This window comes from Haloarcula regularis, from assembly GCF_029338315.1.
Taxonomy (GTDB): Archaea; Halobacteriota; Halobacteria; order Halobacteriales; family Haloarculaceae; genus Haloarcula; species Haloarcula regularis.
The window spans coordinates 3194792-3250010 of the sequence record NZ_CP119794.1 but is presented as its reverse complement, the minus strand read 5'-3'; the positions used below and the strand labels follow the sequence as shown (position 1 = coordinate 3250010).

The following is a 55219-nucleotide window of genomic DNA, read 5'->3' as shown; positions in this document are numbered from 1 at the left end:
TCGACGACCGCCCGGTTCGAACGGGGCCGCTGTCCCACCCCGCCTTTCTTGCCCACGGCACTCGAACGCGGGGGCATGGCACACGTTGAAGTCCACCGTGAGGACGTCACGCTGGACGAACCGACACTCGTCGAGGGACTCCCCGGCGTCGGCCTCGTCGGGAAGATCGCCGCCGACCACCTGGTCGACGCGTACGACATGACCCACTACGCGTCGGCCCACTGCGACGGACTGCCCGAGATCGGCGTCTACGCCGAGGGCGACCCCCAGATTCGCTCGCCGGTCCGGTTCTACGCCGACGCCGACCAGGACCTGCTGGTCCTCCAGAGCGACGCGCCGATATCGCCGTCCGCGGCGACGCAGTTCGCCAGCTGCGTCGTGGGCTGGTTCGCGGAGATGGACGCGACGCCGGTCTTCCTCAGCGGAATGGCGACCGAACCGGACGAGGAGCGCGATCCCCTGGTCTATGGCGTCGCCACGGGCGAGGGGGCGTCGATACTCGACGCGGCGGGCGTCGACGTCCCCACCGAGGACGGCGCCATCACCGGGCCGACCGGGGCACTCATCCACGAGGTGAACACCGTCGACATGACCAGCGTCGGCCTGGTCGTCGAGGCCGACCAGCGGTTCCCGGACCCGCGGGCCGCCCGCCGGTTGCTCTCGGAGGGCATCGGCCCCATCGCCGGCATCGAGGTCGACACCGACGTCCTCGTCGACCAGGCCGAGCAGATCCGCGAGGCCAAGACCCGCCTCGCCCGGCAGCTCCAGGACTCAGAGGAGAGCACGAGCGCGCGCCCGCTGGGGATGTACCAGTGAGCGCGAGTCGGACGGCCACCCGGCTGGTGGTCGTCGGCGCCGTGGCGCTCGTCGCCGCGGTGGTCGGGTGGGTGCTGTTCGTCGTCTTCCCGGGCGACCTCGCCGAGCTGCTCGGCGTCCTGCTGGTCATCGGCGTCGTCGTCGCCGCAGTCAAGTTCGGGGGCAACGTCGCCGACTCCGTCGCCCCCTCGCACAACGTCGCCGAGGTCGCCGTCGAGGGCCCGATTACCCGCGATGGCGGTGGCGGCGTCGTCAGTCCGCCGGTCGGCGCCGGCGCCGACGACGTCGTCGAGCAGATAGAGCGGGCCGACGACGACTCGGGCGCAGATGCGCTCCTGCTGAAGCTCAACACGCCGGGCGGCGAGATCGTCCCGAGCGAGGACATCCGCCTGGCCGCGGAGCGCTTCGACGGCCCGACGGTGGCCTACGCGACCGACGTCTGTGCCAGCGGCGGCTACGACATCGCCGCCGGCTGTGACGAGCTCTGGGCCCGCGAGGGCTCGATCGTCGGCTCCATCGGCGTCATCGGCTCGCGGGTCAACGCGAAGGACCTGGCCGACCGCGCCGGCCTCTCCTACGAGCAGTTCACCGCCGGCGACTACAAGGACGCCGGCCTCCCGCTGAAGGAGATGCGCGAGGACGAACGCGAGTACCTCCAGGGCATCGTCGACGACTACTACGACCAGTTCGTCGAGACCGTGGCCGAAGGGCGGGAGATGGACCCCGAGGAGATTCGCGAGACGGAGGCGAAAGTCTTCCTCGGCACCGACGCGCACAAGCGGGGGCTGGTCGACCGCATCGGGACCCGCGAGGACGTCGAAGAGCGCCTCGAAGACCGCCTTGGCGAACCGGTCACCGTCGCCGAGTTCGAGCCCCAGCGCGGCCTGACCCAGCGACTCCGGGGCGGCGCCCAGCGGACGGCCTACGCGCTGGGTTCGGGCCTGACCGAGGCCGTCGACGGCGACGTCGACGGGCTCTCCTTCCGCCGGTGACCGGTTAGCAGTTACTGAATCGGACTCGAATGTGGACCGCCAGAAAGCCCCCGCCCATGCCGGCTGGTCACCCGACTTCGGACAGCCAATACGGGGCTTTCTGGCTCTCCTGATCCAATACCCCGAACTCAGACACTGCGGGTGAACGGCGCGAGGGATTTTTATCTCGGGGGTGTCTCTGCCACACTGTGACCACGCTGGTCGTCTGTATCGACCGGGACAGCCCGGTCGCAGACGAGTGTCCGGTCGTCGGCAGCGCTGCCGTCGAGCGACTGATAACCGAGACGGGGGTCGTGGACCCGGAGGACAGCCGGGTCAACTGCCTGCTAGAGGGGCTTCGCGTCACCGAGGACCTCGAGCGGGACGGGAGCGACGCCGTCGTGGCCGTCGTCGGGGGCGGGACCGACAGCGTCGGCGCCGACCGCCAGATCGCACGACAGACAGACGAACTCGTCGAAGAGTACGACCCCGACTCCGCCGTGGTCGTCGTCGACAGCGCCGAGGACGAACGGCTGGTCCCCATCGTCGAGAGCCGGGTGCGCGTCGACGCCGTGGACCGCGTGGTCGTCCGCCAGGCCCGGGACATCGAGTCGACGTACTACCTGCTCAAGCAGTTCCTCGCGGACGAGGAGCTGCGCAAGACGGTGCTGGTCCCCATCGGTATCGTCATGCTCGCGTTCCCGCTGTTGCTGGTCGTCGTCGAGAGCACGACCATGGCGGTGGGGGCCATCGCCGCCGCGCTCGGCGTCTTCCTCATCTACAAGGGACTGGGCATCGACGACTACCTCTCGCGGCTCCCCGGCCAGATTCGCGAGGGGCTGTACTCCGGCCAGGTGTCGCTGGTCACCTACGTCGTCGCCGGCGGCCTCTCGCTGGTGGGCCTGTTCGCCGGCGCGCTGGGCGTCGGGTCCATCGGCGAGACGAGCCCGTTCATCGTCGTCAACATGTTCCTGTTCCACAGCGTCCCCTGGCTCACCGCCGCGGCGCTGGCGGCGTCGGTGGGGCGCCTGCTCGACGAACTGCTCGAGCGGGAGGGGGTCCGGTCGGCGTACGTGAACCTCCCGTTCGGTGCCGTCGCGGTCGGCCTGGTGGTCCGCGGTTTCTCGGCGTACTTCCTCGAACGTGGCGGTGTCTTCGACCCCTTCGTCGTCACCCCGACGGACCTCGGCATCGTCGAGGTCCACCGCTTCACCCTGGAGTCGGGCCAGCGGCTGGCGGCGTTCATCCTCGCGGGCATCCTCATCAGCCTCGTGGGCGTCCGCGTCGCGGCCTACGTCAGTCAGACCGACATCGAGCGGGAACTGGCCGACTGAACTCGCGATAGACAGCGATTTAGCCGCCGACCCGATAGAGACGCCCATGTCAGACGGCGCGTGGGTCTCGCTGTTCTCGGGCGGCAAGGACTCCTCGTGGGCGCTCTACCGGGCGCTCGAGCGTGGCTACCCCGTCGAGCGACTGGTGACGGTCCACCCCCAGGGCGACTCCTACATGTATCACGTCCCGGCGACGCGACTGGCGGCCCTGGCCGCCGAGAGCATCGGCATTCCCCTCCTTGAGGTCGAACCCGACGACTTCGGGGCCGGCGACGTCCCGGACGCGGGCGTCCAGGGCGACGAGGAGCTCGAACCGCTCGAGGCCGCGCTGCGCCGGCTCGACGGCGACCTGGACCGCGGCATCGGCGGCCTCACGGCCGGCGCCGTCGAGAGCGAGTACCAGACGACCCGCATCGAGGCGATGGCCGAGCGCCTGGAGGCCGAACTGTTCGCGCCGCTGTGGCAGCAGAACCCCCGCGACCTGGCCGACGCGATGCTCGACGCGGGGTTCGAGATCCGCATCGTCCAGGTGGCCGCCTACGGGCTGGACGAGTCGTGGCTCGGCCGGACCATCGACGCCGCGGCGCTCGACGAACTCGAGGCGCTCAACGACGAGTACGGCGTCCACATCCTCGGCGAGGGCGGTGAGTTCGAGACGCTCGTGACCGACGGCCCCCACATGGACCGGCCCATCGAACTCGAGTACGAGCGCCGGTGGGAGGGCGACCGTGGGGCGCTCGAGGTCACCGACGCCTCGCTGGCGTAGGCCGGTCAGGGCAGGGCGGCGCCGGCCATCCTGACCCTTTACCAGCCTTCGAGGACCTTAAACAATATCGCCGATATTATAACAAGATTCATATTGGTAGACTGACTCGAGTACCACAATGGCAACCAACAGCCGTTCGACCACCCTGGCGTACCGCTGCCCCGACTGTAACGGCGCAATCACCTTCGACGGCGCGAGCTGGGGATGTACCGACTGCCGGTACGTCCCGCGACACAGCGCGGACTGACGACGAATCGGCGTCCCCCGGCGTCGACACCTCGTTGTGCGGACGCGTGTAGCACCGCCCGGCCGCTCGCAATCGAGCCCGGCCAGGGCGCGAGACACTCCTTCTGAAACCGGTCTCTGCCGCTTAGCCTTCGTGGGCGACTTCGCTGTGGGCGCCGATGAGCGCGCCCGAGAGGTCGAGGTTCTCGATGCGGGCCTTCCGGTCGACGATGGAGCCGTGGATGTCGGAGTCGACGATGGTCGCCCCGTCGAAGACCACCGTCTCCTCGAGGTGGGAGTTCTCGACGTGTGCCCCGAGAGGACGTGGACGTTCTTGCCCAGCGTCGTGTTCTCCAGGGTCGCGTCGTCGGCGATCATGTTCTCGCCGCCCAGTTTCCAGGCGACGGCCTCGAGGTAGTTCTCGGCCTCCCCGATGTCGTACCACGCGTCGTCGAAACTGAACGCGCGGACCGGCCCGCGGTCGACGAGCCACTGGAGGAACCAGCCCGGTTCGTCGGGGTTGTTGTCCCCCTCGAGGTACTCGTCGAACAGGATGGCGTCGGCCGGGAGCGCGTAGCAGGCGATAGAGACGAGGGTGCTCTTGGGGTCGTCGGGTTTCTCCTGAAAGTCGACGACCTGGTCGTCCTCGAGCTGGACCAGGCCGTAGGACTTCGCCTTCTCGAGTGAGCCGACGTCGTAGGCCGCAAGCGTGGGGTCATCGTACGTCTCGAAGTAGTCGATGAACTCCCCGATGTCGAAGCCCATCAGGTTGTCCCCGGCCACGACGAGCAGGTCCTCGTCGCCCAGGCCCTCGCGCTCGGCGAGCTGGGCGAGTGCGCCCACGACGCCGAACTTCTCGTCCTCGTCGACCGTCTCCTCGACGGACAGCTGGGGTTTCTCGAGGCCGATGTCGTCGATGTGGTCCTCGAACTCCTCGGCGAACCGCTCGTTCGTGCTGACGAAGACGTCGGTGATACGGTCGTCGTCCTCGAGCTGGTAGAGGATGCGGTCGATGACCGTCGACTCCCCCACGGGGAGCAGCATCTTCGGTCGGTTCCGCGTGACGGGCCAGAGCCGCGTGGCGTATCCACCCGCGAGAACAATTGCCTGCATGCGCGACTCCTCACACGGGGCCGTAATAGACCTTTATGTGTCCGTTCCGTCACGTCGCGGGGATGTGGGAGACCGCCTCATTTATCCGCCTCGGCGGGAACGTCACGGTATGACAGGCGACGGCGAGCGAGACGAGGAGTCGACGGCCGCTGACGCTACCGAGGCGGCCGGGGGCTTCACCATCGACGAGAGCGAGCTCGACGACGCAGCCCGGCGGGAACTCGAGGACCTTGCCGTGCCCGAACCCCGCGAGACGGACGTCAACCTGGCCGACGAGATAAACCAGGTCGCCGTCGACCGGCGCCTCGACCGACTGGCGGCGGCCTACGACGACGTACCGGTCACCGAACAGACCTTCGAGCTCTCGGCCGAGGAGTACGCCGACGTCTACGCGGCGACGCGGGGCACCGGCTACGACGGCAACAGCGTCGTCTTCGTCGCCCGCGACGGGGAGTCGCTGCCGACGCTGAACGACAACATCCCCGAGGCGGCGGGTGCCGACACCCGTGACCGGGTGCTGCTGGTGCTCGGCCGTGGCGCCGACCGCTGGGCGCTCCCCGGCGGTGGCGAGGCCGACCAGTACGAGTCGATGCAGGAGACCGCGGTCCGGCGCGTCCACGAACAGACCGGCGTCCGCTGTACCATCACCGGCGTCGAGGCGGTCGTCCACAGCAAGTACTACCCGGACACGGACGCCGAGGGGTCGGTCCATACGCTGGACGTCTACTTCCGGGCCGAGTACCGCAAGGGGTCGATAGCCGTCGACGAGTCCGAGCTCGTCGGCGCGGCGTGGTTCGCCGACCCGCCCGCTCGCCTGACCGACGGCGCGGCGGACCTGTTCGAGGCGGTCCGCGACGTCCCTGATCGCTGAGTGGGGGATGCGGGCCGACCCGGTCAGTGCTCGACCAGCTCCAGCAGGACGCCGCCGGTCGACTTCGGATGCAGGAAGACCACCTCGTGGCCCCAGGCGCCCGGCCGCGGTTCGTCGTCGATCGGGTCGACGCCCGCGTCGACTGCGGCCGCCATGGCGGCCTCGACGTCCGGCGTCGCCAGCGCAAGGTGGTGGATGCCGGGCCCGTTGCGCTCGAGGTAGGTGGCGATGGTCCCCTCGCTGTCGGGGAGGGGGTCCAGGAGCTCGAAGTATCCGTTGCCGAGGTCCAGGAAGGTGACCTGCATCCCGTCGAACGTCTCCTCGTGGGCCACCGGGACGTCGAAGGCGGCGGCGTACAGGTCCGCGAGCGCGTCGGCGTCGTCCGTGGCGATGCCGGCGTGGTCGAAGTGCATACGTAGTGGTTCGGCGCCCTGGCATATAGTTCCGGAGTCGGGGGGTGCCCGGTCGGCGGCCGGCACTCACTGCCGAAGCGAGACGAGGAGTACGAGAAAGCCGATGCCGATGGCGACGGACTCGACGATGTGGACCACCTCGAGGTCCAGGCCCGCGACCTCGAAGAGCAGGCCCTCGACCAGAACGCCGACCGTCATGATTGCGAATCCGATGGACGCGTTCCGGAGGTACTGCGCCCCGGTCCGGCGGTACGCGACGGCGCTGTAGTAGGTGATGGTCGCACCCAGGAACAACACCGCCAGGCGGACACCGGCCAGGACGACGGTGGTCGTCGTATCGGTCATTCATCTGCCCTCGGGCGGTCCAGTTCCCTGTTCCCGCCGTACAGCGCGTACAGGATGAAGAGCATCCCCACGGCGACGATGGCGGTCTGTATCGTCCCGGCGTCGAAGATAGAGAGACCGAGGATATCGAAGAGGATACCCTCCAGGACGGCCCCGACGCTGATGAACACGAACCCGACGGCGACGTACCGGAGCGGGTCGCTCCCGGTTCGCTGGTACCCCCGGTAGGCCTGGTACGCGATGGCGACGCCGAGCGCGGCGGTGACTATCTTGGCGATGACGAGTTCGATGTGCATGGTCAATCGTTTCGCATTTCCTTCCAGATGCCGGCGAAGCGGTCCGCGGCGTCCTCCTCGACTTCGACCCGGACGTCGAAGCCGCTCTCCTCGCTCAGTCTGACGTCCACCCGGTCGAGGACGGCCTCGTACTCGCTGTAGTGGTGGCCCTCCGGGTCGACGTGGGTCCGCTCTACGATAAAGCCACGGTCGAGGAGGTCGTTGACTCGCCGGGAGACGGTCGCTCTCGACATCTCGCACTCCTCGCTGAGTTCCTTCCCCGATTTCGGGCCCCGACGGGTCGCCTCGAGTATGGCCCGCGAATACTCGTCGTCGAGGACGGAGAACACCTCCGTCACGGCATGGTCGGAGCTCACGTGTAGAGGTAGACCCAGCCACGTATAAAAAACGACGACGGGTTTGCTGGGCCAGCAAACCTCCTTTCCAGACTTTATCAATACAGCCTGTAGGTCTACCTGTGATGACGTCCACCAACCCCACTCGACGACGGATGCTGGCGCTCGTCGCAGGAACTACGGTCGCCGGACTCGCCGGCTGTTCCAGCTCCGGGGGCCAACCCGGTGGTGGCACGGATACGGAACACCTCGAGGAAGAGAGCACGGAGCACCACGGCGAGGCGACCGAACACCACGAGGAAGAGACCGAACACCACGAGGAAGAGACCGAACACCACGAGGAAGAGACCGAACACCACGAGGAAGAGACCGAGAGCGGCCACAGCCACGAGGAGGGTGGTCACGGCGAGATCGGCGATCCCACCGACCAAGCCGAGGTGACGATGAAGACGGAAGACGGCGAGTACCACTTCGCGCCACACGTCGTCCGCGTGACCGTCGGCGGGACCGTCACCTTCCACAACGAGAGCGGGAGCCACTCGACGGCGGCGTACCATCCCGACAACGACAGGCCCCAGCTGGTGCCCGACGGAGCGGCCGCCTGGAACAGCGGCCTGCTGACCGAGCAGGGGGCGACGTTCGAACACACCTTCGAGACTGAGGGCGTCTACCACTACTACTGCAAGCCCCACGAGACGCTGGGGATGATCGGCACCGTCATCGTCGGCGAACCCGACGCCCACGGCCAGCCCGCACTGGAGGACCCGCCCGAGGAACTCGGCGAGGAGCCCCGGCACAAGATAGCACAGCTCAACGAACGCGTCAACGAAGCACTGGGCCACACCCACTGAGACGCTGTCGCCGGGGCCAGGCGTTCGCTCGTTCTCTCTGACCGCCGCTCACGCCTGCACAGCCTTTTGTCGATAGCGTGTCAACTATCGCTGATGGCGGCCACCGACTTCGGCTACCTCACTCCGGAGACCCTGTCGCTGTTCACCGACCGGTACGAGCTGACGATGATGCAGGGGTACTACGCGCAGGACCACGACCCGACGGCGACGTTCGACCTCTTCTTCCGTGACCTCCCGCCGGGGCGCGGGTACATGCTGGCTGCCGGCCTGGAGCAGGCGGTTCACTTCGCCGAGACGCTGTCGTTCGGTGACAGGGCGCTGCGCTATCTGGAGGACGAGGGGTTCGACGCCGACTTCCTGGAGTACCTGGCGGACCTCTCCTTTACCGGCGACGTCAGGGCACTGCCGGAGGGAACGCCGGTGTTCCCGAACGAACCGCTGCTCGAGGTGACCGCCCATCTCCCAGGCCCAGCTGCTGGAGACGGTGCTCATCAACCAGGTGGGGTTCCAGAGCCTCGTCGCGACGAAGGCGGCCCGGATGCGCGATACCGTCGACCGCTACGGCGACGACCAGTCGCTGGTCGACTTCGGCTCGCGGCGCGCCCACGGCACCGACGCCGGGATGAAGGCCGCCCGGGCCGCCTATATCGGGGGCTTCGATGGCACCTCGAACATGGCCGCGGGCGAGGCGCTGGGCGTTCCCACCTTCGGGACGATGGCCCACTCGTGGATACAGAGCTTCGAGACCGAACGGGCCGCCTTCGAGGCGTTTCTCGCGGAGTTCGGCGAGGACGCGATACTGCTGGTCGACACCTACGACACGGTGGCCGGCGCCGAGACCGCACGGGCCGTCGCCGACGAGATGGGCGTCGACCTCGCCGGCGTCCGCCTGGACTCCGGCGACCTGACCGCGCTCTCGAAGACCGTCGACGACCGCCTCGGCGACGTGGACGTCTACATCTCCTCGGGCGTCGACGAGTACACGATACGGGACTTCCTCACAGAGGGCGGGGTCGCCGCCGGGTTCGGCCCCGGAACGGCGCTGGTGACCAGCACCGACGCGCCGAAGGTCGAGGGCGTCTACAAGCTCGTCGCCGTCGAGCGGGACGGCGAGATGGTCCCGAGCATGAAGCTCTCGACGGGGAAGGTGACCTACCCCGGCGCCAAGAGTGTCTGTCGCGTCGAGGAAGACGGGACCTACACGTCCGACACGCTCGAACTCCGGTCGGCCGCCGACGACGTCCCGGGAACCGACCTGCTCGAGACGGTCGTCGAGGACGGCGAGGTGGTCTACGACGTGCCGTCGCTGGACGACCTCCGGGCGCGGGCCCGCGAGAACCTGACGAAACTGCCACCGGGAGTCCGGGAGCTCGACTCGCCGGACGACTACGAGGTGCGCGTCGGGGACGCGCTGGGGGCGGAGACCGACGCGCTCAGCGACCGACTGGAACGGATGGTCGCGGGCGAGTAGCGGTCACTCCTCGCGCAGGCGCTCCAGGCGGTCCTCGTACTCCTCGTCTGTCAGGTCGCCCCGGGCGTAGGCCGTCCGGAGTTCCTCGACGGCCGCGTCCTCGCCGCCCGCGTCGGTGAGCAACCGGTAGACGAGATACACCAGGCCCGCAAGAAGCAGGAGGAAAAGCAGCGGCATCACGAGGCCGACGAAGAGCATCCAACCAGGGACCGTACCGCCGTTCCACATCCCGCCGCCCCACATCCCGCCCATCATGGAGCCGTAGCCCAGCATGCCAAAGCCCATGCCCAGCAGCGGGAGGACGACGAGCGCCCCGAGGACGACGAGCAGCAGCGTCACCAGTCGCCGGTCGGACGTGTCGGTGCTCATGCGCGCCCCTCCGGGAGATGGTGGTCGTGTTCCATACGTGGAACTACACGTCCATCGTTCAATGCAGTTGTCGTTCGGAAACCGAGGCCGAGCGAACCGAAACCTTTGGAATCGAAAGTGCGGCGTTACAGCGACGACCCGGGCTGGTACTCGCCGAAGACGTCCCGGAGCACGTCACAGATCTCGCCCGTCGTCGCGTAGGTCTTGACAGCGTCGACGAGGTACGGCATGAGGTTCTCCTCACCGCGCGCGGCGTCCTCCAGTGCGGCAAGTGCGGCCTCGACGGCCTCGTCGTCCCGGTCCGCACGGACCGCGGCGACGGACTCCTGCTGGGCCTGTTCGATGGCCTCGTCGACCTCCTCGATGTCCTGCTCGCCCTCCTCCTCGACCTGGTACTCGTTGACGCCGACGATGACCCGCTCGCCGTCCTCCTGCTCGCGCTGGCGCTCGAAGGCGACGTCCTGGATCTGGCGCTGGACCCACTGGCTCTCGATGGCGTCGGCCATCCCGCCCCGGTCGTCGATGTCGGCGAGCAGGTCGCGGGCGTCGGCCTCCAGCTCGTCGGTCAGCGACTCGACGTAGTAACTGCCGCCCAGCGGGTCGATGGTGTCGGCCGCGCCCGATTCGTGGGCGAGGATCTGCTGGGTCCGCAGGGCGGTCCGCACGGACTGCTCGGTCGGGAGGCCGATGGCCTCGTCCTTGCCGTTGGTGTGGAGGCTCTGGGTCCCCCCGAGGACGGCCGCCAGCGCCTGGTAGGCCACGCGGACGACGTTGTTCTCTATCTGCTGGGCGGTCAGGGTCGACCCCGCGGTCTGGGTGTGGAACTTCAGCTGCTTGGACTTGGGGTCTTCGGCGCCGAACCGCTCCTCCATGATGGACGCCCAGAGGCGGCGGGCCGCGCGGAACTTCGCCACCTCCTCGAAGACGTTGTTGTAGGCGGCGAAGAAAAAGGACAGCTGCGGGGCGAAGTCGTCGACGTCGAGGCCGGCGTCGATGGCTGCCTCGACGTACTCGATGCCGTCGGCCAGCGTGAAGGCGATCTCCTGGGCCGCGGTCGACCCGGCCTCGCGGATGTGGTAGCCCGAGATGGAGATGGTGTTGAAGTTGGGGACCTCGGTCGCACAGAACTCGAAGATGTCCGTGATGAGCCGCATCGACGGTTCGGGCGGGTAGATGAACGTGTTCCGGGCGATGTACTCCTTGAGGACGTCGTTCTGGATGGTCCCCCGCAGCTCCTCGCGGTCGACCCCCTGCTGGTCGCCGACGGCGATGTACATCGCCAGCAAGACCGCGGCGGGGCGTTGATGGTCATCGACGTCGAGACGTCGTCGAGCGGGATGCCCTCGAAGACCGTCTCCATGTCGGCAAGCGAGTCGATGGCGACGCCGGTCTTGCCCACCTCGCCGGCGGCCATCGCGTCGTCGGAGTCGTAGCCCATCTGCGTCGGCAGGTCGAAGGCCATCGAGAGGCCGGTCTGGCCCTGCTCTAACAGGTAGTGGAACCGCTCGTTGGTCTCCGCCGCGGTACCCATGCCCGCGTACTGTCGCATCGTCCAGAGGCGGCCCCGATAGCCTGTCGAGTAGACGCCCCGGGTGTAGGGGGCCTCGCCCGGGAAGCCGAGGTCCGCCTCGTAGTCCAGGTCGGCGACGTCGGCCGGCGTGTACAGCCGGTCTACCTCGTGCCCCTCGGTGTCCGTCGTGAACGTCTCCTTGCGTTCGCCGAACCGGTCGACGGTCGGCTGGACCTCCTCCGCCTCCCACCGGGCTTTCGCCTCGCGGATGTCGTCCAGCTCGTCGGGGTCGAACATGCCCGGAACCTCGACCGGCGCGAGTATAAGCGTTCGCGAGGCGGTGGCCCCACACCGCCCGCCCCTGGGGTCTTGCTGTGCAGTGACTCCCCGCGTTGTTGCCACTCGGGTGTCCGAAAGTGCCCACTTCAGCGGGGGCGCCCGACGGCTTTTTACGGCACGTGACCGCACCTCCCCCAATGGCTATCGAGCAGGGCGACGGCGTCACCATCGAGTACGTCGGCCGGTTCGAGGACGGCACCGTCTTCGACACGTCGCGGGCTGACGTCGCCAACCGACACGGCCTCCAGGAGGCCCAGGGCACCGACGACGCCGACTACGCGGCGCTCTCCTTTACCGTGGGTGCGGGCGAGATAATCGAGGGTATCGACGAGGCCCTCGTCGGCATGCGCGAGGGCGAGGAAGCCACCATCCGGGTGCCACCCGAGAAGGCCTACGGGGACCACGACCCAGCGAGTCCGGGAGTACGACCCCGAGACGTTCGAGGCGATGGTGGGGAAGGCGCCGGAACCGGGCCTCCACGTCCACGCCGAGAACGGCCTCCACGGCGACGTGACCGCCGTCCGGGACGACGCCGTCGAGGTGGACTTCAATCACGAACTGGCCGGGCGGACGCTGGTCTTCGACATCGAGGTCCTCGAGGTCCGCTGACCGCCCTCAGCGGCCGGTGTCGTACTTGTAGGTCACCTCGTCGGGGTCGATGCCGAAGTCCTCCGGCCCCTCCTCGGGTTCGTCGGCCGACTCGTCCTCGGCGGCGGCCCGCTTGAACCGGTCGCGGTGTCGCCCGGGCATCTCGAACTCTGCAACCTGGAGGCGCAGCGGGACGGCGTCGGGCTGGAGGGACTCCTGTTTCTCGGTCAGGCGCTCGCGCAGTCGGTCGGGCAGCTGGGCCGGTTCAATGGGGTCGAAGCCGAACTGCACCAGGTACTCGGCCGCGTTCGTCAGCGAGTAGACGACGTCGAATCCCTCGTCGCTCGCGTACTCGACGAGGCGCTCGATGATGTGGGCGCCCACGCCCTGGCCCTCCCACTCCTCGAGGACGCCGATGCTCGTCAGCTCGCAGTACTCGCCCGCGTCGGTCTTGTGGATACGGATGCGTCCGAACCCGGCCTTCTCGTGGGACTCCTCGTCGATGGCCACGACGTAGTCCCGCGAGCGAAACGCTGTGTCGTCCAGTCCCATCGCCTCGATGTGGTCCAGCAACCAGACCTCCTCGCGGTTTTTCGCGTCCCGGACGTACATACCGGAGGGTAGACCCGCCCCGATGAAAAGCGTTTGCAGCGCCGGGGTCGGCCCACGCAGAGCCAGTGACGGACGCGTCGGCCTGGAGAACGCGTCGGGTTTCACGCAACTTCTTTGGTGCCCGTCATCGAACCGCAGGATATGGCTTCGGACTCACTCGAGGAGATGGACGCGGTCGTCCACGAACCGACACGGGAGTTCGTCGAGTCGACGAACGTCTGGGCGTTCATGCAGACCTACGACATCGACGACTACGACGAACTCGTCGAGCGGACGACGACCGACCTGCCCGACGAACCGGACTCCGGGGTCGAGTGGTTCTGGGACGTGTTGCCGGACTATCTTGGCATCGAGTTCTTCGACGAGTACGACCGGGTCAGGGACGACACCGACGGGCCCCAGTACACGGAGTGGTACCCCGGGGGGACCATCAACGCCGCCCACAACGTGGTCGACCGGCACGCCGCCCGCGACAGCGGCACCCGGAACCACGTCGCGCTCATCTGGGAGGGGGAACCCGGCGACGTCCGTGAGGTGACGTTCCACGAGCTGAACCGGCAGGCCAGCAAGGTGGCGAACTACCTCGAGTCTGTCGGCGTCGGGACCGGCGACACAGTCGGCCTGTACATGCCGATGGTCCCCGAGGTCGCCGCCATCCTCTATGGCTGTCTGAAGGTCGGCGCCATCGCCGTCCCCATCTTCTCCGGGTTCGGCGTCGACGCGACGGCGACCCGCCTGGCCGACGCCGACTGCTCGGTGCTGTTCACGGGCGATGGGTTCTACCGCAGAGGCAGCGAGGTCCACCTGAAAGGGACGGCCGACGAGGCCATCGAGGAGGCCGGCGAGCCGGTCGAACACACCGTCGTCTACGACCGCATCGGCACGGCCGACGACCCCGACGAGACGCTGACCTGGACCGGCCGCGACGAGTGGTGGATCGAGGCCGTCGAGTCACAAGACGACACCTACGCGAGCAAGCACCTCCCCGCCGACCAGGAGTCGATGCTGCTGTACTCCTCCGGGACGACCGGCGAACCGAAAGGTATCGTCCACACGCACGCGGGCGCCTTGCTCCAGGCGGCCAAGGAGGTCTACTTCGGGTTCGACCACAAGCCATCGGACCGCTTCTTCTGGGTCAGCGATATCGGCTGGATGATGGGGCCCTGGACGCTGCTGGGCAACCACGCCTTCGGCGGCACCGTCTTCATGTACGAGGGCGCCCCCGACCACCCCGAGCCCGACCGGTTCTGGGCGATGATCGACCGCCACGACATCACGACCTTCGGCGTCTCGCCGACCGCCATCCGTGCACTCCGGAAGAAAGGCGACGACTGGCTCGAGGGCCACGACCTCTCGAGTCTCCGCCTGCTGGGGTCGACGGGGGAACCGTGGGATCCCGAGTCCTGGCTGTGGTTCTACGAGGCGGTCGGCAACGAGACGTGCCCGATCATCAACATCTCGGGTGGCACGGAGATAATGGGCTGTTTCCTCATGCCGATGCCCATCCAGTCGCTCAAGCCGGGGACGCTCGGCGGGCCGGGCCTGGGGATGGACATCGACATCGTCGACAGCGAGGGCGAGTCCATCGCCGACACCCACGAGCGGGGCTTCCTGGTCGCCCGCGATTCCTGTCCCTCGATGACGAAGTCACTGTGGTCCGGCGACGAGCGCTATCTCGAGGAGTACTGGTCGCAGTGGCCGGACCTCTGGAACCACGGCGATTGGGCTCAGAAGGACGCGGACGGCCTGTGGTTCCTCCACGGGCGGGCCGACGACGCGCTGAACGTCGCGGGCCGGAAGGTCGGGCCGGCGGAGGTCGAGGGCGCGGCGATGGAACACGACGCCGTCAACCAGGCGGCGGCGGTCGGCGTCCCCGACGACACCACCGGCACGGCGGTGGTCCTCTACGTCGTCGCCGAGGACGGCGTCGCGGAGAGAGACGCCCTGCGCGAGGAGATTACGGCGATGGTCGGGGAGGAGCTGGGCAAGCCCTTCCGCCCCCGCGAGGTGCTGTTCGTCGACGAGTTCCCCAAGACCCAGAGCGGGAAGATCATCCGTCGGGCCATCGCCTCGGTCTACCGTGACGAGGACCTCGGCGACATGTCCAGCATCGAGAACCCGGCCGCGCTCGCGGAGGTTCGCGACGCCCGCTAGTCCGGCCCGTCGACCGGGGCTTCCAGCTGGGCGATGTCGACGACGATCTCGTTGTTCGACTCGTCGACGGCCTCGACCACGCCGGCGAGCAAGAGCCCCGCTACCGGCGTCGGGCCGACGGCCAGAGCGTCGCCGACCTCGAACTCGGTGAACGACTCCTGGAGGTGGACGTGGGCGCGACACGCCTCGGGGTGGTGGACGCTCGTCAGACGGATGCCGTCGACGGTGACGTCGACGCGCCGGTTGTTGCGCGCGAGCGTCATCGTCTGAGGGTCGTCGATGTCCTCGCGCCCGAGCGCGTCGTACGCGAGCGGGGTCGGCCGGTAGCCGCCGTTGGGCCCGGTGAGCCCCTCGACCAGGGAGAGGTCTTTCAGGTGCTGCATCTGGTTCCGGACGGTCCCCGGCGTCCGGTCGACGGCCTCGGCGATGACCTCACCTTTCACCGGTTCGCCGGTCGAGTCGTGCTCGTTGACCAGGGCCGTCAGGGCCGCGCGCTGGCTGCTGGTCAACTCGATGTTCGCCATACCCACAGTAGCGGAACTCCCTACTTATGCACACGGGTTAGTGCAAGGGTCACGAGAGGGTCGTCGACGGCCCCGAACGGCGGGCGTTTATCAATCTCAGGCCCGTCCGGCCAGCCATGCAACTGGGCTCACGCCGCTGTATCCTCAACCCCGAGAGCGGCGACGGCGAGCACGCAGACTACGTCCCGCGTCTGCTGCGGGCCCGCGGGTTCGAGGTATACGAGACGGCGGCGGCCGGTGACGGGGTCGAACTCGGCCGGGCCGCCGGCGAGGCCGGCGCCTCGGAGGTGGCGGTCTGTGGCGGCGACGGGACCGTCAACGAGGTGCTCCGCGGCCTGGCGGCGGCCGACCACCTCGGGGACGTGACCCTGAGTGTCGTCCCCGCGGGGACGGCCAACCTGCTGGCCCGGAATATCGGCGTCAGGGACGTCGAACACGGCGTTGAGGTGGCAGACACCGGGCGGACACGGACCGTCGACGTCGGGGTCGCCGACGGTGAACCGTTCCTGGTCTCGTGTATCGCCGGCCTCCCGGCGGACGCCAGCGTCGCCACCTCCGGGTCGCTCAAGTCCCGCTTCGGTACCCTCGCCTTCCTCATCACGGGCGCACAGGAGGCAGTAGAGTTCGACGGCCTCCACATCGACGTGGACGCCGTCGGCGCCGACGGGCCCTTCACCTGGGCGGGGGAGGCGCTGTGCCTGCTGGTCGGCAACTCGCGGCGCTTCGTCGGCGAAGGCGGCCAGGCCGACATGGAGGACGGCCTGCTCGACGTCGCCATCGTCGAGCAGATGCCGCCACAGAACCTGGTCGCGGAAGCCATCGGCCACCGCCTGTTCGCGGCCGACACCGACGGCGTCACCCACGTCCGGGCCGCCGAGATCTCCGTGAGCGGCCACGACGAGGCCATCACGTTCAGCCGCGACGGCGAGCTCAGCACCCACGACACGCTCGACCTGTCGGTGCGAGAGCGGGTGCTCGACCTGCGGGTCGGCCCCGATTACGCCCCGGGGCCGGAGTGAGTCCCGTTCAAGAGAGATCGAACATCTCGGCCGCCTGTTCCATGTCCTTGTCGCCGCGACCGGAGAGGTTCACGAGGATAGAGTCGTGGTCGCTCTCGCCGGCCAGTTGCTTCGCGTAGGCCAGGCCGTGACTCGTCTCCAGCGCGGGGATGATGCCTTCGGCCTCCGAGAGTTCGCGGAACGCCTCGAGCGCCTCGTCGTCGGTGACCCCGTGGTACTCCGCGCGGCCCACCTCGCGGAACATGGCGTGTTCGGGGCCGACGCCGGGATAGTCCAGGCCCGCAGAGACCGAGTGGACCTCCACGTCCTCGTCGATGATCCGGGTCTTCATCCCGTGGATGACACCCTCCTGGCCCTTTGCCAGCGGGGCCGCGTGGCGCGTCGAGTCCGAACCCTCACCGCCGCCCTCGGCCCCGTAGAAGGCCACGTCGTCGTCGCGGAAGGCGTGGAACAGGCCCATCGCGTTGCTCCCGCCGCCGACGCAGGCGACGGCCGCGTCCGGGAGGCCGCCGGTACGCTCCTGGAACTGCTCGCGGGCCTCCCGGCCGATGACGCTCTGGAAGTCCCGGACCATCCGCGGGAACGGGTCCGGACCGACGACGCTCCCGACGAGGTAGTGGGTGTCCTCGATGTTCTGCGCGAAGTCCTCCAGCGCGGCGTCGACGGCGTCGGCCAGGCCCTGGTCGCCGCGCGTGACCTCGTTGACCTCCGCGCCCATCAGGCGCATCCTGAAGACGTTCATCTTCTGGCGCTCGACGTCTTTCTTGCCCATGTAGATCTCCGTGTCCAGGTCGAGCAGGGCACCGGCCATCGCCGTCGCGGTGCCGTGTTGCCCGGCCCCGGTCTCGGCGATGAGGCGCGGGCGGCCGGCCTTCTTCGCCAGCAGAGCCTGGCCGAGCGTGTTGTTGATCTTGTGGGCCCCGCCGTGGAGCAGGTCCTCGCGCTTGAGGTAGATGTCTGCTCCCCAGCGTTCGCTGAGGGTCTCGGCGTGGAACAGCGGGGTCGGCCGGCCGGCGAAATCCCTGAGCAGGTCGTCCAGTTCCTCGCGGAACGCGTCGGTGTCCTTGATGTCGTCGTACGCGGTCGCCAGCTGTTCGAGGGGCTCTTTGAGGGGCTCGGGGACGTGTCGCCCGCCGTAGCCTTCGAAGTCTCCGTCTGTCATACGTTGACAGTCATTCCTCCCCGGGATTAAACTGTATCGACGTCCCGGGGACGGGAGACGGTCGGCCAGCGCCGCCGGCCCCAGACTACGACGCCGGTTTGAGCGTTCCGGGGACATTTTACTGCGGGGACAGAAGGCCCGCCAATGGCGAGTCTACGGGCCGCCCTCGTCTGTCTGCTCGTCCTCAGCGCCGGGTGTACGACGCTCGCGAGCGGTCCGAACCAACCGGACACGACGACCGAAGCGACGCCGACCACCCCGCCTGGCGTCGCGGAGGACGCCGTCGACGCCGCCGCCCTCGTCGCCGCTCACGAGCGGTCGCTCGCGGGTGCGAGCGTTCACCTGGAGACCGTCCGGTCGAACCGGACCGCCGAGACGAACGGGACCGTCAGGACGCGGGTGTGGGTTGACGACAACGGAACCTCGCGTACCATCGAGGTCCGTGAACGCGGTGCCGAACGTCGGCGCGTCGAGACGTGGCGCGGCCCCGCAGCCGGCTACCGGCGCGGCGACGACCAGCGAGTGACCGCGGTCCGGAGCGACGTCGCCCCGGCGACCCGCTACCGGACGGCGCGACTCGAACGGTGGCTCTCGGCCGGACGGTACACCGTGCGCACCGTCGAGGACGGCACGCCGCGACGGTACGTACTCGTGGCCGACGACGGTGGCCCGCCGAGCGGCGAGCGACTGGAAGCCGACGAGGTCCGGTACGAGGGACGGGCCGTCGTCACCGCCGGCGGGCGCATCGAGCTGTTTGCCGTGACATTTGTGACCGTCGAGCGCAACAAGTGGGGCCGACACGTCCGGGCGCGGACGTACACCTACCGGGTGGTGGCTGCCGGCGGAGTGACCGTCGACCGACCGGACTGGGTCCGGAGTCGGGCCCAGTCGGTCGGTCGCGGCCAGACAGTAGGAGCGGGAACAGCAGACACCCCGGGAGGAGTGAGCGATGCCTGACCGGGTCCGGGTCGCGGTGGCGCTGGCGGTCGTCGGGATACCGCTGCTCACCCTCGGAATCGGCGCGGTCGCGGTGACGACGGCGCCGTCGCCGGCACCCGACGGGACCGCGGCCGGGGACGCGGAGCCGGCGGTCGCGACGAACGAGGGCGAGTTCAAGCGACTCCACCGGGTCGGGACAACCGGTTCGAACGTCTCTATCGGTGTGGTCGACGTCGCCGGGTTCGACCTCGATTCGCGCGCGCTGTCGGGTCACATCCGAGAGACCCGTGCGTTCGGTCGGGGCGGGGTCCGTGGGGGAACCAACAGCCACGGTACAGCCACCGCGACCGTCCTCGCTCGGACCGCGCCCGACGCCGACCTCTACCTGACGCGGGTCGGCGGGGTCGACAGCTATCGCCGCGCCGTCGAGTGGCTGACCCGCCGTGACGTCGACGTGATCGTCGCGCCGGTCTCGTTCTACGGCCAGCCCGGCGACGGGACCGGCCCCGTGGCCCGGGCCGCCGAGCGGGCCACAGAGGATGGAACACTCGTCGTCGCGCCCGCCGGAAACCTCGCGGACGCCCACTGGCAGGGGACCTACGACCGCACCGCCGTCGACGACGGCGTCCTCCAGTTCGACGGCGAGAGCCGGCGCAACAGGCTCCGGGGCGGGACACGGGTGACGATGTGGCTGTCGTGGGAGCGGGCACACGCCGACGAGGACTACACACTCGAACTGTACAGCGAGAACGGGAGTTCGCCGCGACTGGTCGCCCGCTCACAGCCCTACCGCGCCGACGACGTGCCAAACGAGCGGATCGTCGCCGACGTCTCGCCGGGCGAGTACTTCGTCGTCGTCCGCGGCCCGCCGGACCCGACCGGCGCCCGCCTCCGCGTCGTCTCGCCCACCCACGAGTTACAGCACTCGACCCCGAGGGGGAGCCTGGTCGCCCCGGCGACGGCTCACGGGGTACTCGCGGTCGGGGCGTACAACAGCCGGGTCGACCGGGTCGAACCGTTCAGTTCGCGCGGGCCGACGGCCGACGGCCGAACGGGCCTCGACGTGGTCGCTCCGGACCGCCGGTTCGCCGCCGTCTCCGACCGGGGGTTCGTCGGGTCGTCTGCGGCCGTCCCCTACGTCGGTGGGACCGCCGCACTCGTGCTGGGCGCGGACGACTCGCTCTCGCCGCGGCACGTCGAACTCCTGCTCGAACTCACGAGCGAGGACGTCGCGGCGACCGGTGTCGACTACGCGACCGGCCACGGCGAGGTCGACCCCGTCGCTGCGGTCCGCGCGGCCGACAACCGGACGGCCGCGGACGGTGGCGAAACCGGTTAAATCTGGTTTTTAGTCCCCCGCAGGCCTTTGTAGGCTCGGCTTTCAGTACACGCTAGCGACACGTATGTCGGGACTCATCGACCAGATTCAACAACGAACTGCGGCCCCGACGAGACGCCGCGCGTGCTCGACGTCGACGAGCGGGCGGCCGACGAAGTGCTCGACGCGCTGGCGTCGGACACCGGCCGGGCGCTGTTCCGGACGCTGTTCGACCAGCCGGGAACGCCCTCGGAGATCGCCGAGCGGTGTGACACCTCCGTCCAGAACGTCCACTACCACGTGACGAACCTCCGCGAGGCCGGCCTCATCGAGCCCATCGAGACCGTCTACTCAGAGAAGGGCAACGAGATGACCGTCTACGGGCCGGCGAGCGACCCCATCGTCTTCGTCGGCGACGGCGATATGCGGCCACGCCTGCAACAATCGCTGACAGACGTGGTCGCGGGCCTCGGATTGCTCGGCCTCGCGAGCCTGTTCGTCCAGTGGGGGGCGAAACGGCTCGCGAACCCCGCCACCGGTGGCGTCCTCGGACCGGCCAGCCCCACAGCGGCCTCGCCGGACCCCGGCGGGTCGCTCGCGTGGCTGGTCTTCGAGGTGTTCGAACCCGGACTCCTGTTTTTCTGTGGCTGTCTCGCCGTCCTCGGGCTGGCCGTCGCCGTCGCTCGGCGGTAGTCTCGCCCGAGAGACAGTATCGCAGCCGTGCGATAGAACACGGTCGAGAGCCGGACGATCTGCTACTTGAGGGGGCGTAGCATCAACCGGTTCCGGACGCGGGACCCGGACGATCGCCGGATCTCCGTGTGACACTCCCTTCGCGCGGTCGGCGCGGTGAGGACGGCGCAGCCACGAGACGACTGGCAAAGAACACTGCGGCGAGCGGTACGCGTCGAGGCGTGCCGGTGCCGGCTCGGACGGCACATCGGACCGCGCGGCGGGGGCCTCAGCCGACGACCGACCGGAAGAGCAACACCGCCGCGGCAGTGGCCAGAATGCCACCGACGGCGAGCGAGCCGACGCCGGCACCGAGGTCACGGCCCGACGGGGACGAGGAGGTGTCCGCGTCCGACAGCGCGGCCGTCTGGGTCGCCGTCGGGGTCGCCTCGTCACCGCTCGGCTGGACGACGAGCGTCCCGATGTCGTCGACGTCCGCGCCGATGTCGGTCCCGCGTGCCAGCGAGAGGTCGTAGTCGCCCGCGTCGAGGCGCGTATCGAGGGCGACCTCCGACCCGGGTTCGACCGTGACGTTGTCGGCCGTCCCCGCCGTCGAGAGCGTCGTCCCGTCGTGCCCGGCGGCGGCCGTGTCGAACAGCAGCGTCACCCGACCGTCGCCGTCGCCGTCACGGACCGTCCCGTTGATCTCGTACCCGGATTCGGGACCGCCGATGGAGACGGTGGCGGCGTCGGCGCTCCGAAGCGAGATGGCGATTCGCGCCGTCTCGCCCTGTCGCGTGCGGACGATGCTCCGTTCGAACCCGAACTCGGGGCCTTCGGAGACGTTGTACTGCGTGTCGTTCGTACCGTCGTCGGTGATAGAGAGTGTGCCGACGGCGGCCGGTTGCCCGGCAGTTCCGGTGCCTTCGTACAGCCGAATATCGTAGGGGGCCGGGTCGAGTGTCGACGGGAGAGCCGGTTCGTCGTTCGTCACCGTCAGATCGTCGTCGGAGTCCGCGATAGCCAGCGTCGCGCCGTCGGTCCCCGCGTTGCTGGTGTTGAACAGCACTCGTGCCTCGCCGTCGGCGTCGCCGTCACGGACCGTCGCGTTGATGACGTAGTTCACGTCGGGGCCGCCGATGGAGACGGTGGCCACTTCCACCCCTTCCATCGAGAGCGGGATGGTCGCAGTGGCGCCCTGTTCGACTGCCGTGACCCGGCGCACGTCGAGCCCGGACCCTTCCCAATCAGTCTCCGTCGGCGTGGGGGTGGATGCCGGCGTCGGGGGTGCCGGGTCCGAGCAGTTGCCGTCACACGCGACGACCCTGGTGTCGCGCTCGACGAGCGTCTCGCCGTCGGAGTGGACCACGAGGTTGACGCTGGTGTTGGCCGGGACCGGACTCATGTCGAACGTCGCGGCGAAGGTCCCGTTCTGGAGGACGCGGGTGGTATCCTGCTTGAGGAAGGGGTTGCTGGCGTTATTCGACCGGAGGCGAACGGTCAGTTCCGACCCCGGACTGAGGGTCGTCTCGCCACTGACGACCTGCCGGTCGTCGGCGTGTAGGGGGAAACTCCCCGCGTCGATCGTCGCCGTCTGGTCGGCGGCGGCCGGGGCGGCGCCGACGACGGCCGCACCGAGCAAGAGGCCGACGAGTGCGAACGCGCGCAGTCTCACGGTACCACCTCCAGACGCACGGTGGAGCCAAGCGCAATTTGGTGGCGTGTACTCGAACACGGCTGGGTTGGAGGGCAGTATTGCATCGTTGCACTCGCCAGGTTGTCCCGGACGGGATAAACCGCCCGCGGTAGGTAAAATCCATATTGAATCCGGAGCCATCCACGAAGACGCCGTTCGACGGTTCTCTCGGGAAACCAGAAGATTCAGTACTTCGTGAGCAGTGTACTAGGTATGTGGCTACGAAGTCGTGGGAAGGTCGATACTGCTGTCATTCTCTCTCTGTGTGGCCGCGGACGGGGACGCTGGCACGGACACGGCGCTGAGGTGGCGTAGATGTCGGGCCCCGCCGCAACCAACGTCGTCCTCGTCACCGTCGATTCGCTGCGGGCCGACGCGCTGGATAACGACGACGGGGTTTCGCCGGTGCTCGACGACCTGGCCGACGGCGGCGTCGTCTTCGAGAACGCGTTCGCACAGGGCAACTGGACGCCGTTCTCGTTCCCCAGCATCCTCGGGTCCCGGCCGGTCTTTGCCGAACGCCCCGACATCGGCCTGGCGTCCACGCCGTCGATAGCCGAACGGCTCTCCGAGGCCGGGTTCGCGACGGCGGGGTTCAACGCCGCGAACGGGTTCCTGACAGACCCGTGGGGGTACGACCGCGGCTTCGACGAGTTCGAACCGTTCGTCGACAGCGGCGGATACAGCAAGTACCTCGCGGCCCATCCGACCGTCCAGGCGTGGGTCCAGCTGGCGACGTCGCCGTTCCGCCGTGCAGCGACGGTACTCAGCGGCGGGTCAGACGACCGCCCGTTCGCCGACATCTCGCGCATGGGCGATCTCGAGGACAACGCGGTCCAGTTCCTCCGGGAGACGGAGGACGGCTTCTTCCTGTGGATCCACTACATGGACACGCACACGCCGTACGTGCCCGCCCCCCGACACCTCCGCGAGGTTGCCGACGCCCGCCTGAGCGTCGTCCGGATGCTCAGTTCCCACGTGCGAACCGGACTGGGCTGGGACGTCGACGAGCGCACGCTGGAGACGCTGGAGACGCTGTACGCGGCCACCGTCCGGCAGGTCGACGCCAGCGTCGGCCGCATCATGGAGACGCTCGAGGCCGAGGGCTTCGCCGACGAGACGGCCGTCGTCGTCGCCGGCGACCACGGCGAGGAGTTTCTCGAACACGGCCACCTCGCGCACTACCCGAAACTGTACCGCGAGCTCGTCGACGTACCGCTGTTCGTCTCCCGGCCGGGGGGACCGAGCGGGACGATCGACGCCCCGGTCGGCCTCGACTCGATTCCGCCGACCGTCTGTGACCTGCTCGGCGTCGCTCCCGCCGAGGCGTGGGAGGGGCCGTCGCTCGTCGGGGCGCTCGACGGGGCGGCACCGCTCGCGGACCAGACGCCGATCGTCTCCGCGGCCGTGCGGGGCGAGAGCGTCACAAGTCAGCCCATCCCGCGCCGACTCGACGACGGCGAGTTGCTCCTCAGCGCGCGCGACGAGCGCTGGACCTACATCGAACACACCGACTCCGGCCACCGCGAGCTGTACGACCGGGACGCAGATCCCGGGGAACAGCGGGACCTGTGTTCCGAGGCGACGGCCGAGCGCGCGCCGACGCCGGTGCTGGACCGCCTCTCGCGGGCCGTCAGCGAGCACGCGGACCGACTCCAGGCGGCCAGCGAGAGCTCGGCGGGCGAGGAGCCCGGCGACGGCCAGGCGTCAGACGAGATAACGGCAAGACTAAGGGCGCTCGGTTACCAGTAGCGACGAATGGCGCTCGCCCAGCGGTCGCCAGTCCGGATTGACAGGCTCGTCCGGTTCTTTCTCGTCGGGCTGACAGCCGCGGGTGTCCAGACGCTGCTCCTGTGGATGTTCGTCGACCTGGGCGGCGCGAACTACCTCGTCGGCGCGTTCGTCGCCATCGAGCTGACCATCATCTTCCAGTACGTCCTCAACAACCACTGGACGTTCCACCGATCGCGACACACGACGCTCCGGGAGTACTTCGTCGGGATGGGCAAGACGAACCTCGTGCGGGGGACGGCCATCCCCATCCAGCTTGGTATCCTCTTTGCGCTTGTCACCTGGGGCAGCCAGGAGTACCTCGTCGCCAACGCCGTGGCCATCGCGCTGACAGGCATCTATCGCTACTCGCTGGACACACACTGGACGTGGGGCTAGGTCACAGCGAGAGGGTGACTTTCTCGCCGGTCCGTGCCGATTCGTAGGCCGCCTCCGTTATCGCGGTCACGACCAGCGCGTCGCGAGCGGTGGCTGGCGGGTCACGGCCCTCGACGACGGCGTCGATGAACGCCTGTGCCTTGCTCCACTCCGACGGACGGATGTAGGGTGTCGTAGTCGTGCTGTCGCCGTCGACTTCCCGGTACCGTCGGGGCTCCCACTCCCGGCCGTCGAGGTACACCGCGCCGTCGTCGTCCCAGATGTGGATGTGCTCGCGGACGGCCGGGGCGTCACCGAACAGCGACACCGTCGCCGTCGCGCCGTTCTCGAAGCCGATAGTGACCAGTGCCCGCGAGTCGACGCGCCGGGCGTCGTCGTGGAAGGTCATCTCGGCGCTGACCCAGTCGGGCGTCAGCCCGGTCGTCCAGCAGATGGCATCGAGGATGTGGCTCCCGGTGTCATAGAGGAACCCGCCGCCGGAGTGGTCGGCGTCGGTCCGCCAGGTGCCGCCGACCCCCTCGATCCACCGCTGGGTTATCTCGGCCGTGACGAAGCGGGGCTCGGCGTCGCCGGCCGCCCACCGCTCGCGCGCCTTGCGGAACCCGTCCTCGAGGTGGCGCTGGTAGCCGACCATCAGGACCGCCTCGCCCGACTCGGCGCGGTCTGTGAGGTCCCGCGCGTGCTCGAGATCCGTCGCGAGCGGCTTCTCACAGAGGACGTGCAGGCCCCGGTCCATCGCGGCGACGACCTGCTCGTAGTGGAGGGTGTGGGGCGTCGCGACGAGGACGGCGTCGAGGTCGGCATCGGCGAGCATCCGCTCGTAGTCGTCGTAGCGACCGGTCGCCGGGAGGCCGAAATCGTCGCCGACGGACTCGCGGGTCTCGTCGTCTACCTCGGCGATGGCGACCAGCGAGGCGCGGTCGTCCCACTGGAAGTCGCCCCCGACGGTCTGCCCGATGAACCCACAGCCGGCGACGCCGACGCGGACCGGTGTCGATGAACGTGTCACCCCAGAACCGTCCCCCGCAGCGGGCAAATCTCTTGCGGGACCACGTGCCCAGGCCCTCCGAAAGGGGGCCCGTGTGAGGAGCGTTTCCCGCCGGCGGTCCGACGGGGCGTATGCACGATTCGGTTCGGGTGGGCGTCGACGTCGGGGGGACCTTCACCGACGTGGTCCTGGTGACGCCTTCCGGGATGACGACGGCGAAGGTGCCGACGACGAGTCCCCAGCACGCCGGCGTCCTCGAGGGCATCGAGACGGCCTGCGCGCAGGCGGCCGTCGACCTGTCGGTCGTCGACACCTTCCGGCACGCGACGACGGCGGCGACCAACGCGCTGCTGGAGGAGCGGGTCGCCGAGACGGCGCTCGTCACCACCGCGGGGTTCGGCGACGTGCTGGCCATCGGCCGCCAGGACCGCCCCGACCTCTACGACCCGGGTTCCGACCGCCCGGCGCCGCTGGTGCCCGACGAGCGCCGCTACGAGGTCGACGAGCGGGCAACGACCGAGGGCATCGACCGCGAGGTCGACCCCGAGGCCGTCCGGGCACTCGCAGGAGACATCGAGGCCGAGGCTGTCGCCGTCGCCTTCCTGCACGCCTACGCCCACCCCGAGAACGAACGCACGATCACCGCGATACTCCGCGAGGAGCTCGACGTCCCGGTCTCGGCTAGCCACGAGGTGCTGGCGGAGTTCCGCGAGTTCGAGCGCACCGCGACGACGGTGGCCGACGCCGGGCTGACGCCGGTCGTCGGCGAGTACCTCGAACGGCTCTCGGCGGGCGTCGACGAGCGCGACCTGCCGGCCCCGATGGTGATGCAGTCCAACGGCGGCATCGCCTCGGTCGAGACAGTCCGGGACAACGCCGTGACGACGGCGCTGTCGGGCCCGGCGGCCGGTGTCGTCGGCGCCAGCGCCTTCGAACCCGACGACGTCGCGGGGCTGGTCACCTTCGACATGGGCGGGACCTCGAGCGACGTCTCGCTGGTCCGGGACGGGCGCGTCGAGCGGACGACGGACGCGGGCGTGGGCGGGCGCCCGGTCAGGGTCCCGATGGTCGACGTCGAGACGGTCGGCGCGGGCGGTGGCTCCGTCGCCTGGGTCGACGAGGGCGGGGCGCTCCGCGTCGGCCCCCGATCGGCCGGCGCCGACCCCGGGCCGGCCTGCTACGGCAAGGGCGGCACGGACCCGACAGTGACCGACGCCGCCCTGGAGCTGGGGTACCTGGGGGCCGACACCACGCTCGGTGAGGGGCTCGAACTCGACGCCTGCGCGGCGACCGACGCGCTCGCCGACCTCGCCGCGGACGCGGCCCTCGACGGTCCCCTCGCGGCCGCCGAGGGGGTCTACACCGTCGCGAACGCCACGATGACCCGCGCCATCCGGAGCGTGACCGCCGAGCGGGGCCACGACCCCCGCGAGTTCGCCATCGCGGCCTTCGGCGGCGCGGGTCCGATGCACGCCGCGGCGCTTGCCGACCGTCTGGGCGTCGGGCACGTGGTCGTCCCGCGGGCCAGCGGCGTCCTCTCGGCGCTCGGCCTGCTGGCCGCCGACGAACAGCACGACGCCGCCCGGACCTATCGGACCCGCCTCGACGAGGCCGACACCGAGGCCGTCGAGGACGTACTGGAGGACCTCGCGGCCGAGGCGCTGGCCGACGCCGCCGACCCGGGGGCGGCGACGGTCACCTTCCAGGCCGACTGCCGGTACGCCGGCCAGAGTTACGAACTGGGCGTCGACGTCGCGGACTTCGACCGCGCGACGCTCGGGGCCCGGTTCCACGCGGCCCACGAGCGCGCCCACGGCTACCGCCTGCCCGAGGAACCGGTCGAAATCGTGACGCTCCGGGCGCGGGCGACGGTCGACCACGCGATGCCGCCGCTGTCGCACGCGGCGACGACCGACGCGGACGCCGGTCGCCGCGAGGTCCGCTTCGACGGCGAGTGGTGCGAGACGCCGGTGCTTTACTGGGCGGGGCTGGCGCCCGGTACCGAGCGGCCCGGTCCGGCCGTCGTCGAGGGCGGCGAGAGCACCGTCGTGGTCCCGCCGGCGTGGTCGCTGGCCGTCGACGACCGCGGGACGCTCCACCTGGAGGGCGAGGCATGACGCCGGACCTCGACGCCGTCGAACTCGAGATACTCCGCAACCAGCTGGAGAGCGTCGCCGAGGAGATGGGCGAGGTGCTCGTCCGCGGCGCCTTCTCCCCGAACATCACCGAGCGCCTGGACTGCTCGACGGCGCTGTTCGACGCCGCGGGCCGCCTGGTCGCCCAGGCCGAGCACATCCCCGTCCACCTGGGCGCGATGCCCGAGGCCGTCGACGCGGTCCGGGACGAGGGCCCGGCGCCCGGCGACGTCTTCATCCTCAACGACCCCTTCGAGGGCGGGACCCACCTGCCGGATGTCACGCTCGTCTCGCCCATCGTCCCCCACGACGACGTCGTCGGCTACGCCGTCTCGCGGGCCCACCACGCCGACGTCGGCGGGATGGCCCCCGGGAGCATGCCGGCCGGCGCACGCGAGATACACCAGGAGGGCGTCCGGATTCCGCCGCTGCGCCTCGTCGCCGACGGCGAGCGACAGGACGGCGTCTGGGACCTGCTGGCGGCGAACGTCCGCAATCCCGCCGAGCGCCGGGCCGACCTCCGTGCCCAGGTCGCCGCCAACGAGCGGGGGGCCGAACGTGTCGGGGAGCTGCTCGACGACCACGGCGACCGCCTGCTCGCTGCGTTCGCGGCCGTCCGGGAGTACTCCCGGAACCGGGTCGAGGCCGAACTCGAGGAGATTCCCGACGGCACCTACCCCGCCAGCGACGTCATGGAGGGCGACGGCGTCACGGACGCCGACATCCCGATCGAGGTGACGGTGACCGTCGAGGGCGCCCACCTCGACGTGGACTTCGCCGGCACCGCTCCACAGGTCGACGGGAACGTCAACGCGCCGCTATCGGTCGCCAAGAGCGCCGTCTACTACGTGGTGCGGTGCGTGACCGACCCCGACGTACCGCCGAACCAGGGCTGTTACGACCCCGTCTCGGTCCACGCGCCGCCGGGGTCCCTCCTGAATCCGGCGCCACCCGCCGCAGTGGTCGGTGGGAACGTCGAGACCAGCCAGCGGGTCACCGACGTCGTCTTCCGGGCGCTGGCCGACGCCGCTCCGGAGCGCGTCCCGGCGGCCGGGCAGGGGACGATGAACAACCTCATCGTCGGCGGCCCGTCGTTCAGCTACTACGAGACCATCGGCGGTGGGATGGGCGCGACGAGCGACGCCGACGGCCCCTCGGGCATCCAGGTCGGGATGACCAACACGCTGAACACGCCCGTCGAGGCACTCGAGGCGGCCTACCCTTCGCGTCGAGGAGTACAGTCTCCGGCACGGAAGCGGCGGCGCGGGCGCCCACCGCGGCGGCGACGGACTCGTGCGGGAGGTCAGCGTCGAGACGGCCGCCACCGTCTCCCTGCTGACCGAGCGCCGCCGCCACGCCCCGTGGGGCCTCGCGGGAGGGGAAGACGGGGCCACCGGCCGCAACGTCGTCGACGGCGAGCCGGTCGGCGCGAAGGTGACCCGCGACGTGGCGGCCGGGACGACAGTCCGGGTCGAGACGCCGGGTGGTGGCGGATACGGCGACGTGGACGCGGCCGACGACTCGTGAGCCGCCGTCGAGTCTCGGGTGCTAATCCGGTGTCCGAGTGGTGACGGACTCGGACGTATCCGTGCACAATCATTGATAGCAGTATATCTGCTCGGGACGTGTTAGTCACCTGAGGTAAACAATGGCAACAGAACAAGCAGCGCCGGAAGCCGGTGTTCGAGCAGCGTCCGACCGATTCTACGAGGCGCTGGAACAGATGGCCAACGGTGACGCGAGCGCGATGCCGGACGTGTGGTCGCACGCGGACGACGTGACGACGATGCACCCCATCGGCGGCCGCGAAGTCGGCTGGGAGGAGGTCAGAGAGCCGTGGACCGCCGTCGCCGACCTGGCGTCGGACGGGAACATCACGCGAACCGACCAGCTCCTTCGCGTCTTCGGGGACCTGGCGTACGAGCTCGCGACGGAGCACGTCTCGATGCGGGTCGCGGACACGCCCATCGAGGGCGAGTACCGGGCGACCAACGTCTATCGCCTTGAGGACGGCGAGTGGAAGATGGTCCACCACCACAGCGACCTGAGCGAGCCGTTCGTGGAGGCCCTCGCGGGACTGGACGCGGGGGCCTGACCGGTCGCTGAGAATCGAAACCACTAAAGACAACAGCGGGGAACGATAGGGTGAGCCGAGGTAGCCTAGCCTGGCCAAGGCGGTTGCTTCGAGAGCAACTGTCCTCACGGACTCAGGAGTTCAAATCTCCTCCTCGGCGTTTTCTACGACCCACGCCGGTGAGTGGAAACGCCGTCGAGATTCGAGCCGACGAGCGGCGCGACTGCGCGGTCAGTTCTTCGGTTCGAGGCCGTTCTCCTCGGCCAGTTCCGGCAGGAGATTCGACTCGGACTCGGCACCCATCCCCGTCGTCACGACGAGTCGCATCCCGCGGCGGACGCTCATGTCGATCTCGTGGACCTGGTCGCCGGGGAGATACAGGAGTCGGCCGGCCGTCGGATTGGGGCTGTGGGGCAGGAAGACGGCGTACAGTTCCTCGTCGGCGACGGCCTCCATCTCGGGGGGCCCGTCGCCGGTGACCAGGCCGATAGCGTAGACGCCCTCGCGAGGGTACTCGACGAGTGCGACCCCCTCGTAGCCGGTGTTGCGCTCGACGAGCGACGTCGCTACCTGGCGGACGCTGGCATAGAGCGTGTTGACCAGGGGGATGAAGTTCACGGTGCGGCCGATGTTGCCAAAGAGGTGCTGGCCGATGCTCTTCTGGGCGAGATACCCCACGAGCGTGATGGCGGCGAGGATGAGCACCGCCGCGACCAGCTGGGCGGCGACCTCGTTGCCCGTGTACAGTGTCAGGCGCGTACCCTGCACCACGGGGTCGACGAACTGGAGCGACCAGTTGACGAGAATCCGGAGGACAAAGAGGGTCACCACGAGCGGCGTCAACAGGATGAGCCCGGAGACGAAGCTGTTCTTGACGGCGTCCGTGAGCGTCATGTGCCCATCCAACGACCGGGGGTCCCTTATCTCTTGAACCCGCTAGAAGCCGGTCAGCGAGAAGATGAGGACGCTGACGGCCATCACCGCGAGGATGAACGCCGCCGCGAGGGCTCCACCCAGCGAGACCATCGCGTTGGCCGTCGAGGCCAGCGTCTCTGTGCGGTCGTTGCCGAAGACGGTGACCTCGGCGGTCTCGCTTTCCATCCCCGCCTCGACGGATTCGAGGTCGGCGACGGCCCGGTCGACCAGGTCGTCGATGAGGGCGACGATCTCGGCGGGCGGGATGGCCTGGCCGACCTGGTTTTCGGCCTCGACGGTGTTGACGATGTGGGTGTCGCTGGTCATCACCTCCAGCATGTCGACGCCGTCGACGGTGTCGACGATGTTGTCGCGCAGCCCCGGTTCCATGTTGTTGCCGTCGACCAGGACGTAAGCCGTCGTCTGGCCGTCGACCTCGAAGACACAGACCCGGATCCCCAGCGGGCCGATGCCCTCCGCGGGTTCCCAGGGGGTCTCGTCCCAGGCGACGCCACAGCGGAGCGGCCCCGTGTCGGCGTCGGCGAGCAGGTCGCCCAGTTCCCCAGCGCCGTATATCATGTCGAACGAGCGCTGGCTCCCGGGGACGACGTGGCCCAGGTCGTCGCCCTCCAGGCCGTCGTTGCAGTTGTGGGCGTCGACCAGCAAGACGTCGTCCAGGCCGCCCGAGCGGGCCTCGGACATCGCCGAGAGGCCGACGGCGTACTCCACGTCGTCGGCGAAGCCGGGGGCGTAGGTGGTGACGACGAAGGCGTCGTCGCCGAAGGCCTGCCCGGTCAGCGTCGCCTCGCCCTCGGTCAGGCGGTGGCCGGCCGTCGCCGCCTCGGTGTACTCGATGCGGTCGTACGCCGTCTGTGCCGTCTCGAGGATGGTGTCGACCTCCTTCTCGGTGACGAGGTTGAAGTCGTGGCCGGCGGTGGCGTGGGGCGGGAAGGCAAGCCCGTCGGCGTCGTCGGCGACTCGCTTGGGGAGGTTCCCGCCGCCGATCTCGCCCATGGGGCCGGGATGAATCATCGGCAGGACGAACCGGGCCTTCTCCTCGCCGCCGGGTCGGCGCACCGAGAGGACGGTCACCGGGACCAACGCCTCCTCGCCGATGTCCTCGAAGAACTCCTCGAGTTCGTCCGAGCCCTCGGCGATGTGGCCGATGAACCCACGGAGGAAGTCGAGCGCGGAGACGCCCAGCGAGGAGCGCCATGGCTGGTCGATGACGACGAGGAACGCCCAGACCGCCAGCGCGTAGAACGCACAGATGGCCGCCAGCAGGGCGAAGTCGGCGGGAATCAGGCCCTGTATCTCGGGCGGGGCCTGCTCGGCGCGGGCCAGCATCTCCCGCAGCACCGGGTTGTCCAGGATGAACGCCGTCGCGCCGCTGTAGATGGCCAGCAGGGCGGCCGCGGCTACCGTCTGGACGCTCGCGGGGACCACCGCCGCCAGCAGCGAGTGCCGGGAGACGGCCATCAGGATGAGCAGACGGAACGCGAAGATGGAGGCAAGCGCCACCAGCAGCGTGTCGAAGACGAAGTTCTGCCCGAGTCGGGGGCTGACGAGCGCGATGACGCCCGCGACGGTGAGGAAGGCGATGGTGACGAGCTCACAGATGAGCGCGAGCAGCGACGCGCGGTTCGGGGTCAGCTGCCCGCCGAAGCGGCGGTCGACCCAGGGCGTGACGGCGCCGGCGATAGCCGTCGGGAGACCGATATAGAACACGCCCTGCCAGGCGTCGTCCAGCACGAACCGGGAGTCGAAGGCGGCGATACCGGTGAAGGCGGCGAGCAACAGGGCAAAGGTGAGACTCGAGTACCAGTTCGGGGCCCGGAAAATAAAGCGGGAGAGACTGGCGAGGTTCCCCTGTGTGGCCGTCATGTGTCAACCAAACCCCGTGTGCCGATAAATAGCCTGCGTCTGACGCGGTTCACTGCCGGGCGACCGACTGCTGCTCACAGAGGGCGACGAAGTTCTCGAAGACTTCCTCGCCCTCCTCGGTGTGGGCCACCTCCGGGTGCCACTGGACGCCGTAGATGTCCGCGTCGGTGTTGCTCATCGCCTCGACGCCACAGATGTCGGAGGTCGCGGTCCGCTCGAAGCCGTCGGGGACCTCCTTCACTTCGTCGGCGTGACTGGCCCACACCCGCGTCTCGGGATAGAGCGATCCCACGAGCGGGTCCGACTCGTCCAGGATTTCGACGGTGACGTCGGCGTAGCCGCCGTAGTCGCCGCCGCCGACCCGGCCGCCCAGCTCCTGGGCGATGAGCTGCATCCCGAGACAGATGCCAAAGACCGGCACCGCCAGGTCCAGGTAGTCGGGACAGTTGCCGATGTCCTCGATGTCCGGGCCACCCGAGAGGACGACGCCGTCGGCGTCGATCTCGTCGGCCGGCGTCGTGTTGTCAAGCAGGTCCACGTCGACGTCCATGTCGCGCAGCGCACGCTGTTCCAAGTGCGTGAACTGCCCGTGGTTGTCGATAACGGCGATACGGGTCATTACTCTCGGCAATGCCATCGTCGCGTATATATTTCCTGATACCGGGTCGGGTTCAGCGGTCGAGTAAGCCGTGCCACCGGCGGCGCTCGACCCAGCTGGCAGTCCGGAGCTCGAGTTCGACGACGTTGCCGTCGGACTCGGTGTTCCGGAAGGAGACGTCGCCGCCGTAACTCTCGACGACCCAGGTGACCAGCCAGAGCCCGACACCTTTCGAGTGGTGCAGTGGCGTCTCGCCGCCGGCGGAGAAGACGTCGAGCTCCGCGTCCGGGATGGCAGGGCAGTCGTCGCGGACCTGGACGTATGCGGTGGTGCCACGGCGCTCGACGACGACGCTGAGCGAGGGGGTCCCCTCGCTGTGGACCACCGCGTTCTCGACGAGGTTGTCGAGCACCGTCCCGAGCAGCCAGTCCGCGTGGACCACGAGTTCGTCGGGGCAGTCCAGTTCGACGGTGGCCTCGGGGTAGGCCCGCCGGACCGCCGCCACGCGGTCCCGGACGTACGGCACCACGTCGACGGGGCGCTGTGACCGCCGGTCGGCCGCGAGCGCCACGTCTATCTGCCGGGCCTTCTCCGTCGTCGTCGCCATGTCGTCGATGGTCTCCCGGAGCCGGTCGACGTGGTCGGCGGTCTCGCCCTCGGCCGTCCGTTCGAGCTGGCTCAGGTGGCCAAGCGCCACGTTGAGGTCGTTTCGCATGTCGTGGCGGAGGACGCGGTTGAGCACGTCGTTGCTCTGTGAGAGGCGACGGGCCGAGCGGCGGAGTTCGAGCAGGGCACCCACGAGGATGCCGACGAACCCGCCGACGGCGATGCTACTGGCGAGGAGGCCCGGGACGTACCGGACGAGTTCGACGTCGGAGAGGAGAACCGCGACGTTCGCGAGCGTGAGGACGGCGATGCCGAACCCACCCCACTCGGCGACGGTCCAGACCTCCTCGCCGTCGAGGCCGCTCCGGGGGAGCCAGTAGTTCGCCCCGACGAGCGAGAGCGCCGGGACCAGTCCCGAACAGACGACCAGAAGTGCATAGAGGCCGACCTGCATCGCGGTGATGGCGTGGAGCACGAGCGCGAGCGAGAGCACGACGCCCGTCCCCACCACGTACCCCATTCCAAGGGACCGCTTCGAGACCTCCGGAGCCTTCACGGGTGGCGACCTATTTCCCGAGCGGGGACTTAATCGTTACAGTCCTCGATATCAGATATGATACTCTCAGGCAGACACACGTAGCGATGCCGACAGGAACCTGTCAGGCGTCATCAGTATAGCGGTCGGCGGCCGACTCGAACCCCAGCTCGGACTGTTCCCTGGCACGTCGGCCCTCCTGTTCGGCGATGGCCTCGGGGTCCGGCGCCGCGTCGTCGTCGACGCGCGCCCACGAGCCGTGGACCTTGGCGTGACACCACCGACAGAGATAGACGGTTATCTCGTGGTCCAGGTCGTCGTCGCTCGCGCCGTCGCGGTACGAGAGGTGGTGTTCCTCGAGGAGCGGGCGCTCGTCGGCGTGGGCCATCCGGCGCTCCTCGAGTCCACACCGGACGCAGGCCCGCTCGTGGTTGCGACAGCGGAAGTGTGGACAGTCGGCCCACTTCCACTCGGGCTCTGCCCGTCCGGTGCCGGTGGCCGTTCCGTCGGCGTCCTCGGCCTGGCCGACGGCGGCGGGACAGCGAAAGCCGTCGGCGCTGCGCGCGTTCGCGAACGCCGGATCGTGGTGGCCGTGTTCGCGCGCCCAGCGGCACTTCCCCTCGTCGGTCACGAAGTCACACCGGTCGACGTGCGCGTACGGGTCGTCGACTCCGACCGAGGTTCCGCCGGGCGCTTTCTCCATGTCCGTCGGTCCGGGAGCGACGGTAATCAATCTGTCCGCCGGCTGTCGGGCACCAGGAGCGACTCCGGAGCTTCCGGCAGCCGGAGGGTCACCACCGCGCCGTGGGGGTCGCGGTCGGAGATGGTCACCTCGCCGCCGAGGCTCCGGACCAGCCAGTGAATCGACCAGAGGCCGATGCCGCTGCCGTGCTGGAGGCTCGTCTCCGTCTCGGCAGAGAGTGGCTTGCGTTCCCGCTCGGGAATCCCCGGCCCGGTGTCGGTGACGGTGACGACGACGTACTCGTCCTCGTGTCGCACCTCGAGACTGACGTAGGCCGGGTCCCCGTCCGGCGTCTCCTGGTAGCCGTGGACGACGGCGTTCTCGACGGCCTCGCGGATGGCGATGCCCAGGCGCTGGTCGCCGGCGACGGTGGCCGACGACGGCCCGTCCAGGCGGATGTCACAGTCGGGGTACTCCCGGCCGATGCGCCGGCGCTGTTCCCGGAGCAGGTCGACGACGTCGACGACGCCGGCGTTCTCGCCGCCCCGGAGCACGTTGGTCACGTCGCGAGCCTTCTCGCTCAGCCGTTCGAGTCGCCGGGCCCGCTCGACGATACGGCTGGCCGCCGCCAGGTTGGCCTCGTCGTCGAGGTCCCGCATGAGAAGGTCGCCCCGCCCCTCGATGACGTTGACCGTGTTCCGGATGTCGTGGCGGAGGACACGCTCGAGCACCGCGAGTTGCTGTTCGCGCTGTTTCCGGTCGGTCACGTCCGCGATGGCGATCATGTGTCCGGACACCGACTCGTCGGGGTCGTTGATCGGGGCCGACCAGAGGCTCACGTCGACGAGTGCCCCGTCCTTGCGCTGTCGCTGCGTCTCGATGCCGTCGATGACGTACCCCTTGTCGACGCGCTGTTTGTGCCGGCGGAACTCCTCGCGGCGGTCCTCGGGCACCAGCGGATACGGTTCATCCAGCACCTCCTCGGCCGTCCAGCCAAACAGCCGCTCGGCCCCGCTCGACCACGTCTGGACGATACCGTCACTGTCGATGGCGATGACGGCCACCGGCGAGGCCTCGACGATGGCGCTGAGGCGGTTCTCTGCGCGGGTGCTGCGGACCCGCTCGCGTTCTCTGCTGACGTCGTAGACGCCGGTGAGCAACCCGCCGACCGCCCCCGTCCCCGCGACCCACGCGGTGACGAGCCAGGGGTCGGCGAGCGTGACGCCGTGTGCCTGCTGGTAGCCGACGACCACCAGCGCCAGGACCGTGATGGGGAGCGAACCGGCCAGCGACCAGGAGACGACCCGCTTGACGGCTGCCGGTTCGTAGTCACTCGTGGCGAGCCAGGCGGCGCCGACGACCAGCGGGAGACTGAGACAGAAGAGCGCCGCCCCGGTCACGAGTCGCCAGCGCGCCGGGGCCCCGGAGTTGAACAGCTGTACGACAGTCGCGATACCGACCGCGATACCGGGGACGAGCAGCACCAGGCCGCCAAGCCACCGCCAGCGCTTTCCCGTCACCCGCGTCGAGTGGGATAGCACCTCGCCCCTCACACCGGACAGCCGAGTCATCAGTGGAACGGACACGCCCAGTGGCATTAAAACGGGGACGGATTCCCACGCGGTAAGAATCCACCAGTCACCGCCGCCGCGGACAGAACATCTAACTCCGTCTCGCTCCAGACGACGGGTATGCGCATCGTCCACGACCCGGCGGGGGCGTCCCGGCCGCTGGCTACCGACGTCGAGCGGGCCGACTCGCTTCTCCAGCAGGGCCGCGGGCTGATGCTCCGCCGGTCGATACCCGACGACTACGGCCTCGTGTTCCCCTTCGACCGGGTCGGCCGGCGCTCTATTCACATGCTGTTCGTCCGGTTCCCCATCGACGTGGTGTGGATCGCCGACGGCGAGGTCACGAAGGTCAGGACGATGCAGCCCTGGCGCTCGTTCGGGTGGGCGAAGGCCGACACGGTCCTGGAACTGCCCGCCGGGGCGGCCGAGGACGTGGCGGTCGGGGACACCGTCGTCGTCGAGCCCTGACCGCGGCGCGTATCCGTCACTTTTTATAGTGTGAGCGTGTCACGTCAGAGTACAATGTCGGAACACCCGACGGAGGATAGAGGAAGTCGCCGCGAGGCGGCTGGGCGCGAAATTCGCCCCCAAGAGTGACGGAAGTGACCTTTCTGTGAGTCAGCACACACTGTTCGGGGACCACCCAGCGACGCGTCCCCTCGACGACGTCGGTGAGGTACAGTTTCTGGATACGACCCTGCGCGACGGCGAGCAGGCCCCCGGCGTCTCGCTGACGCCCGACGACAAGGCCCGCATCGCCCGCAAACTCGACACCGCCGGCGTCGACGTCATCGAGGCCGGGAGCGCGTGTACCGGGCCCGGCGAGCGCGAGACCATCTCGCGGGTCGCCGAACTCGACCTGGACGCGGCCGTGACGAGCTTCTGCCGGGGCATCCGTAACGACGTCGACCTCGCGCTGGAGTGTGGCGTCGACGGGGTCTCCCTCGTCGTTCCCGCGAGCGACAAGCACGTCGAGCAGAAGGTCGGGACCTCGAAGGCTGAAAACGTCCAGAACACGGTCGATCTCGTCGAGTACGCCACCGATCACGACCTGTGGGTCGAGGTCATCGGCGAGGACGGCTCCCGTGCCGACTTAGACTATCTCGAGGAACTGCTCGGGTCGGCGCTCGACGCCGGCGCGGACCGCATCTGCTGGGCCGACACGGTCGGCCACGCCACGCCGGACCGCGCGCTCGAGAGCGTCTCCCGGCTCTCGGAGCTCGGGCCGGTCAGCACCCACACGCACGACGACCTCGGCCTCGCGGTGATGAACGCCCTGACCTCCGTAGCCGCGGGCGCGGACATGGTCCACGGCACCATCAACGGCATCGGCGAGCGCGCGGGTAACGTCGCCCTCGAAGAGGTGGCCATCGCGCTCTCGCACGGCTACGGCGTCGAGACGATGGACCTGACCGAGGTGTACGACCTCGCCGAGCTCGTCGCCAACCGAACCGGCATCCCGCTTGCCCCGAACAAAGCAGTGGTGGGACAGAACGCCTTCACCCACGAGTCGGGCATCCACACCGACGGCACGCTGAAAGACGACTCGATGTACGAACCGTACCCGCCCGAGAAGGTGGGCCGCGAGCGCCGTCTCGCGCTTGGCAAGCACGCCGGGCGCGCCGGCGTCAAGGCCGCGCTGGACGAACACGACGTCGAGGTCACAGACGACCAGCTGGCCCAGATCGTCGCCCGGGTCAAGGAGATCGGCGACCGGGGCAAGCGCGTCACCGACGCGGACCTGCTGACCATCGCCGACGACGTCACCGGCCAGGCCACGGACCGCCGCGTCGAGCTCCTGGGGCTGACCGCCGTCTCCGGGTCCGACACCCCGACCGCGAGCGTCCGCCTCTCGGTCGACGGCGAGGAACGCAAGGAGGCCTCGGTCGGCTCGGGCCCGGTCGACGCCGCGATGAACGCCACCGAGACGGCGCTATCCCACGCCGCGGACGCGACGCTCGAGGACTATCACGTCGACGCCATCACCGGCGGCACCGACGCCGTCGTCACCGTCGAGATAGAGATGTCCCGCGGCGACGACCACGTGGCCGTCTCCGCGAGCGACTCGGACATCACTCGCGCGTCCGTGCGCGCGATGGTGGACGCGATGGACCGCCTGATGGCCGACGAGGGTGAACCGCTCGTCGCCGACGACTGAGGCGGCCACAGGGGCGCGGGCCGCTCACCGCTCGTTGACGCTGAGGACCTTGCCGGCGGCGATGGTCTGCCCCATATCGCGGATGGCAAAGGAGCCAAGTTCCGGAATCTCGGAGGACGGCTCGATGCTCAGCGGTTTCTGCGGGCGGATGGTGACGACCGCGGCGTCGCCGTTCTCGATGAAGTCCGGGTTCTCCTCGGCGACCTCGCCGGTCGAGGCGTCGAGTTTCTGGTCCAGCGACTCGAACGTGCAGGCGACCTGTGCGGTGTGGGCGTGGAAGACCGGTGTGTAGCCGGCCGTGATGACGGATGGATGTTGCATCACGACGATCTGGGCCTGGAAGGTCTCGGCGACCGTCGGCGGGTCGTCGGCCGGGCCACAGACGTCGCCGCGGCGGATGTCGTCCTTGCCGACCCCGCGGACGTTGAACCCGACGTTGTCCCCGGGGCCCGCCTTCGGGACCTCCTCGTGGTGCATCTCGATGGTCTTGACCTCGCCGGCTACGTCCGAGGGCTGGAAGGAGACCCTGTCGCCGGTGTTGAGGATGCCGGTCTCGACGCGGCCGACCGGGACGGTGCCGATGCCCGAGATCGTGTAGACGTCCTGTATCGGCAGGCGCAGCGGCGCGTCCGTCGGTGGCTGGGGTTCGGGCAGGTTGTTCAGCGTCTCCAGCAGCGTCTTCCCGTCGTACCACGGTGTGTTCTCGGACGGTTCGGCGACGTTGTCGCCCTCGAACGCCGAGATGGGCAGGAACGAAGCGTCCTCGGTCTCGAACCGGACCTGGTTGAGCAGTTCTTTGACCTCCTCGACGACCTCGCGGAATCGGTCCTCGTCGTAGTCGACCATGTCCATCTTGTTGACGGCGACGACCAGTTCCTCGATGCCGAGCGTCCGCGAGAGGAAGACGTGTTCGCGGGTCTGTGGCTGGACGCCGTCGTCGGCGGCCACGACGAGGACGGCGTGATCGGCCTGGCTCGCGCCAGTGATCATGTTCTTCACGAAGTCCCGATGGCCGGGCGTGTCCACGATGGTGAAAAAGTACGTGTCGGTGTCGAACTTCTGGTGGGCGATGTCGATCGTCAGGCCCCGCTCGCGCTCCTCGGCGAGGTTGTCCATGACGTAGGCGAACTCGAAGCCGCCCTTGCCTTTCTCTTCTGCCTCCTCGCGGTGCTGTTCGATGATGTGTTCGGGGACGCTCCCGGTCTCGAAGAGGAGTCGGCCGACGAGGGTGCTCTTGCCGTGGTCTACGTGGCCGATGATGGCCAGGTTCTGGTGTGGCTTGGTCTCGGACATAGGTATCAGTCGCTCGCTCGCGCGAACGTCATCATGTCTGTAATTCACACCAGCCGACAATAAAACGTGCTGCAGGTTTCAGACCGCCCGCGACCGTCCCGCGAACCCACCCCAGTCCGGTCGAGACGCCGGATTACTTGTAGCCGCGACTGGCGACGTGGTACTCGAAGACCGTCTCCATCCCGGCGACGAGGGCGTCGAGGTCCACGCTGTCGGCGTCGGTCCGCCGGTCCCTGACCGCGCGGTACCGGTCAGCCCAGCGGTCACGGAACACCTGTTCCAGGTTCTGGCTCTTGATGCGCTCGATGACCGCTTCCTTTTGCTCGTCGGTACCCGCCAGTTCGTCGGGCGAGACGATGCCCTCTTGCAGGGCGAGGACGACGATGCCGGCGGTGAAGTCGTCCTCGCGGACCTCCCGCTCCCACGTCGTCAGCCAGTTGCCGATGCGGGCCATCTCCTGGAGGTCCCACAGGAGGTCACGCAGGGTCCCGTAGTCCGCGAGGTCGAAGGTTGGGGAGTACATCAGGTCGACGGCGGCGTACGGGAACATGACCATGTTGTGGGCGTCGTAGCGCTCGGCCCCACTGAGGTTCGCGATGCGGGGGTTCTCGTTGACGACGGCGCTGTAGTCCATCGCGTTCAGCGTCTGGGTGATGTCGTAGTCGAAGACGTCCGCGAACTCGTCGCGGCGGGGGGCGTCCTCGAGGCCGGCGGTGAACTCCGTCCAGAGCCGTTCGATGAACGCGAAGTACGCCTCGTCGACGGCCGCCCGGTCGGGGTCGACGGTGTCCGGCGCGCGGACCAGTCGCCGCGCCTCCTCGAAGGTCGCCCGGTCACCGTGGTTCTCGACCAGGTCGTCGAGGACCGTGACGTACATCGTCAGTATCGTCTTTTGCGTGCGCACGTGGTCGGCGTGGGCGGGGTCGACCGACGAGAGCGTGAACTCCGGGAAGAGCGAGTAGATCCACCGCCAGAGGAACCGGTCGCGCTCGCCACAGACCTGCTCGTACTCGTCGACGAGTTCGGTGACGCGGTCGGGGAGCGTCACGCGCTGGATCCGGTCGAAGAAGTCCGGGGGGGTGTACCTGCTGGCTGTCGGTGCTCATCACTCACACCCGCGCATCGAGGCGGCCCGGCGACGACTGATAACCTGTTTGTACCGCCCTCGTGAGAAGTGGTAACACGGCGTTACTTCGGGGAAGTCCGCCGACGCGTCCCATACCCGGCGGACGTCCCGTGACATCGCTTGCGCATCCCATATCACCACGTGTCGGACACCCACGTAAGGATGTTCTTACGGGAAGGAAGTTGTTAACAGACAGGTACGTACCAGGTCGACCCGGTAATTGATAAGATACGTACCAGTTACCAGTGGAGTAAGACAGACATACCGGCGGGCGAACACGGCAGCCGCCGTCTGCGGGGAATCGGAGGGCAGGGTGGAGGGGGCGTCTCGGCCAGTAACGGGCGCTTACTCGGCAGTGAGAATGAGTCAGCGGGCGCGGGCGAGCTCAGGCGCGGACTTCGGCGGAGAGTTCCGCCGAGCGGGGCGGGGTCACGCGGACGGCGTGGTCGCTCTGGACCTCGACGCGACAGCCCGCCATGGGGAAGGCGACCATCCCCTGGCGGGCCGACCCGTCGCCTGTGGGGGTAAACAGCCTGTCGAGGGCGTCGGGGTCGACGGCGTCGTAGACGCGAGCGTCCAGGTCCAGCGGGTCGACGTCCTTCGCGTCCGCGACGGCACGGACGACGGTATCAGAGAGCGCTTCGTTCGGCGCGGGTCGGTAGACGAGTGTTGTTTCGGTCATTCGTGATTCGACGGGCTACCGTACCGGGGATACCGAAAAACAGATTCCGGCTAATCAGATTCACTGCCCTCGGCGGGGGGCGTATGTGTATAGCTCCCCGGTCAGGGTCTGTCTCAGACGTCGTCGAAGAGGAGTTCGATGAGTTTCCGCTCGCTCACGCGCAGGTGCCGGTTGACCGTCGGCTGGGAGACGTCGAGCATGTCGGCGACGTCCTGGCCGGTGCTTTGCGCGGCCAGTCGAAGAAGCCACTCAGGTACGACGTCTGCAGCACCTCGAGTTGCCGGTCGGTGAGTCGCTCCTCGAGCGCCGCGCGGATACCGTCGTGGGTCCGGTGAGGGACTGTCTGCTCCCGACGGGCGACGAGTTGCGTCTCGGGGTAGCGTCGCTGGAGTCGCTCGACGAACTCCCGGACGTCGACGTCGGTCGTCAGGTGCAGCGTGACCTCGATGCCCCGCGCCGTCGCCGTCAGCGACGAGAGGTTCGCCGCCAGTTCGGTCAGGGTCCCCGCGACGGTCGGGCCGTCGACGATGAGTTCGTACCGGTCGACGTCGTCGTCCACCGAGAGATCGGTGACGGACTCGACACTAACGATGGACGCGATGGTCTCGGCCACGTCGGCGTCCGGGTCCCTCGACCTCGATGAACAGCCGCGTCGCCTCGCCCTCGTGGGGCACGGCCCCGTCACAGGTGACAGTGGTGTCGAGGGCGTCTGCCAGCTGGACGAGCAGGGTGTCGGTGGCTCCCAGCGAGAGGTCGAGTTCGAGCACCGTGTCGGCGGCCTCCCGCTGTCGGGACTCGACGTCGCGTATCGCGTTCGCGATGCTCTCGCCCAGTTCGGCAAACACCGACTGGAACATCTCGCCGAACGCGTCTGAGCGGTCGGAGTAGACCGTCAGGACGCCGTAGACGAACTCGTCGTACTGGAGCGGCACGCTGATGACGGACTGGTAGTTCCGTGAGATGGCCGCCGTCCGCCAGGCGCCGTCGCGCAGACTGTCGCCGATGGCGGGCACGACGGTCATCCGTTCGGCCTGGCTCGTCCGGACCGACGGGGGGCCGCCCTCGGCGTGGACCGAGCGGTCGATACTGTCGAGGTACCGCGCGGAGTCGCCGGCCCAGGAGCGGGGACTCAATTCCCCCCCCGTCCTGGCGGCCGATCCAGGCCAGCGAGAACAGCTCCGACGCCGCCAGCTGGTCACAGACGGCCTGTTCGATGGCTTCGACCGTCTCGGCTTCCACCAGCACCCTGTCGATGCGCCTGATGATGGCGTTGACCTCCTTGAGCTGGCGCAGTTCACGGTTCTGGGACCGGCGCTCCGACTCGCGCTGGCGGAGCGTCAGCTCGCGGTCGACCCTGGCCAGCGCGGCCTGGGCGCTGGCAGCGAGCAGCTCGATCATCTCGCGGACCCGCGAGTCTACCTCCCCGTCGGTCCGGACGAGGAACACCCCGTGGTCGTCGAGCGGGAGGGCGATGCCCGTCAACTCGGTACCGGTCAGTCCCGCCGAGTTCCAGGTCGCTGTCCGGGCCGAACGAGACCTGTTCGTTGTCGACGAACGTATCCCAGATGAGGCCGCTGTCGGGCGTGACGGGCCGAGTCGTCGCGTGCTCGCCATCGTGGCCGGAGACTGCGGTCTGTTTCAGGACGTTCTCCCCGGGGTGAAAGAGGAACATCGAGGCCTCGGGCAGGTCGAGCACGTCCGTCGCCGTGGCGACGATGTGCTCTGCGACCTCCGACTTGGTCTCGGCGCGCAGGAGGTACCGCGTCGCGTCGTGGAGCGCCGCGAGGGTCCGCTCGAGACGGCGGCGCTCAGAGATGTCACGGACGACGCCCACCTGTCTGAACCGGCCGTCGTCGAGGTCGTAGGTCGTAAAGCGCGTCTCCACCGGGAGCGTCCCGCCGTCCGCCGTCGTCAGTTCCGTCGTCAGCGTCCCGACCTCCCGGTCCCCGAACTGCATCTCCTCGGCCAGTCTCGCCGCCTCCTCGAGCGTCGACTCGTCGGCCAGGACCATCGCGCTCTCTCCGACGAGGTCCTCGGCGGCGTGACCGGTCATCGACTCGACGGCGCTGTTGACCGTCTGGATGGTGAACGCCTCGTCGAGCGTGTAGACGCCGTCCTCGATGGTCTCGACGATGCGCTCGTACTGTTCGAGCATCTGCTCGCGCTCGTGGCGGTCGGTCACGTCGTGGGCGACGCCGACGTAGTACGTCCGGTCGTCCCAGCGGTGCTCGTCGAAGGCGAGCTCGACCCACCCGTCGCCGTCGGCTCCGTCGCGGGGCGAACGGAGGTACTCGCCGGTCTCCGCGCGGCAGTTCTCCTCGATGGCGGTCTGAGAGAGCGACGGGAAGAGCCAGGTCACCGGTTCGCCGACGAGCACCGACGGCGAGAGCCCGACCAAGTCGGTCAGGCGGTCGTTCGCGACCACGATGTCGAGGTCCGGGCCGACGACGACGGTCGGCTCCGGAACCCGGGCCGCGAGCGTCTCGAGCAGGGCCGGCGGTGACTGTCGTGCATCCGCCGCCGGTCGATCTGTGTCATCCGTACTACTGTCCCCATCCTGCGGTGGCCCCCCGGCCGACTTCTCCATACATCGACTCTCGCCGTCGAGGGGGAAAGCCTGACTTCAGTTTAGTTACCAGATAGCAGCCGATCGCGATCCGGGTACGCCCCTGATGGCACCGTATTCGCGTCGGATTCGTCCTGTCACTCAGCGATACGAACCACATCCTCGAGGCCCCAGACGTCGTACTCGGGGTCGACCCCCAGATCGGTGTCGACGCGGTGGGGCCGCCGGATGAACGCGGCGTCGATGCCGGCGCGGTGGGCCGCCTCCACGTCGGACTCGTTGTCGCCGACGAACAGCGCGTCGTCGACGCCAAGGTCGGCCAGCGCCGCCTCGACGTAGTGGGGATGGGGCTTTTTCAGGCGGAGGCTCTCGACGGTCGGTTCGCGGGCGCGGACCGTCTCGAACCGCGAGGCCAGGCCGAAGTGGTCGAACGCGAACTCGACTGTCGCCTGCTGGTTGGAGGAGACGACCCCGAGGGGGACAGTCAGGTCATCGAGGACGTCGACGTCGTCGTAGGGCCGTTTCTCGCCGGCCCGCATCGCCGTGCGCTGGGCGGCCGAAATCGCCGCGTCCCGGGCCGCCCAGAACTGCGCCGGGTCGAGGTCGTAGTGTCCACACACCGACTCGAGGCGTGGGACCGACACGCCGATGCTCATCGCCTCGACGTGGTCCGGGTGGGGTCGTCGACGCCGACACGCGCGAAGGCCTCGCGGGCCCCCTCCCGGTGGGCGTCCATGCCGGTCAGGGTCAGGAGGACGCCGTCGTTGTCGAAGATGACCGAGTCGTAGCTCATCGGAGATTGGTCGGGGACGGACAATCGAGAGTCTTTCCCATCGACGCGGGGTCAGTCCCCGAACTCCCCCCCGCCGCCCGTCTCGAACTGGTCCGGCGACCGCCCCGCGGCGTCGATGACCTCGTCGGAGACGACGATGGGACAGTCCACCCGGAGGCCGATGGCGATGCCGTCGGACGGGCGCGCGTCGAAGACGATCTCCTTGCGGCCCGACTCGAGATACTGTTCTGTGTCGATCTTCGCGTAGAAGGTTCCGTCGGCCAAGTCGTCGATGCGGACCCGGTCGATGGCGCCGCCGAACTCCGCGACCATGTCCACGAGCAGGTCGTGGGTCAGGGGCCGCTCGAACGGTTCGCCGTCGATGGCCAGTTGCATCGACTGGGCCTGGTCGGAGCTGACGAAGATGGGGACGATCTCCTCGCGGACGCGCAGGAGGACGACCGGCGTCCCCGTCCCCTCGTCGCTGACGCCGACACCGACACCCTCCACCGTGGCCTCGTGTTCCATGGCCGAAACGTTGGGTGCGCGGGTATGAAAACCTAGCCCGGGAGAGGTTTAGTGGACGACCCCGTAGGCCCGCCCGTGAGCGACGACGGCTACCGCGTCATCGTGAAACCATCGGCGCGGAAGGTCAGCGCGCCCGCGGGTCGGTGGGTGAACCGCCACGGCTCGCGCCGGACCTTCGAGACGAAGGCGCTGGCCCGGGCGTGGTCGCGTGAGTGTCGCGGGCCGACGGCGCCGGTCTGGCTCCAGGACGCACCGCCCTGGGCCGACGACGAGGCCGACGGCTACCTCGTCGGCCGGACCCGGGAGCGCGCGCAGACACGGGCGAACCGCCGCCAGCTGACGCTGGGTGAGAGACAGGGGTGAGCGGCCGGTCAATCCAAGTTAATCCGGATTAAATCGGCGTTTATAAGGTCCAAATAGGCCAAACCCGGCTTGACTCGCCTTTCGCGATTGCCCCCTTCTTGAGCCGTCGGTCCACAGGGTCGGGTGGAGTCAACGCACGATGCAACTCACGGAACTCACCGGCGCGCTGCTCGCCGTGCTCCTCGTTACGGGGTCGGCGGCGGCGCTGCCTGCGGCCGCTGGCGCACAGGCCTCCGACAACGCTGCAGCGAACGGGAACGCGACGAGCGCTCAGGCGGACGCGAACGTGGACGAGATCGCGGGCGATACCGCCGAGTCCGAGGACACAGCCGAAGCCGACGCCGAGACCGAGCACGCGAACAGAGCCGGCGAGCCCGGCGTTGCGGACGAAGCCGAGGCTGACCGACGCGGGCCGCCCGAAGACGTCGGTACGGCCGGCGAGCGCGGCCCGCCAACCTCGATGCCCGCCCCGGTGCCGGACTTCGTCAGCGACATCCACAACACTATCAACGACCACGTCGCCGGCACGCTGGAGGGCGACCTCGGCCAGCACATCAGCGACCTGACGCCGGGCGACGAGTCGGACGACGCGGACGCGACGACACCGGACGACGCCGCCGGTGAGAGCGCCGGCGGTACCTCGAACGCCACCGAGCAGTAACGCCTCGCATCCGGTCACCACGACACTCACGCTCTCGCCGACGCAAGCGCGGTACTTTTTGCCGTCCGTTCCCGAGTGGTGGTATGGACGATACCGTCGACTCAGGCGTCCGCCCGGACGACACCGGGTCGACAGACCGGACGACGGAGGACCTCCTCGCGGGCGACGAGGAGTCGACGTCGCTCCTCAACGGCGACGGGATGGACCGGTGGCAGGCCGCGAAGTACGTCACGCCCTTCCTCCTCATCGGCCTGTTCGACCTGGTGTTGTTGCTCGGGTGGGGACTGGACCCGCTGTGGGGCTTCATGATCCTCCCGCCCATCCTGTTTGTCTCGGTGCTTGCCTGGATCGCGTTCCGGACCGGGTTCGCGAGCGACCGGACCTGAGCGCGGGACGGGAACGCCGTGGCTCGTCGGTGACTGACTGGTCGGAACCGGGCGAGAATCCGCCCGGCGGTCAGTCGGGCTCGTCGGCAAAGAGGTCGTCGACGGCCGACCGCGCTGCGAGCGCCGCGTCGTCTGCGACCTGTTTCTCGTCGAGTCGGCTCTCCGGGGCGTTCACGTAGACGTCGACCTCGAGGACGCCGTCCTCGAAGGAGACGGTCACGTCGAGGTCCTCGACCTCGCTCACGCCGAACCGGGAGAAGACGACGGATTCGGCGGCCTCGGCGGCCGCCTGGACGACATCGTCGTCTGTCGGCATCGCCTTACGCGCCGGCGCCGGGGCCGCCAGCGGGGCCGCCACCGAGCATCTGCTGGAGGTCGCTCTGGAGGTCCTCGAACTGCTCCTGAACGCGGTTCTCCTGCTTCTCGAGGGTCTCGACGCGGACCTCGAGGTTGCTGACCTTCTCCTCTAAGTCCTCGCGGGCCTCGTCGAAGTCGGTCTTTACGAGCAGCTCGCCGACCTCGCGGTACATCGTCGTGTCCTCGTCGATGTCGTCGAGCTCCTCGAGCGCCGTCTCGGACTCTTTCAGCTGCGACTCTGCCTGCTGTTTCTGTGTCGCGACCTGCTGTGCGGTCTCCTGCAGGTCCTGCAGTTCCTCGAGCTTCTCCTGTGCTTCCGGCGGAAGATTACCCTGCATACTCCGAGGGTCGGGGTCCGGACTGTTAAACCCACGCTTTCGGTGCTGCCACGTGGGGCGCCCCAGCTGACACCCGGACGGCGGCCGCTCGCGGCTGTCCTACCCCGACACCTCACCGACCGCACGCTCGCGCAACTCCCCCGTCAGGTGCATCCCGTGCCGGCGTACCTTTTTCTCGTCGGGTGGAACCCGCACACCCTCCTCGAAAAACCTACGCGAAAAAGCAGCCGCTCGCATCCGCTCGCGGCTGTCCTACCCCGACACCTCACCGACCGCACGCTCGCGCAACTCCCCCGTCAGGTGCATCCCGTGCTGGTCCATCCGCCGGATGATCCGCTTTGCCGCTGACGGGGAGAGCGCGTCGTCCTCGACGGCGGCTCTGACGACGACGCCGAAGCTGCTGGTGACCGCCGACCCCAGGCCCTGGGCCATCCGACGGACGGTGCGGTCCTCGGAGACGACGGCGACGGCCGACCTGTCCGCCGGGTCGCGGTGGGCCAGCACCCCGGCGAGGACGGTGGCGGCCGGACCGAGCTGTTTCTCGCCCAGCAGGGACCGGGCCTGCTCGAGGTGCCCCTCGTCGACGGCCGTCGAGACGGGCTCGCTCCCGAGGAACTCCGCGAGGTTCGTCGCCGTCGGTTCGATGGCCACCTCCTCGATGACCGGCGTGGGGACGACGACGTCGCCGTCGAACGCCCCCAGCAGCGCCAGTTCGCCGACCTGGCCGAGGTCGTACAGCGAGGTCGGGCCGACATAGATGCGGGTCACAGCTCCGCCGCGGTGTCGGCGTCCAGTTCGAGGTCCGACAGCGACAGCTGGGTCGTGAGGTTGCGCTCGCGGGCGACGTCCAGCCACTCCGCGACCGAGAGGTCCGCAATGTGTGCGGCTTCGGCGGCGGAAACGTCCCCGGACTGGTAGCGTTCGACGGCCACCCGGATACGCAGCGTCTCGAGTCCCTCCGCCAGCGCCTTCCGGATGGTCGTCGACCGGTCCTCGGCGAGCAGCGCCGCCACGTCATCGAGTTCCGCCTTCTCCTCGGTGGGGAGCCGCGCACTGATTGTCGGCATGTATGCGATGTAGTACAGCGCAAACGTACTTGAATCTACGGGTCGACCCGACGGTAGTGTTTAGTTGCGAGATTCAGGTTGTGAACAGCCAGAAAGCCCCCGCGCTCTCAGCTCCCGCGGCTCGCCGGGGTTCGCTGAGAGCGCGGCCCCTTTCAGCCCCACCCAGGCCGGCTGACCGTCCGGCTATGGGTGGGGCTGAAAGGGGCGGCTGGCTGAACGACGGCGGACGACTCAAGGACCGCAGCGAACGAAGTGAGTGAGGACCGCAGCGAGTCCCCCGAGTTCAGCCAGGGCGAGACCGAAGGTCTCGCGGGCAATCGGGCGCTTCGCGCCCGATGACAGCCGGGGCTTTCTGGCTGTTTGCGGCTATCCTCTCGTAACTAAACACCGCCGACCCGACACGCCAACGATTAACCCGGTGGACACACGAGATGAGACGATGACAAGGGAAGCCGAGGCCGTCGTCCCCGGGCACGTGACCGGCTTTTTCACCGTCGACCGGGGATCGAACCCGGCCGAAACGGGGTCGCGCGGTGGGGGACTGGCGCTCTCGGACGGCGTGCACGTGACCGTCAGCCCGGCCGAGGAGACGCGGGTCGAGCTCGACGGGACCGAGATGGAGATGGGCGCCGTCGAACGGGTCCTCAATGCGCTCGACGCCACCGCCCGCGTGACGGGGACCACGCCGCTGCCGCTGGGGGCCGGGTTCGGCGTCTCGGGCGCGATGGCGCTCGGAACCGCACTGGCCGGGAACGCGGTCTTCGACCGGCGGCTCTCGTACAACGAACTGGTGACCGTCGCGCACGGCGCCGAGGTCCAGGCCGGGACGGGCCTGGGCGACGTCGTCGGACAGGCACGGGGCGGCGTCCCGCTCCGGCTCGAGCCCGGTTCGCCCGCGCACAACTACGTCGACGCGATTCCGGCCCGAACCCGCGTGGAGTATCACACGCTCGGCGAGCTCTCGACGGCCGACGTGGTCGACGGCGAGACCGACGTGCTGACCGGAGCTGGCGAACGAGCCCTCTCACAGGTCGTCAAAGCGCCCACACTCGGGGCCTTCATGCAGGCTTCGCGGCAGTTCTCCCGGGAGGCAGATCTGCTCACACCGGCAGTACGCGACGTCGTCACCGACGTCACCGAGGCGGGCGGGGACGCCGCGATGGCGATGCTCGGCGAGACAGTCTTCGCGCTCGGGACCGGCCTGACCGACGCTGGCTACGACGCCAGCGTCTGCGCGGTCGACCCGACCGGTGCCACAGTCGAACCCGACCACTGACCGACGAGCTTTCTACCGTCCGCGCGAGAACGGCGCGTATGAGCGACGAGGTCGAGGTCCCCGAGAGCCACCCGCGATACGAGTCGCTGCTGACACGCCACCGCATCGAGGCCGGCGTCGACCGCGGCATCACCTCCCGCCAGGGGCTCATCGCCCAGGGCCGGGGCGAGGCCTACGACTACCTGCTGGGGGAACGGACCATCGAGAGCGCCGACCGGGCGGAGCGGGCGGCCGCCGCCTCCCTCCTGCAGGCCGAGCACGCCGTCGTCTCGGTCAACGGGAACGCAGCGGCCCTGGTTCCCGGCGAACTGGTCGAACTGGCCGAGATCACCGGCGCGGACCTGGAGGTGAACCTGTTCAACCGGACCGAGGAACGCATCGAAGCTATCGCCGAATACCTCCGTGAACACGGCGCGACGGAGGTGAAAGGGCTGACCGCCGACGGCACGATCCCCGGACTGGACCACGAGCGCGCGAAGGTGGACGCCGACGGTATCGGGGCGGCCGACGTCGTACTCGTCCCTGGAGGACGGCGACCGTGCCGAGGCGCTGGGCGCGATGGGCAAGACCGAACTCGTCGTCGATCTGAACCCGCTCAGCCGGTCGGCACAGGTGGCGACGGTCCCCATCATCGACAACATCGTGCGCGCCATCCCCGGCATCACCGCTCACGCGCGGGACCTGCTCGACGACCCAGACGCACAGCGAGCGGCCATCGAGTCGTTCGACGCCGAGGAGGCGCTGGCCGACGCCGAGCGAGCGATTCGGACGGGCGACAGGGAGTGAGCGACGGAGGCGGCGGCGCGATGGTCACTCCAGGTCGACGGCGTCGCTGACCCGATCGACGAGCAGCCCCTCAGCGACGAGCGTCCGCGCGCGGTCGATGTCCTCGTGGACCGCCCGGTCGGCCTCGAGTTTCGGCACGACATCCCTGACCGTCTCGTAGGCGATGGCGGTGCCTGCCCCGAGCGCTAGGTCGTCGTCGAGGAACTCCTCCCCCTGAGCGGCACAGAGCAGTTCGATGGCGACCACGGTCCGGACGTTCTCGAGGACCGAGCGGACGGAGAGCGCCGACTGCCCGCTCATGCTGACGTGGTCCTCCTGGTTGCCGCTGACCGGCGTCGAGTCGACCGAGGGGCGACCGGACGACCGGCACTCGTTGAGCAGCGCCGCGGCGGTATACTGGGCGATCATGTAGCCCGACATCAGTCCGCTCTGTTCGGTGAGGAAGGGCGGGAGGTGGGACTCCTGGACGTTCGGGTTCAACATGCGGTCGACGCGCCGTTCGGTGATGGCCGCCAGTTCCGTCAGCGCGCTCGCCACGTAGTCCAGGCGGAGCGCGAGCGGTTCGCCGTGGAAGTTCCCGGCCGAGAGCACCGCCGCGTCCCCGGTCCCGCTGGCCCGGTCGGGAGCGTCCGCGCGAGCGAACAGCAGCGGGTTGTCGGTGGCACTGTTGAGCTCCGTCTCGACGGCCTCGCGGAGGTGCGAGATGGCGTCCCGGACAGCGCCGTGGACCTGCGGGAGACAGCGCAGCGAGTAGGCGTCCTGGACCCGGTCGCAGTTACGGTGGGACTCGACGACGTCGGAGTCGGCGGTGAGCCGACGGACGTTGCGTGCGCTCGCGGCCTGGCCCGGGTGCGGGCGGACTGCGGCGATGGCCTCGTGGCTCGGGACGGTCGAACTCAGCGTCACCTCCGTGGTGAGCGCGCCGGCCACGTCTGCGCTCCGGAGCGTCACGGCGGCGTCGTGGACCGCGAGCGCCGCGAGTCCGACGGTCAGTTGCGTGCCGTTGATCAGCGCCAGGCCCTCCTTGGCTCGGAGCGTCAGCGGCTCGAGGCCGGCGGTGGCCAGCGCCGTCGCGCCGGCGAGCCTGTCGCCGGCGACGCGGGCGTCTCCCTCACCGATGAGCACCAGCGACATGTGCGCCAGCGGCGCGAGGTCGCCGCTCGCGCCGAGACTCCCCCGGGAGGGGACGACCGGGTGGACGCCGGCGTTCAGCATGTTCACCAGCAGGTTGACCACGCGCTCGCGGACGCCGGAATATCCCTTCACGAGGGCGTTGACGCGTGCGAGCAGCATCGCCCGGACCGCCTCGCGGGTCAGCTCGCGGCCGGCGCCGGCGGCGTGGCTCCGCAACAGGTTCACCTGCAGGGACTCGAGGTCGTCCTCGGGGATGCGCTGGTCGACCAGGTCGCCGAACCCGGTGTTGACGCCGTAGACCGCCTCGCCGCTCTCGAGGACCGTCTCGACGCGCTCGCGGGACTCGCGGACCGCCTCGCGGGCGTCCTCGCCGATCTCGACGGTCGCGCCCTCGCGGGCCACGGCGACCACGTCCGCTGGGGTCAGGGACGCGCCGTCGAGGACGACCGCGCCCGTGCCGTCTTCGTCTGCCATACCGTCACGTACGCGGGTGGCGGGTCAATAGGTTGGGGTGCCCTCGTCGTGGACGACCGCGCCGCCTTTCAGCACTGTCTCGACGACGTTCGTCCCGTACTGGTAGGGGACGTGGACGTGGGTCGGGGCGTCGAGCACGAGGGCGTCGCCGTGCGCACCCGGCCGGAGCGTCCCCAGACCGTCGGTCCGGTCGAGTGCGAGCGCGGCGTTGCGCGTCCCGGCGACCAGCGCCTCGGCGGGCGTCAGCCGCATCTCGACGCAGGACAGCGCCAGGGCAAAGCCCATGCTGTGGCTGTGGCAGTTCGGGTTGAAGTCCGTCGCCACCGCCACGGGCGCGCCCGCCTCGAGGAACGCCTGGGCATCTGCGAACTCGGCTCCGAGACCGAAGGCCGTGCCGGGCAGGAGGACCGGCGTCACGTCCGCCTCCACGAGTGCGTCGACGTCGTCCCCGGTCGCGTGCAGCAGGTGGTCGGCGCTGGCCGCACCCAGCTCCGCCGCGAGTTGCGTGCCCCCGATGTGGGCGAGCTCCTCGGCGTGGATCTTCGGCACCAGCCCCGCCCGCTCGCCAGCTTCGAGGATACGGCGGGACTGCGAGACGGAGAAGACGCCCTCCTCGCAGAAGACGTCACAGAACTCCGCGATACCCTGGGACTCGACGGCCGGAAGCTGCTCGTCGACCACCTCGTCAGTGTAGGCCTCGGCGTCACGGCCCTCGGGAACGGCGTGGGCGCCCATGAACGTCGGGACCACGTCGACCGGATGGGTCTGGTCGGCCTGCTCGATGACGCGGAGCATCCGCAGTTCCGTCTCCGTGTCCAGCCCGTAGCCCGACTTGACCTCGACGGTGGTCGTCCCGTGGGCGAGCATCGTATCGAGGTGGGAACGGAGGTTCGCCAGCAGCGTCTCCTCGTCGGCCTCGCGGACCGCCCGGACCGTCCGGAGGATGCCGCCGCCCTCCGCGAGGATGTCCTGGTAGGTCTTCCCGCGCAGTTTCGCCGCGAACTCGTCGGAGCGGTCGCCGGCGAACAAGGCGTGGGTGTGCGGGTCGACGAACCCGGGCAGGACGGCCCGGCCGGCGGCATCGATTGCGTGGGTCGCGTTCTCCGGCGGGAAGTCCCGGACCACCTCGTCGGTGGGTCCGGCCGCCGCGACTCGCCCGTCGACGACGGCCACCGCGCCATCCGCGTGTGATTCGAGCGTCCGGCCGTCGTCGGCCGGCCCGACGACGAGTTCGCCGGCGCCGTGGACCACCGCGTCGAGGCCGGTCATCGTCGCCCCCCGAGGCCGCTGAGGAAGTGCGCGACGGCGCGGGCCCCGGCGCGTGCGGTCTGTGTCCCGTCGTCTAACGGCGGTGCGCACTCGACCACCTCGAAGCCAGCGACGCGCTCCTCGCCACCTACGCGGCCGAGCATCCGGAAGAGTTCGCGGGTCGTGAGGCCGCCCGGCGTCGGGGCGCTCACGCCGGGCGCGGCCGCGGCGTCCAGCACGTCCATGTCCAGGCTGACGTAGACGGCGTCCACGTCGCCCAGCGAGTCGAGCGCCGCGTCGACAGCGTCCAGCGGGTCGTCGGCCACCTCGTCGGCGGTCAGGACGGTCCCGCCCTGCTCGCGAGCGTAGTCGTGATACGCGGTCGAGGTCTCGAAGTGGCGCGCGCCGACGACGGCGAAGGCGTCGAGGCCGGCCTCGTGGAGTTGTCGGTACGGCGTGCCGCTCGTGGGCGCGTCACCGACGGCCCGGCAGTCGAGGTGCGCGTCGAAGCTGAGCGCGCCCAGCGTGTTGTGGGTCAGCAGCGGCGCTGCGTTGGGGAACGTCAGCGAGTTGTCGCCCCCGAGGAACACCGGGAGCGTATTCTGGCCGTGAATCCGGGACGTGACCTCGCGGACGGCCGTCTGGGCCTGGACGACGTCGCTCTCGGAGGGTGCGTCGGGTTCCGGAATCGCGACGTCGCCCAGGTCGGCCACCGACGTGACCGGGCCGTGCGCCACGTGGTGGGTCTTCGTCGCCGCGAGTTCCCGGCGGATAGCCGCCGGGCCCTCGCGTGCGCCCGTCCGGCCGAGGACGGCGCCGTCGTAGGGTTCGCCGACGAGGACGGCGTCGTACTCGCCCGCCGTCTCGAGGGTCGCCCGCTCGACGACGTCCCCGAACTGCTCGTCGTTCGGGTCGCTGGAGGGGCCCTCCCACGCCGCTGGCTCGGTCAGCCGTGTCATCGGTCCCGGTCCCGCATCGGGATGGCGACGTCGTCGGCCTCGGCGCGGTCCAGCGCCTCCTCGTAGCCGGCGTCGGCGTGGCGTATCACGCCCATCCCCGGGTCCGTCGTGAACACCCGCCGCGCTTTCTCGGCGGCGCGGTCGGTCCCGTCCAGCACGACGTGGTTGTTCGTGTGGAG

The 55219-nt window shown here is 69.2% G+C and carries 52 protein-coding genes, 1 tRNA gene and 8 pseudogenes (1 of these 61 only partly in view); 27 read left to right on the top strand and 34 right to left on the bottom strand.

Annotated elements, in window-relative coordinates; translation table 11 throughout:
• Window positions 1–75: 75 nt before the first annotated feature.
• From P1N55_RS17535 to P1N55_RS17515, 5 genes are all read left to right on the top strand, one after another.
• Entirely contained in the window at window positions 76–816 is a 741-nt protein-coding gene (locus tag P1N55_RS17535) for a proteasome assembly chaperone family protein (protein ID WP_276276765.1), read from the top strand.
• Window positions 813–1808 carry a signal peptide peptidase SppA gene (sppA, locus tag P1N55_RS17530; RefSeq protein ID WP_379689053.1) on the top strand — a complete coding sequence of 332 codons (996 nt, stop codon included), beginning with the start codon at window positions 813–815 and terminating at the stop codon, window positions 1806–1808. The genes P1N55_RS17535 and sppA overlap by 4 nt, the downstream gene beginning before the upstream one ends.
• A 188-nt stretch (window positions 1809–1996) precedes the next feature.
• Entirely contained in the window at window positions 1997–3121 is a 1125-nt protein-coding gene (locus P1N55_RS17525; protein WP_276276764.1) for a DUF373 family protein, read from the top strand.
• 46 nt (window positions 3122–3167) lie between these two features.
• Window positions 3168–3887, top strand: coding sequence for a diphthine--ammonia ligase (locus tag P1N55_RS17520; protein ID WP_276276763.1), 720 nt, complete (start codon window positions 3168–3170; stop codon window positions 3885–3887).
• Window positions 3888–4005: 118 nt separating this feature from the next.
• Complete coding sequence (locus P1N55_RS17515) at window positions 4006–4134, top strand: hypothetical protein (protein WP_276276762.1); 129 nt, start codon at window positions 4006–4008, stop codon at window positions 4132–4134.
• Between the two features lie 123 nt (window positions 4135–4257).
• On the opposite strand, the pseudogene P1N55_RS17510 reads toward P1N55_RS17515, so the two are convergent.
• Window positions 4258–5225 (bottom strand): annotated as a pseudogene (locus tag P1N55_RS17510) (sugar phosphate nucleotidyltransferase).
• Between the two features lie 109 nt (window positions 5226–5334).
• Between P1N55_RS17510 and P1N55_RS17505 the strand changes: the two are divergent.
• A complete protein-coding gene (locus tag P1N55_RS17505; RefSeq protein ID WP_276276761.1) occupies window positions 5335–6096 on the top strand; it encodes an NUDIX hydrolase in 762 nt (253 codons plus the stop codon).
• A 23-nt stretch (window positions 6097–6119) separates the two neighbouring features.
• Here P1N55_RS17505 and mce read toward each other — a convergent pair whose 3' ends face one another.
• From mce to P1N55_RS17485, 4 genes are all read right to left on the bottom strand, one after another.
• Window positions 6120–6509, bottom strand: coding sequence for a methylmalonyl-CoA epimerase (gene mce, locus P1N55_RS17500; RefSeq protein WP_276276760.1), 390 nt, complete (start codon window positions 6507–6509; stop codon window positions 6120–6122).
• A gap of 66 nt (window positions 6510–6575) precedes the next feature.
• Window positions 6576–6854 (bottom strand): DUF7521 family protein, encoded by a 279-nt coding sequence (locus tag P1N55_RS17495; protein WP_276276759.1) that lies wholly within the window; start codon window positions 6852–6854, stop codon window positions 6576–6578.
• Window positions 6851–7150: a DUF7521 family protein gene (locus tag P1N55_RS17490; protein WP_276276758.1), complete on the bottom strand. Its 300-nt coding sequence runs from the start codon at window positions 7148–7150 to the stop codon at window positions 6851–6853. The genes P1N55_RS17495 and P1N55_RS17490 overlap by 4 nt, the downstream gene beginning before the upstream one ends.
• Window positions 7151–7152: 2 nt before the next feature.
• Window positions 7153–7506: an ArsR/SmtB family transcription factor gene (locus P1N55_RS17485; RefSeq protein ID WP_276276757.1), complete on the bottom strand. Its 354-nt coding sequence runs from the start codon at window positions 7504–7506 to the stop codon at window positions 7153–7155.
• Between the two features lie 104 nt (window positions 7507–7610).
• Here P1N55_RS17485 and P1N55_RS17480 point away from each other — a divergent pair, with 104 nt between their 5' ends.
• Window positions 7611–8336, top strand: coding sequence for a plastocyanin/azurin family copper-binding protein (locus tag P1N55_RS17480; RefSeq protein WP_276276756.1), 726 nt, complete (start codon window positions 7611–7613; stop codon window positions 8334–8336).
• Between the two features lie 93 nt (window positions 8337–8429).
• Window positions 8430–9807, top strand: a pseudogene (locus tag P1N55_RS17470) (nicotinate phosphoribosyltransferase).
• Window positions 9808–9810: 3 nt separating this feature from the next.
• On the opposite strand, the gene P1N55_RS17465 reads toward P1N55_RS17470, so the two are convergent.
• Together P1N55_RS17465 and P1N55_RS17460 are read right to left on the bottom strand one after the other, a co-directional pair.
• The gene (locus tag P1N55_RS17465; RefSeq protein ID WP_276276754.1) at window positions 9811–10176 is read right to left on the bottom strand and encodes an SHOCT domain-containing protein; all 366 of its coding nucleotides are present in this window, start codon (window positions 10174–10176) and stop codon (window positions 9811–9813) included.
• 125 nt (window positions 10177–10301) lie between these two features.
• A pseudogene (locus tag P1N55_RS17460) lies at window positions 10302–11983 on the bottom strand (acyl-CoA mutase large subunit family protein).
• 179 nt (window positions 11984–12162) lie between these two features.
• Here P1N55_RS17460 and P1N55_RS19830 point away from each other — a divergent pair.
• Window positions 12163–12634 (top strand): annotated as a pseudogene (locus tag P1N55_RS19830) (FKBP-type peptidyl-prolyl cis-trans isomerase).
• A 6-nt stretch (window positions 12635–12640) separates the two neighbouring features.
• Here P1N55_RS19830 and P1N55_RS17445 read toward each other — a convergent pair.
• Window positions 12641–13225 (bottom strand): GNAT family N-acetyltransferase, encoded by a 585-nt coding sequence (locus P1N55_RS17445; protein WP_276276753.1) that lies wholly within the window; start codon window positions 13223–13225, stop codon window positions 12641–12643.
• Window positions 13226–13366: 141 nt separating this feature from the next.
• Between P1N55_RS17445 and P1N55_RS17440 the strand changes: the two genes are divergently transcribed.
• Window positions 13367–15379 (top strand): AMP-binding protein, encoded by a 2013-nt coding sequence (locus tag P1N55_RS17440; RefSeq protein ID WP_276276752.1) that lies wholly within the window; start codon window positions 13367–13369, stop codon window positions 15377–15379.
• On the opposite strand, the gene P1N55_RS17435 is transcribed toward P1N55_RS17440, so the two are convergent.
• Window positions 15376–15903 (bottom strand): TrmB family transcriptional regulator, encoded by a 528-nt coding sequence (locus tag P1N55_RS17435; protein WP_276276751.1) that lies wholly within the window; start codon window positions 15901–15903, stop codon window positions 15376–15378. The genes P1N55_RS17440 and P1N55_RS17435 overlap by 4 nt on opposite strands.
• Window positions 15904–16019: 116 nt before the next feature.
• Between P1N55_RS17435 and P1N55_RS17430 the strand changes: the two genes are divergently transcribed.
• Window positions 16020–16922 carry a diacylglycerol/lipid kinase family protein gene (locus tag P1N55_RS17430; protein ID WP_276276750.1) on the top strand — a complete coding sequence of 301 codons (903 nt, stop codon included), beginning with the start codon at window positions 16020–16022 and terminating at the stop codon, window positions 16920–16922.
• Window positions 16923–16929: 7 nt separating this feature from the next.
• Here P1N55_RS17430 and trpB read toward each other — a convergent pair whose 3' ends face one another.
• Complete coding sequence (gene trpB, locus P1N55_RS17425) at window positions 16930–18084, bottom strand: tryptophan synthase subunit beta (protein WP_276276749.1); 1155 nt, start codon at window positions 18082–18084, stop codon at window positions 16930–16932.
• A gap of 144 nt (window positions 18085–18228) precedes the next feature.
• Here trpB and P1N55_RS17420 point away from each other — a divergent pair, with 144 nt between their 5' ends.
• The 3 genes and pseudogenes from P1N55_RS17420 to P1N55_RS17410 all read left to right on the top strand — a co-directional run bounded on the left by P1N55_RS17420 (window position 18229) and on the right by P1N55_RS17410 (window position 21034).
• Window positions 18229–19041: a hypothetical protein gene (locus P1N55_RS17420; protein WP_276276748.1), complete on the top strand. Its 813-nt coding sequence runs from the start codon at window positions 18229–18231 to the stop codon at window positions 19039–19041.
• On the top strand, window positions 19034–20362 hold the full coding sequence (locus P1N55_RS17415) for a S8 family serine peptidase (protein WP_276276747.1): 1329 nt from the start codon (window positions 19034–19036) through the stop codon (window positions 20360–20362). Before P1N55_RS17420 ends, P1N55_RS17415 begins: the two co-directional genes overlap by 8 nt.
• Window positions 20363–20426: 64 nt before the next feature.
• Window positions 20427–21034, top strand: a pseudogene (locus tag P1N55_RS17410) (ArsR/SmtB family transcription factor).
• A 268-nt stretch (window positions 21035–21302) separates the two neighbouring features.
• Here P1N55_RS17410 and P1N55_RS17405 read toward each other — a convergent pair.
• Window positions 21303–22688, bottom strand: a complete 1386-nt coding sequence (locus tag P1N55_RS17405) for a DUF7827 domain-containing protein (RefSeq protein ID WP_276276746.1) — start codon at window positions 22686–22688, stop codon at window positions 21303–21305.
• 336 nt (window positions 22689–23024) lie between these two features.
• Between P1N55_RS17405 and P1N55_RS17400 the strand changes: the two genes are divergently transcribed.
• Window positions 23025–24461: a sulfatase gene (locus P1N55_RS17400; protein ID WP_276276745.1), complete on the top strand. Its 1437-nt coding sequence runs from the start codon at window positions 23025–23027 to the stop codon at window positions 24459–24461.
• 6 nt (window positions 24462–24467) lie between these two features.
• The gene (locus P1N55_RS17395) at window positions 24468–24878 is read left to right on the top strand and encodes a GtrA family protein (protein WP_276276744.1); all 411 of its coding nucleotides are present in this window, start codon (window positions 24468–24470) and stop codon (window positions 24876–24878) included.
• Window position 24879: 1 nt separating this feature from the next.
• On the opposite strand, the gene P1N55_RS17390 is transcribed toward P1N55_RS17395, so the two are convergent.
• Entirely contained in the window at window positions 24880–25887 is a 1008-nt protein-coding gene (locus tag P1N55_RS17390) for a Gfo/Idh/MocA family protein (RefSeq protein WP_276276743.1), read from the bottom strand.
• 110 nt (window positions 25888–25997) lie between these two features.
• Here P1N55_RS17390 and P1N55_RS17385 point away from each other — a divergent pair, with 110 nt between their 5' ends.
• The 4 genes and pseudogenes from P1N55_RS17385 (at window position 25998) to P1N55_RS17370 (ending at window position 30235) form a co-directional block, all read left to right on the top strand.
• On the top strand, window positions 25998–27983 hold the full coding sequence (locus P1N55_RS17385; RefSeq protein WP_276276742.1) for a hydantoinase/oxoprolinase family protein: 1986 nt from the start codon (window positions 25998–26000) through the stop codon (window positions 27981–27983).
• Window positions 27980–29528: pseudogene (locus tag P1N55_RS17380) on the top strand (hydantoinase B/oxoprolinase family protein). The gene P1N55_RS17385 and the pseudogene P1N55_RS17380 overlap by 4 nt, the downstream one beginning before the upstream one ends.
• 121 nt (window positions 29529–29649) lie before the next feature.
• Window positions 29650–30096, top strand: a complete 447-nt coding sequence (locus tag P1N55_RS17375; RefSeq protein ID WP_276276741.1) for a YybH family protein — start codon at window positions 29650–29652, stop codon at window positions 30094–30096.
• Between the two features lie 54 nt (window positions 30097–30150).
• Window positions 30151–30235 (top strand) — tRNA-Ser (locus P1N55_RS17370).
• A gap of 71 nt (window positions 30236–30306) precedes the next feature.
• Here the strand turns inward: P1N55_RS17370 and P1N55_RS17365 are convergent.
• The 6 genes from P1N55_RS17365 to P1N55_RS17340 form a co-directional block, all read right to left on the bottom strand.
• On the bottom strand, window positions 30307–30969 hold the full coding sequence (locus P1N55_RS17365; protein WP_276276740.1) for a DUF502 domain-containing protein: 663 nt from the start codon (window positions 30967–30969) through the stop codon (window positions 30307–30309).
• 42 nt (window positions 30970–31011) lie between these two features.
• Window positions 31012–32874 (bottom strand): DUF2070 family protein, encoded by a 1863-nt coding sequence (locus P1N55_RS17360; RefSeq protein ID WP_276276739.1) that lies wholly within the window; start codon window positions 32872–32874, stop codon window positions 31012–31014.
• A 49-nt stretch (window positions 32875–32923) separates the two neighbouring features.
• On the bottom strand, window positions 32924–33493 hold the full coding sequence (locus tag P1N55_RS17355; RefSeq protein WP_276276738.1) for a GMP synthase subunit A: 570 nt from the start codon (window positions 33491–33493) through the stop codon (window positions 32924–32926).
• 52 nt (window positions 33494–33545) lie between these two features.
• Window positions 33546–34634 carry an ATP-binding protein gene (locus P1N55_RS17350; RefSeq protein WP_276276737.1) on the bottom strand — a complete coding sequence of 363 codons (1089 nt, stop codon included), beginning with the start codon at window positions 34632–34634 and terminating at the stop codon, window positions 33546–33548.
• 103 nt (window positions 34635–34737) lie between these two features.
• The gene (locus P1N55_RS17345) at window positions 34738–35316 is read right to left on the bottom strand and encodes a DUF7097 family protein (protein WP_276276736.1); all 579 of its coding nucleotides are present in this window, start codon (window positions 35314–35316) and stop codon (window positions 34738–34740) included.
• Window positions 35317–35342: 26 nt separating this feature from the next.
• The gene (locus P1N55_RS17340; protein WP_276276735.1) at window positions 35343–36866 is read right to left on the bottom strand and encodes a PAS domain S-box protein; all 1524 of its coding nucleotides are present in this window, start codon (window positions 36864–36866) and stop codon (window positions 35343–35345) included.
• Window positions 36867–36986: 120 nt separating this feature from the next.
• Here P1N55_RS17340 and P1N55_RS17335 point away from each other — a divergent pair, with 120 nt between their 5' ends.
• Both P1N55_RS17335 and P1N55_RS17330 read left to right on the top strand, forming a co-directional pair.
• Window positions 36987–37334 carry a DUF192 domain-containing protein gene (locus P1N55_RS17335; RefSeq protein ID WP_276276734.1) on the top strand — a complete coding sequence of 116 codons (348 nt, stop codon included), beginning with the start codon at window positions 36987–36989 and terminating at the stop codon, window positions 37332–37334.
• Window positions 37335–37479: 145 nt separating this feature from the next.
• Window positions 37480–39024, top strand: coding sequence for a (R)-citramalate synthase (locus tag P1N55_RS17330; protein WP_276276733.1), 1545 nt, complete (start codon window positions 37480–37482; stop codon window positions 39022–39024).
• A gap of 24 nt (window positions 39025–39048) precedes the next feature.
• Here P1N55_RS17330 and tuf read toward each other — a convergent pair whose 3' ends face one another.
• The 8 genes and pseudogenes from tuf to P1N55_RS17290 all read right to left on the bottom strand — a co-directional run bounded on the left by tuf (window position 39049) and on the right by P1N55_RS17290 (window position 45991).
• Complete coding sequence (gene tuf / locus P1N55_RS17325; protein WP_276276732.1) at window positions 39049–40317, bottom strand: translation elongation factor EF-1 subunit alpha; 1269 nt, start codon at window positions 40315–40317, stop codon at window positions 39049–39051.
• 133 nt (window positions 40318–40450) lie between these two features.
• Window positions 40451–41365, bottom strand: a complete 915-nt coding sequence (locus P1N55_RS17320; protein WP_276276731.1) for a hypothetical protein — start codon at window positions 41363–41365, stop codon at window positions 40451–40453.
• A gap of 463 nt (window positions 41366–41828) precedes the next feature.
• The gene (locus P1N55_RS17315; protein ID WP_276276730.1) at window positions 41829–42125 is read right to left on the bottom strand and encodes a HalOD1 output domain-containing protein; all 297 of its coding nucleotides are present in this window, start codon (window positions 42123–42125) and stop codon (window positions 41829–41831) included.
• A 154-nt stretch (window positions 42126–42279) separates the two neighbouring features.
• Complete coding sequence (locus P1N55_RS20050; protein WP_407067186.1) at window positions 42280–42738, bottom strand: bacterio-opsin activator domain-containing protein; 459 nt, start codon at window positions 42736–42738, stop codon at window positions 42280–42282.
• Complete coding sequence (locus tag P1N55_RS17305; protein WP_407067185.1) at window positions 42710–43258, bottom strand: GAF domain-containing protein; 549 nt, start codon at window positions 43256–43258, stop codon at window positions 42710–42712. Before P1N55_RS17305 ends, P1N55_RS20050 begins: the two co-directional genes overlap by 29 nt.
• A 161-nt stretch (window positions 43259–43419) precedes the next feature.
• On the bottom strand, window positions 43420–44712 hold the full coding sequence (locus tag P1N55_RS17300) for a PAS domain-containing protein (protein ID WP_276276729.1): 1293 nt from the start codon (window positions 44710–44712) through the stop codon (window positions 43420–43422).
• A 116-nt stretch (window positions 44713–44828) separates the two neighbouring features.
• Window positions 44829–45484, bottom strand: a pseudogene (locus P1N55_RS17295) (HAD family hydrolase).
• A gap of 51 nt (window positions 45485–45535) precedes the next feature.
• Window positions 45536–45991 carry a bifunctional nuclease family protein gene (locus P1N55_RS17290; RefSeq protein ID WP_276276728.1) on the bottom strand — a complete coding sequence of 152 codons (456 nt, stop codon included), beginning with the start codon at window positions 45989–45991 and terminating at the stop codon, window positions 45536–45538.
• 75 nt (window positions 45992–46066) lie between these two features.
• Between P1N55_RS17290 and P1N55_RS17285 the strand changes: the two genes are divergently transcribed.
• The 3 genes from P1N55_RS17285 to P1N55_RS17275 all read left to right on the top strand — a co-directional run bounded on the left by P1N55_RS17285 (window position 46067) and on the right by P1N55_RS17275 (window position 47401).
• A complete protein-coding gene (locus tag P1N55_RS17285) occupies window positions 46067–46354 on the top strand; it encodes a hypothetical protein (RefSeq protein WP_276276727.1) in 288 nt (95 codons plus the stop codon).
• 139 nt (window positions 46355–46493) lie between these two features.
• Window positions 46494–47015, top strand: coding sequence for a hypothetical protein (locus P1N55_RS17280; RefSeq protein WP_276276726.1), 522 nt, complete (start codon window positions 46494–46496; stop codon window positions 47013–47015).
• 83 nt (window positions 47016–47098) lie between these two features.
• A complete protein-coding gene (locus tag P1N55_RS17275; RefSeq protein ID WP_276276725.1) occupies window positions 47099–47401 on the top strand; it encodes a hypothetical protein in 303 nt (100 codons plus the stop codon).
• Between the two features lie 70 nt (window positions 47402–47471).
• Here P1N55_RS17275 and P1N55_RS17270 read toward each other — a convergent pair whose 3' ends face one another.
• The 4 genes from P1N55_RS17270 to P1N55_RS17255 form a co-directional block, all read right to left on the bottom strand.
• On the bottom strand, window positions 47472–47717 hold the full coding sequence (locus P1N55_RS17270) for a DUF3194 domain-containing protein (protein WP_276276724.1): 246 nt from the start codon (window positions 47715–47717) through the stop codon (window positions 47472–47474).
• 4 nt (window positions 47718–47721) lie between these two features.
• Window positions 47722–48096 carry a prefoldin subunit beta gene (locus tag P1N55_RS17265; protein WP_276276723.1) on the bottom strand — a complete coding sequence of 125 codons (375 nt, stop codon included), beginning with the start codon at window positions 48094–48096 and terminating at the stop codon, window positions 47722–47724.
• A gap of 252 nt (window positions 48097–48348) precedes the next feature.
• Window positions 48349–48864 (bottom strand): hypothetical protein, encoded by a 516-nt coding sequence (locus P1N55_RS17260; protein WP_276276722.1) that lies wholly within the window; start codon window positions 48862–48864, stop codon window positions 48349–48351.
• Complete coding sequence (locus P1N55_RS17255) at window positions 48861–49163, bottom strand: UPF0175 family protein (RefSeq protein WP_276276721.1); 303 nt, start codon at window positions 49161–49163, stop codon at window positions 48861–48863. Before P1N55_RS17255 ends, P1N55_RS17260 begins: the two co-directional genes overlap by 4 nt.
• A 439-nt stretch (window positions 49164–49602) precedes the next feature.
• Between P1N55_RS17255 and P1N55_RS17250 the strand changes: the two genes are divergently transcribed.
• Together P1N55_RS17250 and P1N55_RS17245 are read left to right on the top strand one after the other, a co-directional pair.
• Window positions 49603–50439, top strand: coding sequence for a pantoate kinase (locus tag P1N55_RS17250; protein WP_276276720.1), 837 nt, complete (start codon window positions 49603–49605; stop codon window positions 50437–50439).
• 38 nt (window positions 50440–50477) lie between these two features.
• Window positions 50478–51225 (top strand): annotated as a pseudogene (locus tag P1N55_RS17245) (4-phosphopantoate--beta-alanine ligase).
• Between the two features lie 24 nt (window positions 51226–51249).
• Here the strand turns inward: P1N55_RS17245 and hutH are convergent.
• The 4 genes in view from hutH to hutU are tightly spaced (at most 24 nt apart) and all read right to left on the bottom strand, a layout consistent with a single transcriptional unit that may run on beyond the window.
• Window positions 51250–52833: a histidine ammonia-lyase gene (hutH, locus tag P1N55_RS17240; RefSeq protein ID WP_276276719.1), complete on the bottom strand. Its 1584-nt coding sequence runs from the start codon at window positions 52831–52833 to the stop codon at window positions 51250–51252.
• Between the two features lie 24 nt (window positions 52834–52857).
• Entirely contained in the window at window positions 52858–54102 is a 1245-nt protein-coding gene (gene hutI / locus P1N55_RS17235; protein ID WP_276276718.1) for an imidazolonepropionase, read from the bottom strand.
• Entirely contained in the window at window positions 54099–55040 is a 942-nt protein-coding gene (gene hutG, locus P1N55_RS17230; protein ID WP_276276717.1) for a formimidoylglutamase, read from the bottom strand. The genes hutI and hutG overlap by 4 nt, the downstream gene beginning before the upstream one ends.
• A protein-coding gene (gene hutU, locus P1N55_RS17225; protein ID WP_276276716.1) for a urocanate hydratase crosses the window boundary here: on the bottom strand, window positions 55037–55219 show its 3' portion. The gene runs 1560 nt beyond the window's last position; the window shows 183 of its 1743 coding nt (coding positions 1561–1743); its start codon lies off the right edge, out of view — the gene reads right to left on this strand; the stop codon is at window positions 55037–55039. The genes hutG and hutU overlap by 4 nt, the downstream gene beginning before the upstream one ends.

Excerpts from the sequence above, each read along its gene's own strand:
- P1N55_RS17315 (WP_276276730.1), bottom strand. The coding sequence starts at position 42,125 with ATGACCGAAACAACACTCGTCTACCGACCCGCGCCGAACGAAGCGCTC.
- P1N55_RS17275 (WP_276276725.1), top strand. The coding sequence starts at position 47,099 with ATGGACGATACCGTCGACTCAGGCGTCCGCCCGGACGACACCGGGTCG.
- P1N55_RS17335 (WP_276276734.1), top strand. The coding sequence starts at position 36,987 with ATGCGCATCGTCCACGACCCGGCGGGGGCGTCCCGGCCGCTGGCTACC.
- P1N55_RS17290 (WP_276276728.1), bottom strand. The coding sequence starts at position 45,991 with ATGGAACACGAGGCCACGGTGGAGGGTGTCGGTGTCGGCGTCAGCGAC.
- P1N55_RS17465 (WP_276276754.1), bottom strand. The coding sequence starts at position 10,176 with ATGAGCACCGACACGTCCGACCGGCGACTGGTGACGCTGCTGCTCGTC.
- P1N55_RS17430 (WP_276276750.1), top strand. The coding sequence starts at position 16,020 with ATGCAACTGGGCTCACGCCGCTGTATCCTCAACCCCGAGAGCGGCGAC.
- P1N55_RS17340 (WP_276276735.1), bottom strand. The coding sequence starts at position 36,866 with ATGACTCGGCTGTCCGGTGTGAGGGGCGAGGTGCTATCCCACTCGACG.
- P1N55_RS17445 (WP_276276753.1), bottom strand. The coding sequence starts at position 13,225 with ATGTACGTCCGGGACGCGAAAAACCGCGAGGAGGTCTGGTTGCTGGAC.
- P1N55_RS17385 (WP_276276742.1), top strand. The coding sequence starts at position 25,998 with ATGCACGATTCGGTTCGGGTGGGCGTCGACGTCGGGGGGACCTTCACC.
- P1N55_RS17520 (WP_276276763.1), top strand. The coding sequence starts at position 3,168 with ATGTCAGACGGCGCGTGGGTCTCGCTGTTCTCGGGCGGCAAGGACTCC.
- P1N55_RS17395 (WP_276276744.1), top strand. The coding sequence starts at position 24,468 with ATGGCGCTCGCCCAGCGGTCGCCAGTCCGGATTGACAGGCTCGTCCGG.
- P1N55_RS17300 (WP_276276729.1), bottom strand. The coding sequence starts at position 44,712 with ATGGAGAAGTCGGCCGGGGGGCCACCGCAGGATGGGGACAGTAGTACG.
- P1N55_RS17435 (WP_276276751.1), bottom strand. The coding sequence starts at position 15,903 with ATGGCGAACATCGAGTTGACCAGCAGCCAGCGCGCGGCCCTGACGGCC.
- P1N55_RS17250 (WP_276276720.1), top strand. The coding sequence starts at position 49,603 with ATGACAAGGGAAGCCGAGGCCGTCGTCCCCGGGCACGTGACCGGCTTT.
- hutG (WP_276276717.1), bottom strand. The coding sequence starts at position 55,040 with ATGACACGGCTGACCGAGCCAGCGGCGTGGGAGGGCCCCTCCAGCGAC.
- P1N55_RS17255 (WP_276276721.1), bottom strand. The coding sequence starts at position 49,163 with ATGCCGACAATCAGTGCGCGGCTCCCCACCGAGGAGAAGGCGGAACTC.
- P1N55_RS17400 (WP_276276745.1), top strand. The coding sequence starts at position 23,025 with ATGTCGGGCCCCGCCGCAACCAACGTCGTCCTCGTCACCGTCGATTCG.
- P1N55_RS17265 (WP_276276723.1), bottom strand. The coding sequence starts at position 48,096 with ATGCAGGGTAATCTTCCGCCGGAAGCACAGGAGAAGCTCGAGGAACTG.
- P1N55_RS17480 (WP_276276756.1), top strand. The coding sequence starts at position 7,611 with ATGACGTCCACCAACCCCACTCGACGACGGATGCTGGCGCTCGTCGCA.
- P1N55_RS17345 (WP_276276736.1), bottom strand. The coding sequence starts at position 35,316 with ATGGAGAAAGCGCCCGGCGGAACCTCGGTCGGAGTCGACGACCCGTAC.
- P1N55_RS17420 (WP_276276748.1), top strand. The coding sequence starts at position 18,229 with ATGGCGAGTCTACGGGCCGCCCTCGTCTGTCTGCTCGTCCTCAGCGCC.
- P1N55_RS17490 (WP_276276758.1), bottom strand. The coding sequence starts at position 7,150 with ATGCACATCGAACTCGTCATCGCCAAGATAGTCACCGCCGCGCTCGGC.
- P1N55_RS17495 (WP_276276759.1), bottom strand. The coding sequence starts at position 6,854 with ATGACCGATACGACGACCACCGTCGTCCTGGCCGGTGTCCGCCTGGCG.
- P1N55_RS17440 (WP_276276752.1), top strand. The coding sequence starts at position 13,367 with ATGGCTTCGGACTCACTCGAGGAGATGGACGCGGTCGTCCACGAACCG.
- P1N55_RS17360 (WP_276276739.1), bottom strand. The coding sequence starts at position 32,874 with ATGACGGCCACACAGGGGAACCTCGCCAGTCTCTCCCGCTTTATTTTC.
- mce (WP_276276760.1), bottom strand. The coding sequence starts at position 6,509 with ATGCACTTCGACCACGCCGGCATCGCCACGGACGACGCCGACGCGCTC.
- P1N55_RS17280 (WP_276276726.1), top strand. The coding sequence starts at position 46,494 with ATGCAACTCACGGAACTCACCGGCGCGCTGCTCGCCGTGCTCCTCGTT.
- P1N55_RS17270 (WP_276276724.1), bottom strand. The coding sequence starts at position 47,717 with ATGCCGACAGACGACGATGTCGTCCAGGCGGCCGCCGAGGCCGCCGAA.
- P1N55_RS17375 (WP_276276741.1), top strand. The coding sequence starts at position 29,650 with ATGGCAACAGAACAAGCAGCGCCGGAAGCCGGTGTTCGAGCAGCGTCC.
- P1N55_RS17535 (WP_276276765.1), top strand. The coding sequence starts at position 76 with ATGGCACACGTTGAAGTCCACCGTGAGGACGTCACGCTGGACGAACCG.
- P1N55_RS17515 (WP_276276762.1), top strand. The coding sequence starts at position 4,006 with ATGGCAACCAACAGCCGTTCGACCACCCTGGCGTACCGCTGCCCCGAC.
- P1N55_RS17415 (WP_276276747.1), top strand. The coding sequence starts at position 19,034 with ATGCCTGACCGGGTCCGGGTCGCGGTGGCGCTGGCGGTCGTCGGGATA.
- P1N55_RS17365 (WP_276276740.1), bottom strand. The coding sequence starts at position 30,969 with ATGACGCTCACGGACGCCGTCAAGAACAGCTTCGTCTCCGGGCTCATC.
- P1N55_RS17355 (WP_276276738.1), bottom strand. The coding sequence starts at position 33,493 with ATGACCCGTATCGCCGTTATCGACAACCACGGGCAGTTCACGCACTTG.
- trpB (WP_276276749.1), bottom strand. The coding sequence starts at position 18,084 with ATGACAGACGGAGACTTCGAAGGCTACGGCGGGCGACACGTCCCCGAG.
- hutH (WP_276276719.1), bottom strand. The coding sequence starts at position 52,833 with ATGGCAGACGAAGACGGCACGGGCGCGGTCGTCCTCGACGGCGCGTCC.
- tuf (WP_276276732.1), bottom strand. The coding sequence starts at position 40,317 with ATGTCCGAGACCAAGCCACACCAGAACCTGGCCATCATCGGCCACGTA.
- P1N55_RS17505 (WP_276276761.1), top strand. The coding sequence starts at position 5,335 with ATGACAGGCGACGGCGAGCGAGACGAGGAGTCGACGGCCGCTGACGCT.
- hutI (WP_276276718.1), bottom strand. The coding sequence starts at position 54,102 with ATGACCGGCCTCGACGCGGTGGTCCACGGCGCCGGCGAACTCGTCGTC.